Origin of the sequence: Streptomyces sp. NPDC058665, from assembly GCF_042714995.1 — a bacterium.
Lineage (GTDB): Bacteria > Actinomycetota > Actinomycetes > Streptomycetales > Streptomycetaceae > Streptomyces.
The window spans coordinates 112,412-169,305 of sequence record NZ_JBHXRX010000007.1; the positions used below are offsets into that span (position 1 = coordinate 112,412).

A 56,894-nucleotide genomic window follows, 5' to 3' on the forward strand; every position below is an offset into this window, starting at 1 on the left:
CGCGCCGCCGCCCCGACAGACGCACCCGCCGACGCCGGCTCGACGGGGCCCGGCCCACCCGTACCGCCCGACTCGCTCCCGGTCGCGACCGAAGGACCGGACTCCGCCCCGCTCCGCAACTCGCCATCGCCCCGCGCCCGTTCATCGCCTTCCGCCTCAGCGGCCGGCACCGGTTCGGTCGGTGTCCCCGGATCCTCGTGGTGCTGAGTCGCCTCCGCAGCCATCCCGGCGACCACCCGTTCCAGCCGGCCGAGTCGGTCGCTCAGGTCCGACTCCTCCCGCTCGGTATCGCCGTCTGCTCGGTGCTCTTCCACAACCGCCCCGCTCAGTGCTTCCCAGTCGTACGACGGACATCCAGCATCGCCGATGAGACTAGTACTACCGCATCAACGGCCACCTCCCCGAGTGGATGACAGAAACCAGGCCCGGCGCTACGTACTCGACCGCCCCCTGCGCAGCGCGTCGATCGCGATGCGCGCCGTCGTTCCGATGACCGCGTCCGCCGCGGGCAGCGCCGCGGCCGGGCTGGCCGCGCGAGTGAACACCGCGACGGCGTAGCGGCCTTGGTCGGGGTACTCGATGACACCCACCTCGTTGCGGAGGGTCGGCGCGCTGCCCGTCTTGCCCGCGACGTGGACCTCGTCGAAAGGGAAGCCGGACGCCAGCCGGTGAGGCCACACCTGGAGGCCGAGCAACCGGCGTACGGCAGCGCCGTGTTCGGGGCCGCACGCCTCGTCGCGCCAGATCGCGCCGAGCAGGCGGGTCATGTCGCGCGCGGTGCTCCGGTTCGTACGGGCCGGGTCGAGCGCGCGCAGGCGGGCCAGGACCTGGGGGTCGGCCAGGGCCTGCGAGCCGCCGTGGCCGGCGTCCTCCCTGATGGTGGTGAGGAACTCGCGGAAGCTCTGGACGGCGTGGGTACGGGTGAGCCCCAGGCGCTCGGTGGTGGCGTTGACCGCGTCGAGGCCGACGCGCGCCAGGAGGAGTTCGGCCGCGGTGTTGTCGCTGACGGCCATCATCAGATAGGCCGCGTCGCGCAGGGAGAGCCGTGCCGGATCGAGCATCGCGGAGAGTCCGGTGGGTCCCGCCGTGCGGTCGCCGGCGGGTGACTCGGCCTGCTCAGTGAGGGCCAAGTGCCCTGCCTCCGCGTGCTGATGGAGCGTGACGAGCAGCGGAAGCTTGTGGACGCTCGCGGTCACCACGGGCTGGTCTGCGCCCACACCGATCTGGGCGCCGGAGTCGATGTCCACGGCGTGCAGCCAGCCGGTGACACCGGCTTCGGCGAAGGCGGCGCGAATGCGGTCACCTGCGTAGGTGCGGGCGGGGGGCTCGGTCATATCCAGTACTCCGCCGCCGGGCGCAGATGCAGCGGACCGGTGGACAGGTCGGGGCCGGCGGCGGTACGGCCCAGGGCGTCGGTGACGGTGTCGGCGAAGGCCCGTACGGCGGCGTCGCCCCGCCCCTTGGGCCAGGCGGCCGAGTGGCGCCGGGCCAGCGGGGCGCCGGTCAGCGGGCGCCAGCTGAGGTCCGCGTCCCCGGCGTGGTGGGCGTCGCGTGGGCCGAAGGCGACGGCGCGGCTGGACAGAAGCAGCCCGCGTATGAAGCTCGGCCCTTGGCCGTGCCGGACGGCCGCGGGGGTGTAGCCGTGCCGCGCGCACGTGGTCAGGAGGTCGTCGTGGACGGCCGGTGCGTGGGCGCGCGGGAAGAGGATCAGGTCGTATCCGGTGAGTGCGGCGAGCGGGACGGTTTCGAGGCGTGCCTCAGGGGCGTCGTGCGGCAGCAGGACGCCGAGTTCGTGGCGCAGGACGGGGCCCAGCTCCAGCCCGGACACGTCGCATGGGTGGTGGATGAGCCCGACGTCGAGTTCGTGCGAGGCGAGCCGGGTGAGCTGCTCGGACGTCTGCGACTCGTGCAGTTCCAGCTCCACCCCCTGTGCGCGCTCCTGGAATCCGGCCAGGATCGCCGCCACGGTCTCCCCCGTGATGTCGGGCGGCAGCGCGGCGCGCAGCAGCCCGCTGTGGCCGTCCTGGATACGGCGGGCCGTGGCCATCAGCGCCTCGGAGTGGGCCAGCAACTGGCGTGCCTCGTCCAGAAGGAGCGCGCCCGACTTGGTGATCGTGACCTGTCTGCTGGAGCGCTCGAAGAGACGTACGCCGAGTTCTCGCTCCAGCCGCTGGATGCGCTGTGACAGGGGTGGCTGGGCGACACCGAGTCGCTGGGCGGCGCGGCCGAAATGTAACTCTTCCGCAACAGCCACAAAGCACTGGAGGTGCCGTATCAGGTCCACGACCAGCGATCATATCGATGGTTGATCGATCCATGAGCGATATCGGTCTTGGACGTGAACGGACGGCCGTTGATCTCCTCGGAGCGTAGGAGGTACGGACCACCTGGCTCCCGCCTCCGTGTGAAGCGCCCGGTCACAGCCCCGCCCCGAAGGGAAGCCGCCACCGTATGTCCAGCCCCGCCCGTACGCGTATCCAGGTCCCCCGCCGTGCGGCACTCGCCGCCCTCACCGGCCTCGCCGCGATCCCCCTCGTCGGGTGCGGCAACGCCTCCTCCGACGACGGGTCTCCGTCCCGTTCGGGCTCCACACCCTCGAAGTCGGGCCCGGCCCCGTCCGGAAGCACCTCCACGACCGACCCGAGGACGGCGCGCGCGTTCGCCGGGCTTGAGCGGAAGTTCGACGCGCGGCTCGGTGTCTACGCGATCGACACGGGCAGCGGCCGGTCCCTCACCCATCGGCCCGACGAACGCTTCGCGTACGCCTCCACCTGCAAGGCGCTGCTCGCCGCGGTGATGCTGGACAGGAACTCCCTCAGACAACTCGACCGCCTGGTCCGGTACGACCGCGACGCTCTCGAAGGTCATTCGCCGATCACCGAGCGGCATCTCGCCACGGGTATGACCCTGCGCGAGCTCTGCGACGCGGCGGTCCGCTACAGCGACAACGGTGCGGCCAACCTCCTCTTCGACGAGATCGGCGGCCCCAAGGGGCTCGAAAAGGCCCTGGTCGGTATCGGCGACCGCGTCACCCGGTGCGACCGTTACGAGGTCGAGCTCAGCGACGCCGTCCCCGGCGATCTCCGCGACACCAGCACCGCCCGCGCGCTGGCCACCGACCTGCGTACGTACGTACTCGGCGACACCCTCCCCGCCGGCAAACGGGCCGTGCTGACGGACTGGCTCAAGCGCAACACCACCGGCGACACGGTCATCCGCGCGGGCACCCCCAAGGGCTGGCAGGTCGGTGACAAGACCGGCACCGGCGGCTACGGCACCCGTAACGACATCGCCATCGTCTGGCCGCCCAAGGCCGATCCGATCGCCATCGCCGTCCTGTCCCGCCGCGATGTCAAGGACGCCGAGCCCGACGACGCGCTCATCGCCGAGGCCGCCGAAGTGGCCCTCGGCGTCTTCGCCTAGAGCGACTCAGCCCGTCGCGGGTACAGACTCCGGCGCCGCGAGCCGGCCCGCCTCGATCGACTCGACGCGTGCCGCCTGGGTTGTCGTCAGCACGTCGCACACCCAGTCCCAGTGCAGCGCCACGAGGTCGCCCGGAGCCGGCCCGGCGATCAGCGAGCGGCCCCCCGTCGACCAGCGCACGGACTCCTCGCGGGGCGGGCCCGGTGTCAGGGCCGTACCCGTCCAAGTCAGGGGGCGGCACTCGACCCTGGCCGTTTCGCCGGAGACCGAGCGGACCACACCCGTCCTGATACGGCACCGGTCGAGGACCGACAGCGCCGTCGGATTGCCGGATGCGCGCAGCAACTCCGCCCAGGGGTAGACGTCGAAGACCTGGAAGCTGTGATGGGCGACCGCGCGGTCGGCGGCGGCGCGCCAGGTGCCGCCCTGCTGGCCGCGGAAGCGGTCGCGCATCCGGGCCAGCAGGGCCACCGGGTCGGTCAGGTCCAGGAGGTCGTTGCCGATCCAGTACGCCTCGACCACGCGCTCGTCGAGCGGGTCGTCGATGCCTGCCGTCTCGGCGAGGAATTCTAGATAGCACCAGGCCCCGTCGAACTGGCGGGCGCCGCGCTCGATGCCATCGGAGTCGGCGGGGCGCAACAGCGCCGACGAGTCCGCCGGGCCGCAGTAGCCAAGTTCGTTGGGCGGGTAGGCGTACCGCGCGAAGAGGATCGCGCCGCGCTCGCTCATCGCTCACTCATCGGTCGTTCGTTCCTCGCTCATTCAGCAGATCCTCGGGAGCTGTTCGCCGACGGGGAGGGGGACGACCCGCGAGCCTCCGAGCCCGGTTCTGGCCACCACCATGCCGGGGTGTTCGGGCACGCAGGTGCCGATCCGGCGGGCATCGCCGCCCAGAGGGTGCGCCTGGAGCGCCGCGAGGACTTCGTCGGACCGGTCGCCCGGCACGACGGCGATCAACTTGCCCTCGTTCGCGACCTGGAGCGGGTCGAGCCCGAGCAGGCTGCACGCGTCGCGCACGGTGCCGGGCACGGGCAGGTCCCGCTCGACGAGTTCGACGCCGACGCCCGACGCGGTGGCGATCTCGTTCAGCGAGGCGGCGACGCCGCCGCGTGTGGGGTCGCGCAGGACGTGTACGTCGGTGCCGGTGGCGAGGATCGCGGCGACGAGACCGTGCAGGGGCGCGGTGTCGCTCTCGACCGTCGTACCGAAGTCCAGGCCGTCCCGGCAGCTCATGACCGCCACGCCGTGGACACCGATGTCGCCGCTGATCAGTACGGCGTCCCCGGGCTCGGCCCGGCGCGGGCCGATGTCGACACCCTCGGGGATCACCCCGATCCCGGAGGTGTTGATGTAGACGCCGTCCCCGCTGCCGCTGTCGACGACCTTGGTGTCGCCGGTGACCAGCCTGACCCCGGCGGCTCGCGCCGCCGCGCCCATGTCCTGGGCGATCCGGCCGAGTTCGGTGAGCGCGGTGCCTTCCTGAAGGATGAACGCGGACGACATGAAGAGCGGTGTGGCGCCCGACATCGCCAGGTCGTTGACGGTGCCGTTGATGGCGAGGTCCCCGATGGAGCCGCCGGGGAAGAACATCGGTCTGACCACGAACGAGTCGGTGGAGAAGGCGAGCCGGGTGCCGCCACCGACGGTGAGCACGGCCGAGTCGCCCAGTTCGGGCGCGGCGGCGGAGCCGTACGCGGGGAGGAACAGGTGCTCGACCAGTTCGGCGGACATCGCACCGCCGCCGCCGTGGCCCATGACGACCGCCGGGGTCGCGCGCAGGGGAACGGGGCAGGTCCAGCTCTCGAAGTCGAGGTCGTTGCCGGCGGAGGCGGTCGCCGGGGCGGTCCCGGGTGCGGTCGCCGGCGCGGGGACGTGGTTCGTCGTCTCGGTCACTTCGCATCGACCAGTTCGAGCCGGCGGTAGGTGAAGTACGCGGCGCACGCGCCTTCGGAGGACACCATCGTGGCGCCGAGCGGGTTCCTGGGGGTGCACTCCTTGCCGAAGGCCCCGCACTCGTGGGGCTTGATCAGCCCCTGGAGCACATCGCCCGACCGGCACAGCGACGACTCGGCGGTACGGATGCCGGTCACGTCGAACCGGCGCTCGGCGTCGAACTCCGCGTACTTCTCGGACAGTCGCCATCCGCTGCCCGGGATCATTCCGATACCGCGCCATGTCCGGTCGGTGATCTCGAAGACGTCCCGCAGCATCTCCATGGCGGGGAGGTTGCCCTCGTCACGTACGGCGCGGGGGTAGGCGTTCTCCACCTCGTGGCGGCCCTGTTCGAGCTGGAGAATCGTGCGGCGGACGCCTTCGAGGATGTCGAGCGGTTCGAATCCCGTGACCACGATGGGGACTTGGTACTTCTTCGCCAGCGGCGGGTACTCGGAGGTCCCCATCACGCTGCACACGTGCCCGGCGGCGAGGAACGCCTGCACCCGGCAGGTGGGTGACTCCATGATGGCGGCGATGGCGGGCGGTACGAGCACGTGCGAGACGAGCAGCGAGAAGTTCCGTACGCCGAGCCGCCGGGCCTGATGGACCGTCATGGCGTTGGCGGGGGCGGTCGTCTCGAAGCCGATGCCGAAGAAGACGACTTCCTTGCCGGGGTTCTCACGGGCCAGTTTCAGCGCGTCGAGCGGGGAGTACACGACGCGCACGTCGCCGCCCGCGCTCTTCACCGAGAACAGGTCCCGGTCGCTGCCCGGCACCCGCAGCATGTCGCCGAAGGAGCAGAAGATGACTCCGGGGCGGGCGGCGATCGCCAGCGCCCGGTCGATGATCTCCAAGGGGGTCACGCAGACCGGGCAGCCCGGCCCGTGGATCATCTCGACCCCGTCGGGCAGGAGTTGGTCGATGCCGTGCCGGATGATCGAGTGTGTCTGGCCGCCGCAGACCTCCATCATGGCCCAGGGGCGGGTGGTGGCCGCGTGGATCCGGTCGACCAGCCGCTTGGCGAGATCCGGGTCGCTGAACTCGTCGAGATACTTCACTTGACCGTGCCTTCCGCTGATTCCCGCTGTCCGGCCGCGAGTTCGAAGCCGTCGCCGAACTCCTCCTCCAGGAGCCCGAGTCGTTCGAAGTTCGCGAGTGTCCGCAAGGCCGACTCCTCGTCGAGCCGCTGGATGGCGAATCCGACGTGGACGACGACGTACTCGCCGATCTCCGCGTCGGGGATGTACTGGAGGCAGACCTCCTTGCGTACGCCGCCGAAGTCGACCTGGGCCATCAGGGCGCCGTCGACCTCGGCCGTGCTGAGCACCCGCCCGGGGACTGCCAGACACATGGAGTCTCTTCCTTCTCTCTGGATGGGGTGATCCGACGTGAGGTCAGCCGGACGCCGCGATCAGCAGCTGGCCGAAGGCGATTCCGCCGTCGTTGGGCGGCAGCAGACGGGGACGGAGGACGGTGAAGTCCTCTGCCCTCAGCGCCTGTTGAGTCGATTCGAGCAGGAGGGCGTTCTGGAAGACCCCGCCGCCGAGAGCCACCACGCCGAGCCCGGTACGCTCCCGGCACAGCTGTGCCAGCTCGACGGTGAGGGCGGCGACAGCGGCGTGGAAGCGGGTGGCGATCAGCCCCGGCGGAAGGCCCGCGCGTACGTCGCTGACCACCGCGCGGATCACCGGAGCGGAGTCGGCGACGACGGGCTCATCGGCACCCGGCTCGGCCGGCACATCGAGCGCGAAGACGTAGCCGCCGCCCGTGGCGTCGTCCGGCGCCGATCTGGCCAGGCCCTCCAGCGCGATCGCCGCCTCCGCCTCGTACGCCGCCTCGTGCCGTACGCCCGTCAGTGAGGCCACCGCGTCGAAGAGCCGGCCCATGCTCGATGTCGGCACACAGCCGAAGTCCGTCGCGAACTGATGGGCCAGCACGTCGCGTTCCTTGGCCGGGCACGCGGCGACGGCGGGCAGCCTCTCGTCCCAGGCGATCCCGGCGGCGTGCAGATGCGCGAGGGCCATCCGGTAGGGCCGCCGCACGCTGGCATCGCCGCCCGCGAGCGGTACGTACGCCAGGTGCGCCGCCCTGCGGTACGACTTGTAGTCGGCGATCAGCGTCTCGCCGCCCCACACCGCCCCGTCGGGGCCGTGGCCGGTGCCGTCGTAGGCGAAGCCGATGACGCTCTCGCCGGGTCCGATTCCGTGCTCGCCGAGCACGGACGCGATGTGCGCGTGGTGGTGCTGCACGGTGCGTACGGCCCGGCCCCTGGCATGCGTGCGGGCCCAGGCGCCCGAGCGGTAGCCGGGGTGGGCGTCGGCCACGAGCTGTCCGGGCTCGACCCCGGTCAGCAGGCCGAGATGGGCCGCGGTGCCGGTCAGCGCGTCGACCGTGGAGAGGTCGTCCAGGTCGCCGATGTGCTGGCTGACCCAGGCGTAGCCGCCCTCGCCGAGCGCGCAGGTGTTCTTCAGGTCGGCGCCGGTGGCGAGCAGCGGCGGGATGTCGAAGGGCAGAGCCAGAGGCAGCGGGGCGTACCCGCGCGATCTGCGCACGGGCAGCTCGGCGCCCGCGACGAACCGGCTGACGGAGTCGTCGCACGGCACCCGGATGGGGCGGTCGTGCCGCAGCCAGGCGTCCACCAGCGGCGCGAGTTCGGTCAGCGCCTTCGTGTCGTCGGTGACGATGGGCTCGCCTGAGCGGTTGCCGGAGGTCATCACCAGCGCGTCGGGGCCGGGGGCGTCGTCGCCGATGCCGAAGAGGAGGACGTGCAGCGGGGTGTACGGGAGGAGCACGCCGAGGTCCGGATTGCCGGGGGCCACGGCATCCGCGAGACCGGCGCCGGCGGCCGGCGCACGGCGCGGCAGCAGCACGATCGGCGCCCGGGGGCCGGTGAGGAGCGCCCGTTCGTCGTCCGTCACCGTCACCAGCTCTTCGGCGGCGCCGAGGTTCGCGACCATGACGGCGAAGGGCTTGCCGCCGCGGTGCTTACGGCTCCGCAGTTCGGAGACGGCCGCCTCGTCGCGGGCGTCGCAGGCGAGGTGGTAGCCGCCGAGACCCTTGATCGCGACAATCTTTCCCTCGGCGAGCAACCGCCGTGCCACGCGCAGCGCCTGCTCCCCCTCCCGGACCACCTTGCCGTTCGCGCCCACGAGTTCGAGGCGCGGACCGCAGGCATGACAGGAGATCGGCTGGGCGTGGAAGCGGCGGTCTCGCGGATCGCCGTACTCCGCCCGGCAGTTGTCGCACATCTCGAACGCCGCCATGGTCGTCGCCGCGCGGTCGTATGGCACCCCGGTGACGATGGTGAAGCGCGGGCCGCAGTGGGTGCAGGTGATGAAGGGGTGGCGGTAGCGCCGGTCGGCCGGGTCGCGCAGTTCGGCCAGACAGTCCCGGCAGACCGCGGTGTCGGGCGAGACCAGGGTGCGGACACGGCCGGCGGCGCGGGAGTCGGCGATGACGAACTCCGCTCCCCCGGTGGGCGGCTGGTCCGTCTCGGTCACGGACTCCACAGCGGCCGGCGGGGGCGGGCCGGCCCGCAGCCGGCGGCCGAACTCGGCGACGGATGTGGCGTCGCCCTCCACCTCGGCGACAACGCCGGAGCCGGTGTTGGCCACGGACCCGGTGAGCGCGAGTTCGGAGGCGGTGACGTAGACGAACGGGCGGAAGCCCACGCCCTGGACGACACCCCGCACCTCGAACCGGCGCCGGACAAAAGGCTGTTGGGCTTCGACTGCCGCCGGCTCCCCGGCGCCGCTGCCCATCAGCTGGAGTCCGGACAGCGCTTCGGCCGCCTTCGCCTCGTCGATGATCTCCATCGCGAAGCCCATGTGCAGCAGGACCCAGTCACCGGCGGCCGGGGGCGAGTCGAGCATGCCGACGTTGATACGGCGCCGGGCGCCCTCCACATCGACGAGGGCGAGCTGGTCCGCGTACCCCTCGACGATCTCCACGACTCGCCCGGGGATGCCGAGACACATGATCAGGACCTCCGGGTCCGGGCGGGTTCTGGGGCGGGCGCGGCGGCGAGCAGCCGCCGGACCAGCGCACGCACCTCCGCCGCCGCTTCGGGTACGGCGGCGGCGACGGCCTCACTGAGGCCGATGCCCTCCTCGACGTCGGCGGGGGTGCATCCCACAACGTGGGTGTGCGGAAGCGTACCGCCCAGTTGGCCCAGATTTGCCAGGACAGATACCGGATTCATGCCGTGTGCGTCGAATTCACCCGTCCCTAGGTCGTCCGGGCCGACCTCCAGAACGGTCAGCTCGCCGGGCGCGCCGCGCCCGGGGCAGGCGTCGACCAGCACGAGGGCGTCGTACCCGTCGAGCAGGTCGTACGCGAGGTGCATGCCCCGGATGCCGTAGTCGACGACGCGGACGCCGTCGGGGAGCGGCGGCTCCCCGGGTCCGGTGAGCCGGCGTACGACCTCCGGCCCGAAACCGTCGTCACCGAGAAAGAGATTGCCGACACCGGCAACGAGCAAGCCGCCGCTCATCTCAGGTCAGTTCCCGCCGGACTGGAGGTTCGGCGAGTCCGGGTCGATGGGCCCGCCGGGTTTCACGGAGGTGTCCGACTTCTTGTCGGAGCGGCCGGACGGGCGGTCGGAGGGACCGGCGGACGGCTGGTCCGAGCCGGTGTCGCGCGAGCCCTTCGGGCCCCGCTCCTCCTGTGGTTCCTCGTCGTGGCGGCCACGTGCTGCGTCAGTCATCGGATGCCCTTCTCACTCGCGCCGGCGCTCACATCGAGCGCATGCGGACGTATCTGCGGAGGTCGGGAAGTGATCGCACGCCGGCGGCGACGGCGACCACCGCCACGGCCGCGGCCACACCCGTGGTGATCATTCCGAGGGTTCTCACGAGGGGTTCTCCTTCCGGTGTTCCGGTGAACGGGGCCTGTCGGTGGTGCCGGAGACGCCGTTGTCCGGGCGGGGGTCGCCGGCGGGCAGCGGTTCCAGTTCGTCGGGGGCGAAGTAGAAGTAGCGGCCGTACCAGTCGTGCATGTCGGCCGCCGGGTCGTCGACCAGGACGAGGGCGATGTGCACACCACCGTCGACATCCGAGAGCACGGCGGTCACCCGGGCCACCTGCCCGGCGAAGAAGAGGTCCTGCGCGTCGGCGCGGCGGGAGGGATGTACGCGGACGAGGCTGCCCTTGGTGACCGGGACCCCCTCGATCACGACGACGTCGGACTCCGGCGACACGGCGGCGTCGGCCGCCGGGTCCCACCAGGGCTCGCCCCCGGTGTCGAAGGCGGCGGGCTCGGCGTCCCGCAGGTCGGTGAGGGGACGCACGGCGCTGGCGCCGGCTCGCGCCACCGGGCTGCGGGGGTCGCGGAGAAGGCCGTGGAGTCGCTGGAGGTCAGCCGCCGACATCGTGTCGCAGCGCTCGATGATCTCGCGGGCCAGGGGGTCGGTGGCCCGCGCCTCCGCCTTCTCCTCCTCCGTCATGGTCATCACGCGCAGGGTGAGGATCTCGTCGATCTCGGTGGAGTCGAAGAGGGCGCCGGGGCTCTGTTCGGCGATCTCCGGGTGGTCGTAGAGGATGATCGGCGCGGCCAGCACCACGTCCGTGGAGCCCTTCACTCCGGCCAGCACCGGCCAGCACCTGCGCTGTTGGCACCGGGCGGCAGCCGCGGCGGCCTCGTCCGGGGGCTCACGGAGGGAGACGAAATCCGCGCCGTGGGCCTGGAGGAGCAGGTGCGTGCCGATCAGCGAGACGCGGATCGCGGCGTCCTTGTCGGCGGCGGTCCCCGCGTGCTCGTTCGCCACCGACACGGACAGCCGGAGGAAGCCGTCGTCCCGGGTCGTACGGGTGCGGACACGGGCGGTCAGCGGTTCGCGGCGCCGTACGACACGGCCGACGGTCACCCCCCGCTCATCGGTCAGCGGCTCGGTCTCCTCGCCGCCGGGGACCGTACACGTCTCGTCCGTCGAGCCGCCGTCGCCGGTCAACGGGACGGTTCCCAGGTCGAGTTCACACTCGACCGCCTCGTCCCAGCTGAGGACGGACACGCCGGCCACATCGAGTCCGGCGACGGGGGTGTACCCGCCGTCCTCGTCGAGCCGCCGCACCTCACGCACCTGGAGCTGGAGGAACCTGAGCCGGACGCTCACCCCCGCGCCGGTGGCCGGCGCCTCGTCGGGGACGGAGAGCAGGCACTGCGTCGCCATGCCCGGGTCCTCGGCGAAGCTCCCCGGCGCCGCGTGGGGCGGGCCGAGGACGCCGAACTGCCAGCGGGACCGGTTCTTGTGAGAGCTCGCCCGGTACGGGTAGAGCAAGTACCCCTCATACAGGACCGCGTCGGCGATCGTACGGACGTGGTCGAGGCCCGCCGGGGCTTCGGGCGTCAGGGAGGTCATGTGACCACCTCGCCGATCTCGTCCGCGGCGTCGCGCGCCCGCGTGTCCGCCAGCAACGTGGTCACCGTCTCGTCCCAGCTGATCAGTCCGCGCCGCTCACGGAAGTCCGCGAGGCGGGCGAGGATGTCGTGATCGACCCTGATCCAGCCGGAGTTGGGGAAGTGGAATGCGATCATCTGCCGCCAGACGGCCACCGGCAGCTGGTACCGCGCCTCGCAGTCCCAGGGCACCTGTCGTACGCCGAAGCCCGAACCGCCCCCGCCCTCACCGCCCTTGGTGAAGACGGTGCCGGAGAAGAGCAGACTGACCGGCACCGTCCCGTCCCCGAGCGCGTGCAGATAACGCGAGCCGATGACGTCGAAGTCATAGGTGCAGGGCAGCGCGAGGTCGACCTCGGTCGAGCCGGTGAAACCCTGCACCGTCGTGTGGCACTGCATCCACTGGAACGGCCGCAGCGTCTCGGACCAGCGCTCGCGCTCCCCGAACAGGCCGCGCAGGGCGTCCTGTTCGACCGGTCCGTAGTGGCGGCGCTGCGGATCGATACGGACCAGACAGCGCAGCACCATCGCGTGGATCCGCTCGTCCGTGCCGTCCTCGATCCGCAGGCGCGCCGTGAGTTGGGGCGTGGCGGTGTACGGCTCCGCGACGATGTCCCGTACGGAGAATTCCAGGCCGGCGGCCGTGGCGCCGCTCATGAGGACCCGCCGACGGTCAAGGCGGTGTTTCCCGTCGTCGCGGAGGAGTTCACAGCCGCCGGCACGGGGCCCGCGGCCCGGCTGCGGCTCTCGACCCGCTCGAAGAAGGCGTCCATCGCGGCGTGTACCTCCTGGCCGCCGTCGAAGCCGCGCCACAAGGTGCGCAGGCGCCCGACCAGTTCGTAGCACGCGTCGATCGGCACCAGATGGCAGGACGCGACCGGGTCACGGCCCCCGCCGGCCGCGCTGCGGCGCACGAGCAGCGCCTCCACGTCCGGCCGCAGCACGGCCAGTTCGGGGTTGGCCTCGACGATGGCCGCCCACGCGTCGAGGGGCAGCTCCGACTCGGTGGCCCCGGCGGGGCCTGGGTAGAACGCGATGGTCCGTTCCTGCACGGAGTTGCGGAACAGGAAGGCCAGCCCCACCGGGATCTGGAGTTCGTTCCAGGTGCGCGCGTCCAACGGGAGCCCGTCGAAGCGCAGATAGCGGTCGGGGACCGCGCGATAGCGCAGCCGCGCGCTCTCGTCGGTGAAGAGGAGACAGCAGGCCCGGCAGCCGCACATCAGGCCCCGGCTCTCCAGATTCACCACATGCCGGTGCTCGTCGCCGATGGGCGCGGCGCACATCTCGCACCGCTCACCGGCGGCCGCGCCCGGCCGGTTGCGGCTGACCCGCAGCAGCGCGGCGACCGGCGAGACGGCGCGGCCCTGGGGTGCGCTCATGTCGTGACCACGGCCGGGGCCGGTACGGCGACCGAGACGGAAGCCCCGTCCGCCAGCAGCGGCAACGGGTCCAGATGCGCCCCGTCGGCCGCCGCGTCCAGACAGGCACCGGCCCGCCGTACGTCGTAGTGCGCGCGGCAGGCGGAGCAGCGCAGCACCCCGTCACCCGGGCCGCCGCCGAGCCGTCTGGCGAGCGTGGCGCCCTCCATCGGGCGTTCGCACCGGGCGCACCCGTCGCGGAAGGCGAACAGGTCGGGGCCGATCCGGCAGGCCACGACGGGCAGCCCGCCGGCGGTGAAGCGCTCGACGCCGCCGGACTCCAGGGCGAGCAGGGAGGGGACCGGTTCCCAGATCGCGCCGGCGTCACCGGTGCCCGAATCGGCATCGGGACCTGCGTCGGCGCCGGAATCGGCATCGGGTTCCGCGTCGTGCAGCCGGGTGAAGAGGGCGTCGACCGGTACCAGCGGCCCCGTGGCCCCGGCGGCGATGCCCTCGGCTCCCTCGACCTCGATCGTGGTGATCTCCGGTGCCGCCGCCTCGACCGCGCCCCGTACGGCGAGTTCCAGGGTGGCCGAGGAGGACGGGCAGCCGTCACAACTGCCCAACAGCCCTAGTTTCACGGCTCCTTCGTCCGTGACACCCAGCAACTCCACGTCGCCGCCGTGCGAACCGAGATAAGGCCGTACGCTGTCCAGCGCCTTCTCGACCCGCGTCGCCACGCTGTACGGGTGCAGTCCGTGCACCAGCAGCACGCTCGCCACCAGGTCGTCGGCGGCCATGGCCGCCAGGGTCTCGTCGTCCAGCCGCCCCTGCTCGTGGACGAGTTCGAGGAGGCGTTCGAGGCCCGCGCCGTAGAAGTCGGTGACGAGCCGCACCAGTTCCTCGCTGCGCTCGCGCGCCACGACGCCGCCGGCCGCGCTCGCGGCGATCAGGGTGTCGATCCGCTCCCCGGTCGCCCGCCACGCCTCGGACCCAAGAGGCTGTTCCTCGTGCCCCCGCGGCACCTCAGGCACATCTCCCATGTCACTCACTGCCCGCGGACTGCGTGGGCGAGTGCAGCAGTTCGAGCTTCTTGCCCTCACCGAGATACATGTGCACCCCGCAGGGCAGACAGGGGTCGAAGCTGCGGACCGTACGCATGATGTCGATGCCCTTGAAGTTCTCCCGGTCGTTCTCCTCGAAGATCGGCTGGCCCTGCACCGCGTCCTCGTAGGGCCCCGGCGTCCCGTAGGTGTCGCGCGGGCTCGCGTTCCACGGGGTCGGCGGGTACGGGTGGTAGTTGGCGATCTTGCCGTCCCTGATCACCATGTGGTGCGAGAGGACACCGCGTACGGCCTCGGTGAAACCGCAGCCGATGCCCTCCTCCGGGACCTCGAACTTCTCCCATGTCTTGGTGCGGTCGGCCCGGATCTCCACGAGCGCCTTCTCGGCGAAGTGCAGGGCGCAGGCCGCCGCGTACGCCTGGAAGTAGGTCCGGGCCCGGTTGCGCTCGATGGTGTTGCTCCAGCGCGGGATGTGCCACTCCAGCTCGACCGGGCCCTTGAGCGCGGTCTTGGGGAGATTGATCTTCACGCTCCTGCCGGTGGCCTGGATGTAGCCGATGTCGACGAGACCGGCTAGCGCGGTGACCCACAGCCGGGCGAGCGGGCCGCCGCCGGTGTCGAGCGCGAGGTAGTCCTTGCCGTCGAACCAGCGCGGCGACATGACCCAGCTGTACTTGTCGCCCAGATCACGCTTCTGCGGCTGCGGGTTGGTGTGCTGGTTCCACGGGTGGCGGCGGTCGACCGGGTTGCCGAGCGGGTCCTGGGTCACGAACATCTCCTGCTCGTCCCAGTCGTTGTAGTACGACGAGCCGAGCAGGATGCGGATGCCGAGGTTGATCTTCACCAGGTCGGTGGTGACGAGCTTGCCGTCCACGACGATGCCCGGGGTCACATACATCTTCCGACCCCAGTCGGTCATGTCCTTGTACTCGAAGTTGCAGTGCTCCGGATCCTGGAAGGAGCCCCAGCAGCCCAGCAGGATACGGCGGTTGCCGACCTGCTCGTAGCCGGGCAGCGCCTCGTAGAAGAAGTCGAAGAGGTCGTCGTGCATGGGCACGACCTTCTTCATGAACTCCACGTAGCGCTGGAGCCTGGTGATGTAGTCCGTCATGAGCTGGATGGTCGCCACCGTGCCCACCCCGCCGGGGTAGAGCGTGGAGGGGTGCACATGGCGGCCCTCCATGAGACAGAACATCTCGCGGGTCATCCGGCTGACCTGAAGGGCCTCGCGGTAGAACTCGCCCGTGAAGGGGTTCAGCGACCGCATGATGTCGCCGATGGTCCGGTACCCGTGGTCACCGGCGTGCGGTGATTCGGTGCGGTTGGCCAGTTCGAGTACGCCGGGATTGGTCTCGGCGACCATTTTCTCGCAGTAGTCGACCCCGACCAGATTCTCCTGGAAGATGTTGTGGTCGAACATGTACTCGGCGGCCTCGCCGAGATTCACAATCCACTCACCCAGATGCGGCGGCTTCACGCCGTACGCCATGTTCTGCGCGTAGCAGGAACAGGTGGCGTGGTTGTCACCGCAGATTCCGCAGATCCGGCTGGTGATGAAGTGGGCGTCGCGCGGGTCCTTGCCCTTCATGAAGACCGAATAGCCGCGGAAGATCGAGCTGGTGCTGTGGCACTCGGCGACGACCCGCTGTTTGAAGTCGATCTTCGTGTAGATACCCAGACTCCCGACGATACGGGTGATGGGATCCCACGCCATCTCCACCAGTTCGTCGGTGCCCTGGCTCGTCGCCGTCATGAGGCCGCCTCTTCTTTCCGTTTCGGTTTCATCGAGCGGTGAGTTACCAGGTGCGGGCGGCGCCCGTGGTGAGTTCCTTGCCGCGCCTGCGCCATTTCGGTTCGCGGTCGAGCGTGTGGGTGGTGATCTGACGCAGGCGCCGCATCGTCGCCCCGTACATACCGACGGAATTCGTGGAGAGTCTTCCGCCCGGGGGCTCGTCCATGAACGGCATGAATTTGTCGGGGAATCCGGGCATGGTGCAGCCGATGCAGATCCCGCCGACGTTGGGGCAGCCGCCGATGCCGTTCATCCAGCCGCGCTTGGGCACATTGCACTTCACGGCGGGGCCCCAGCAGCCCAGCTTGACGATGCATTTGGGCGAGCCGTACTCGGTGGCGAAGTCGGCCTGCTCGAAGTAGCCGGCCCGGTCGCAGCCCTCGTGCACGGTCTGGCCGAAGAGCCAGGTCGGCCGCAGTTCGTCGTCGAGGGGGATCATCGGGGCCTGGTCGGTGGCCATGTAGAGCAGATAGGTGAGCGTCTCGGAGAGGTTGTCCGGCTGGATGGGGCAGCCGGGGACGCACACGATGGGGATCCCGGCCTTGGACTTCCACTTCCAGCCCAGATAGTCGGGGACTCCCATGGCACCGGTGGGGTTGCCCGCCATGGCGTGGATGCCGCCGTACGTGGCGCAGGTGCCGGCCGCGACGATCGCGGTGGCCTTGGGCGCCAGCCGGTCGAGCCATTCGCTGGTGGTCATCGGCTGTCCGGTCGCGGGGTCGTTGCCGAAGCCCGACCAGTAACCCTCGGCCTTCAGCCTCTCGTTGGGAATCGAGCCTTCGACGACCAGGACGAAAGGCTCCAGTTCGCCGCGGTCCGCCTTGAAGAACCACTCCAGGAAGTCGTCGGTGCCGCCGTTCGGACCGGACTCGAAATCAATCAGCGGCCAGTGCACGGCGATCTGTGGCAGACCGGGCAGCGCGCCGAGCGCGATCTCCTCGATGCTGGGCTGGGTCGCGGCGGTCAGCGCGACCGAATCCCCGTCACAGCTCAGTCCGGCATTGATCCAGAGCACATGGATCAGTGTGTCCTCGGCCTTTTTCGCCGCTTCTGTCGGCATAGCACCGCTGCCTTCCGGAATTGGCCCACCCGATACCCATGAATCCCATGGGTGTGGCGTCGCTCACATTGCTACCATCTAGGATCCGGCTGAGGCTTCTGTCAACACGGGTTTGGTCCGGGCGGCCCTGGTCTTGCGCCCGGAATCTCTGAGCCAATTGGGTGACTTCGGGAAGGCCGTCAGCCGGTGCATGAATTGTCGATCACACAGAGCATTGTCGACGCGGTATGTGAGCGCGCGGCGGGAAGACCGGTACGTGCGGTCAGTGTCCGGGTGGGAATGCTGACCGCCGTGGTGCCCGACTCGATGCGTTTCTGCTTCGACCTGACCACGGCGGGCACGGTCGCGGAAGGCGCGGCCCTCGAAATCGAGCAGCCGCCGGGAACCGCGCGGTGCCGGGCGTGTTCAGCGGACTTCGTCCTGGCGGATCTTGTATTGCTGTGTCCGTGCGGGAGCGCCGATGTCGAGATCACGTCGGGGCGGGAACTCCAGATCGTCTCCATGAGAGTGGGCTGACCTATGTGCGGTACGTGCGGTTGCTCGGGCGGCGGCGAAGGGGGCACCGGGACCGTCGGGACACGGATCGCCGTACCCCACACACATCCGCACGAAGGCGATCACGTTCACCCGGTCGCGATCCGCGGGACGGCCGGCGGCGGCGAGACCATCACCCTCGAACAGCGGGTCCTCGCGAAGAACGAGGACCTGGCCGCCCGTAACCGCTCCTGGCTCGCCGGGCAGGGCATCGTGGCGGTGAACATGATGAGTTCGCCGGGCGCCGGCAAGACCACCCTCCTCGAACGCACCATCCGGGACTTCGCCGGGCTGCGCCCGGTCGCGGTCATCGAGGGCGACCAGGAGACGATGCTCGACGCCGACCGGATCAAGCGCGCGGGCAGCACCGTCGTCCAGGTGAACACCGGCGCGGGATGCCACCTGGACGCGGAGATGATGCGGGACGCGCTCACCACCCTCGCGCCGGTGTCCGGGTCACTGGTCCTGGTCGAGAACGTCGGGAATCTGGTCTGCCCCGCCCTCTTCGACCTCGGCGAGCGCAGCAGGGTGGTGATCATCTCGGTGACCGAGGGTACGGACAAGCCCCTCAAGTACCCCTATATGTTCGCCGCCGCGGACCTGGTGATCATCAACAAGATCGACCTCCTGCCGTACGTCGACTTCGACGTCGCCCGCTGCGAGGAGTACGCCCGTTCCGTCAACCCCGCTCTGCGGTCGCTGGCCGTGTCGGCGACCACCGGGGAGGGCATGCGCGACTGGTACGACTGGGTGGCCGGGCAGTACTGAGCCGCGCCGGCCACCCCTCCCCCGGATTCCTACCGGGCCCGGACCACGACCTCCGTCAGGGACAGCGGATTCGTCGTGGACGCCAGTTGCACCCGTACGTAACGGCCCTGCGCCCCGCCGAGTTCGACGGCGGTGGGGCGCTGCGCCTGGTCCTTCAGATGGACGGCCGTCACACCGGGCGCGGTGCGCGCCTCCTCCAGCGAGTCGGCCGTGAACGGGGTGTCGGAGACCAGCACCCAGTAGTCGGCGAGGCGTTCGGCGCAGCAGTCGGTCCGGTTCCAGATCTCGACGGTGTCGATGGTGTGCGACCGCTCCAGATCCACTTGCCACCAGGCCTGGTTGGACGGCTCCGCCGTGTGGGTGGTGGTGTTGTCGCGCAGGTAGTCCCCTGCCGTGTCGCCGTCGACCGCGCGGCTCGGGACCCCGTCCCACGCGGTGCTCGACTGGGTCGCCGTCCTGCCGTGCGCCACGTTGGGCAGGACGACATCGACGTCGCCGGTGAGTTGCAGGACCCGTCGTCCGCCGCCCGTCACGACGGTTTCGAGGCTGGCCTGGCCGGTCGCGGAGTCGGCGGGCACCGACACCGGGGCCGTGACGGTGTGCGTACGGCCCTGTTTCAGGCCGCTGAACTTCGCCTCCCCGCCGGTGGTCCAGCCCGTGGGCGCCCGCAGCGCGAGGGTGCCGCGCGCCGGGTCCTGGCCGAGGTTCGTCACATGGACCGGGACGTCGGTCACCGTGCCGACCGTGAGCCGCTCCGGTGCCTGGGCCCAGGAGACGACGCTTCCGGTGGGGGCGACGAGCACGGCGTCGAGGCTCAGCCCGAGGTCCTCGCCGGCGTGTGCGCGCCGCGCGAGGGTGAGGGTTATGGGGGTGACCTGGCCGGGTCGTACGGAGAAGGGGCCGATGGCCTCGCGGGTCAGCTCCTCGCCCTTGACCAGCCGGGTCCGCTCACCGACCTGGACGCGGTAGAGCGCGTCGGGGCGGGCCTCTCCCCGTACCGCCAGCGACACCTGGCCGGCGCGGTCGGCGGTGACGTATCCGGTGTGGCGCACGGTGGTCCGCCGGGTGCTGCCGTAGCTGCCCTCGTCGGCGTAGCTGTAGCCGTCCTCGAAGTCCCGGGCACCGAGGACCACGGCTCCGTCGCCGCCGGAGTCGGCGCTGCCCAGGGAGACGGTGTTCTCGGGGATGACGCGGAGCTCGCCGCCGAGTTCGGCCTTGATCACGGGGAGCACGGGGTCGCGTGGCGTTTCGGGCAGGGTGACGACGAGGTCGTCCCCGTCCCAGCGCCAGTCGAGCCGCCCGGCCGCGCCGTCCTCGCCGACCTTTCGTACGGAGGTGGCCAGGCCCGGCAGGCGCAGCTCGCCCGACTCCGGCCAGTCGGTCACATGCAGGAACAGGTCGCGGTCCTTGACCGTCACCTCGCCCCACGGCCGGCCACCGAACCGGGTGGCGGAGGCGTCGAGCACGGCGTCGGGGTGGCGGTCGAGCCAGTCGCCCATCCCGCGAAGGACGTCGGCCTCGAACTCGACCACCGAACCGTCGCCGCGCGGGCCGATGTTGAGGAGATAGTTGCCGCCACGGGCCCGTACCCCGGTGAGTCCGACGACAAGATCCCGGATCTTGCCCGGCAGGTCGTCACGGACCTGCCAGCTGCGGTAGCCCCAGGTGTCGTGGTAGATCGACGCGGGGGTCTGCCAGGCGCCGTCGAGCGCGACCGAGGGAATCTCGTTGTCGCCGAGCGTGCGGAAGTCGCCCTTGTTGTTCCACACCCGGCTGTTGACCGCGGCTTTCGGCTGGAGTTCGCGGACGATGCCGGCGAACTCCTCACTCTGCGCGTCGGTGGGTGACGACATGTCGAACCACACTTCGGCGATGTCGCCGTAGTTGGTCATCAGCTCGCGAATCTGCGCCTTGATCACGGGTTCCATCGAGGCGGGGATCGGATTGTTGTTGCCGCCGTCGAATTCATGGCCCTGATGCCAGTCCACGAGGGAGAAGTAGAAGCCGAACTTCAGCCCCTGGCCCCGGCATTCGTCGGCGAGCGCCTTCAGCGGGTCCTTGCCGTAGGGGGTCGCGTCGGTGACGTCGTAGTCGGTGGTGGCGGTGTCGAACATGGAGAAGCCGTCGTGGTGCTTGCTGGTGATGACGACGTAGCGCATGCCCGCCTGCTTGGCGAGCGAGCAGATCCCGGCGGGGTCGAAGCGGTCGGGCCGGAAGCGGGCGGCCACGTCCAGATACTCCTCCTCGGAGATGTCGGCCCACATCTGGATCTGCTCGCTGTACCCGGAGGTGACCGGCTCGCCCTCCCAGACGCCGCCCAGCTCGGAGAAGAGACCCCAGTGGATGAACATTCCGAACTGGAGCCGCTGCCAGGCCGCGATGTCCTTGTCGGCGCTGAGATCGATGGCGCCTGGTATGCCACGCGGGGTCTGTCCGTCGGGTCGGTCCGCCGGGGTGGCGACCGCCGCGGGAGGGCTGGTCGCCTCCGCCCCGACGGCGAGCAGCAACGCGAGCAACACACCGATCACCTTGCGCATTCCGACACTCCTCCGTGAGCGATCCTATGGATACATCCGACCCTGAAGCCCCAATCGGGCTCTTTGCGCCCACATTTGACCGTCCTCCAGGTCAACACATCGGATGTTAGAGGTGAGTCGACGCCACGTCACCCCCTCCGACACCGCTCGTCCCCCGGGAATCACCCGCGAGGGAAATGGGCAGGCGGTAGAGGGAAGGCGGTATGCGATGCCCCTCACGCATTGCGCCGGAAGGGTGACAGCCGGGGTCCGTGGAACCGGTCCGAACCGGGCCGGGCAGCGCGTCGGCCGCCGCCCGGCCGATCGACTCGGGTAACCATGAATCAGCCCCACGACCGAGACCAGCCAGGAGCAGCCATGACCACGGAGCAGGAAGCAATCGACGCCATCCACCACGCGTTCGGCGACAGCGCGCACGCCGAAGTGGCCACCTTCCCGGCGGGCAACGTGTCGATCACCCTCACCAAGGGGGAGCACGCGGCGACGATCGACGGACACCCGGAGAGCGGCTGGGGCTGGACCGTCGACCCCGGCGACGACGAGGGATTCAGCGGGCACGAGAACACCGCGGACACGCTGGACGAGGCGCTCGCCGACGTTCGCGCCTCCCTCATCTGACCGGTCCGGGCCCCGGACATCGGGTCGTTTTCCTGATCATCGGCGGGAGTAGGGTCGAGACCGAGGATCCGGCGGGCGGCCGGAACACCTCTCTTCCCACGAAGTGAGAGACCCATGGCCACCGCTGTGAACCGATCGTCCGCCGATGTCCCCACCCCGGACTAAACCGCCGACGCCTACCTGGTCCATCCCGAATCCCCCGGCCCGCACCTAGGGTCTGTCGTGCTGCTCTACATGGACGCCTTCGGGCCGCGCCCGGGTCTCAAGGCCATGGCGGACCGGATCGCGGCGGCGGGCTACACCGTCCTGCTGCCCAACATCCTCTACCGCGCCGGACGCGCCCCGTTGGTCGAACTGCCCGACTTCATCACCCCGGAACGGCGCTCGGAGCTCTTCGAGACCTTCCTCCCCGCCGCCCAGAGTCTGACCCCGGAGCTTGCCGCGCGGGACGCCGGCGCCTTCCTCGACTGGCTGGCGGCCAGCCCTCTCGCCAACGACGGACCGGTCGGGGTCACCGGCTACTGCATGGGCGCCGGTTTCGCGCTGCGCGCCGCGGCGGCGTATCCGGAGCGGGTCGCGGCCATGGCGGGTTTCCACGGCGCGTACCTCGCCAGTGGGGCACCCGACAGCCCGCACCTCGGCGCCGGCCGGATCACCGCCGAGCTGTACTTCGGCCACGCCGACCAGGACGCCTCGCTTCCCCCTGAGCAGATCGACCGGCTCGAAAAGGCCCTCACCGACGCCGGTGTCACCCATCACGCCGAGGTCTACGCGGGCGCCCGGCACGGCTTCACGCAGGTGGACACCGCGTCGTACGACGCCGAGGCGGCGGAGCGCCACTGGACGGCTCTTCTCGACCTCTTCGGACGCAACCTCTGAGCGGTCAGCAGGTCTGGCGGAGATAGCCGTCGGCGCCGGCGGGGACGACGTCCAGGTCACGGCGGACGATGCTGAGGCTGTCCTGCCAGCCCGCGCACGCGGTCGCGAGCCCCTTCGCCGTGTACTCGATGACGATCACGTCGTTACCGAAGTGCTCGGTGAAGGAGCCGCACTCATCGAACTCCCCGCACTCCTCCACGACGGCGAAGTCGAGCCCGGTCTCGTCACGGAACTCGGCGAGCTCGGCGGTGTTCTTCTGCCCGATCGCCAGGCCCTTGTCGTGCGCGTGCCCGGAGAGCAGGGTGATGAAGGCCATGGCGGCGGAGGAGCCGAACCGGCCCTGACTGCGTTCGTAACTGTCGTAGTTGTCGGGCTCCACGGCCTGGAAGCCGTTCTCCGCGCAGCCGTCGATCCAGCCGTTCACCTTGGCCGCGATGCGCTCGCGCTTGCCCGCGGTGCTGACGTCCAGGATGGCCTCGTCCCACTCCTCGTCGATGATGACGTCGCCGTTGTCGTCGCGGAGGAGGAGATCGGGCTCCCACGCGTCCAGTTCGTCGGGCTGGACCTGGAAGGCGTTGACGTAACAGATGGTGTAGAGCCCGGGGGCCGGGGAGTCCTCGCGGTCACGGCTGACCACGCTCACCCCGGCGGGCGGCGGGTAGCCGCCGCCGATCTGGTAGTCGAACCCGGCGTGGGGCGGTGGCGGGGTCGCTTCGGCGGCCGGCGAACCCGCGGAGGACGAAACGAGGAAGGGCGTGATCAACGCGACGGTGAGGGCCACGATTGCGTAGATCGAGCGGGTCTTCACCCTGGCAGCAGTTGGTCCGGTCACAAGAATCTGGCCTAACGGGATCAGGAGCGATATGGTCACCGCGATGACTACCTATTCTGCCGTCAGATTGGGGGTCCCGACCGCGCAAGGTGAGTGCTGATGCTCACTGAGACCGCGAACGGGAATTCCCGCCCTTCCTTCTGGCCGCGCGTGCGTGAGTTCGCCGTGCCGCCTTCCATGATCGAGACCGCGACCGCCCGCCGTCATGTCGGCGACTGGGCCGGCGCGTGCGCAGCCGCACGTGTCGATGTCGATCTCGACCTACGTACCGTGGCACGTGCCCATGGCCGCGAACTCGCTGCCCGACTCCGTGCCGATCTCCGCCACTTGGCGCCCGACCTGCTGCGCTGGCACCTGCCGAGGATCGCTCCCGACGGGCTGCTGCGCCCCGGTCTCACCGTCGCCCTGGCGCGTTACGGCGACGGGCCAGGCGGTCCGGACCGCGCCGCCCCCGTAGCCCCCGTGTATCTCGTGGCCCGGACTCCGCCCGCCTGGGCGGATGCCGGGCAGCGGATCAGCCTGGCGCTGTGGGACGGGTCCTACGCCGATGCCGGCGCCCGCCGCCATCCGCACCCCCATCCCGACCGGCGGTTCCGGCTCGATCTGCACCGCCATCTGTGGGACGCGCGCCGGACCGAGGAGCTCCGGACCCGGTCGGGGGCGGATTCGCGCTCGGGCGAGGGCGGTTCGGGGCTGGATCCGGCCCTGTTGGAGGCCCTGCCGCCAGGGCGCCGTTGTTCCGTTGACCGGTGGGCTGCCGAGGCCGGGATCCTGCTCCGGGCCGAGGGGCGGTCCGCCGGTGCCTTCGCCGTACGGCTCGGGGCGCGGCAGCGGCTGGAGTTGGAGCTCGTCGCGGACGGGCACGGCGCCGGCCCGCCCGTCCCGCGGATCGCGGAGCGCGGCAGGACGGGCTCCGCTCCGGCGCCGCTCCTGCCCGACGCCGCGACCTGGACACTGCCCGATCTGGAGCTGGTCCGCAGGGGTGCGATCGACGTCGAGCGGCTGCACCCGCTGGTCGCATCGGCGCTCGTACCTGGCTGTTCGCCGACCGGTCCGGCGCCGCTTCCGGAGCGGTCGGGGCAGCCGCATCTCGTGGAGTGCCGGGGAGCGCGCCATCGGATCGGCCTGGTCGACGGCGTGCTGTCCGCGCTGGACCATGACCCGGACGAGATCCGGCGGGAGGAGTTGCTGGCCGCGCTGACGGGCACTCCGCTCGCCTGTCTGCGGGCCGTCGACGAGGCGCACCGGAGCCCGGACTGCCTCACCGGGGTCCGCGAACGCCTGGACCACGGAGACGCCGCCGGTGCGCTGGCCGTCGTCGAGGGCCTGCTGGGTCCCGACGCGGTGCTGCGCGGCGGCGCCCTGCGGGACGAGCTGGAGGCCGCCGCCGAACGGCGGATCACCTACGGCCTGTTCAGGGAGGGCATGGTCGGTCCCGGTCCGGGATCCGGCCGCCATCTGCCGCGTACCAAGCGTCCGCCCGAGCTCCGTTCCCGCCCGCGCGTCGTAACCGCTCGCTGACCCCGGCACCGGGCGGAACCGGCCGGCACCGACCGGCGATGCGGCACGCCTGCCGACACGGCGGCGGGACCTCCGTCGCCCGCACGCACACCCTTTGACCGACCAACGAACCCAATGGTGATGACACTTGACCACTCACGCCCCGTTCGCCCCCACCGACACCCCCGCCCCTGCCTCTGCCCCTGCCTCCCAACTCGGTGTCGCGGATGAGCTGTTGGCACTGCTGCGCGACACGACCACCGAACCGCGGCCGGACAATCAGTTGGAGGCCCTGACCCTCGCCGTCGCCGCCGACCTGCCCGTCCTGCTGTGGGGTGAGCCGGGCATCGGCAAGACCGCCGCCCTGACACAGCTCGCCGCGTCGCTGGACCTGCCCCTGACGACGGTGATCGCGAGCGTCCACGAGCCGTCCGACTTCTCGGGTCTGCCCGTCGTCGGAGACGATCCCGCGGCGCAGGGTGTCCCGATGGCCCCGCCGGACTGGGCCGTCCGCCTCGTACGGGCGGGGCGCGGGCTGCTGTTCCTGGACGAGCTGTCCACGGCGCCGCCCGCCGTACAGGCCGCCCTGCTCCGCCTCGTACTCGAACGGCGGATCGGCGCGCTCCAACTCCCGCCGGACGTAAGGATCGTGGCCGCCGCCAATCCGCGCTCGTCGGCGGCCGACGGGTGGGAGCTGAGCCCGCCGCTGGCCAACCGGTTCGTTCATCTTCAGTGGACCCATGACCACGAAGTCGTCGTACGGGGCCTCGGCGGGACCTGGCCCGTGGCGACGCTGCCCCGGCTGGATCCCGAGCGGCTGGCCGATGCTGTCGGCTTCGCGCGCCGTGCCGTGTGCGGGCTGCTCTCCGCCCGAGCCGGGCTCGTGCACCGGCTGCCCAGCAACGAGAGGCGCCGGGGCGGCGCCTGGCCGTCGCCCCGCAGCTGGGAGATGTCGCTGCGGCTGATCGCCTTCGCCACCGCGGCCGGTTCGTCGCGGGACGTACTCTCGCTGCTCGTCAGGGGCACCGTGGGGGACGGGCCGGGACTCGAACTGCTCGCCAGTCTCGACCGGATGGACCTCCCGGACCCGGAGACGGTTCTCGCCGACCCGGCGGGCGCCGCCCTGCCCGAGCGCGGTGATCTGCGGCAGGCCGTGCTCGACGGTGTGGTACGGGCCGTCCGCGAGCGTCCGGAGAAGTCCCGCTGGGACGCGGCGTGGGCGGTTCTGGTCCGGGCGATGGAGACCGGGGCGCCGGACCTGGTGGTCGTCCCGGCGACCACCCTCGCCTCGCTGCGCCGCGAAGAGTGGGACGTTCCCGCGTCGATCGACCGGCTCGCCGGGGCGGTGTCGCTCTCCCGGCTGGCGGACCGGGCGGCAGCCCCTACGGCGTCCGTCGCGAAGGCCGGCCGATGACCGCGCACACGGTCACGGACTCCGCCGAGGACGCGCCGGGAGCGCTGGATCTCGACAAGCTCTTCGCCGCCCGGCTGCACGCCGTCCGGGTGCGGCCCTTCATGGCCACGGCGCTGTTCGCCCTGCATGTGGTGGAGTCGCGGCGGGTGCCGACGATGGCCGTCGACCGGCACTGGCGGTGTTACGTCTCGCCGGCGTTCGTGGCCCGCACGCCGGTGAACGAGTTGGCCGGGGTCTGGGTGCACGAGGTGTCGCATCTGCTCCGCGACCACCACGGCCGAAGTGACCGGTTCGCGCGGACCCACGGGCTGACCGGCCCGGCGGAACGGCTGCGGATGAACATCGCGGCGGACTGCGAGATCAACGACGACGTGTTCGGCGAGGGGCTGACGCGGCCCAGAGATGCCGTCGGTCCGGGTCTACTGGGGCTGACCGCGGGCGAGTTGATGGAGGAGTATCTGCTCCAGTTCCGGCTGAGCCCGCGTACGCAGAGCATGGCCTGGCTGGACTGCGGCAGTGGCGCCGACGGGCTGGCACGGGAGTGGGATCTCGGGCCCGACGGCGCGCACGGTCTCAGCGCACAGGAGCGGGACGCGGTCCGGTTCCGGGTGGCACGGGGCATCAACGCCCGTCCGGGGAGCGCCCCGAAGGGGTGGCAGCGGTGGGCGGACGAGGCGTTCCATCCGACGCAGCCGTGGCGGGAGCTGCTGGGTGCGGCGGTCCGCTCGGCGGCCTCCGGTTCCGGTGTGGGCGAGGACTACACGTATGGCCGGCCATCGCGCCGTTCGGCCGGGCTGCCCGGCGTCGTACTGCCGAGCCTGCGGCGCAGGCCACCACGGGTCGCGGTGATCATCGACACGTCCGGGTCGGTGAGCGACTCCGAACTGGGCAGCGCGCTGAACGAGGTCACCGCCATCTCCCGTGCCGTGGGCGGCCGTCGGGATCTGATCTCCGTCCTGCCCTGCGACGCGTCGGCCGAGATCGTGCATCCGCTGTGCCGGGCCGCGGGGATCCCGCTGATGGGAGGCGGGGGTACGGATCTGCGTACGGGCTTCGCGAGGGCGCTCAGGAAAGGTGCTCGGCCGGATGTGATCGTGGTCCTGACGGACGGTCAGACACCGTGGCCGGACAGCCGGCCACCGTGCCGGACGGTGGTGGGCCTGTTCGACCGGGAGTCCTCCTCCCGGTCGTGGGCCGAGGACGATCCCGATTACGTACCGGACGCGCCGCCCGAGTGGGCGCGGGTGGTCTCCATCGGGCCGTCGTCCGGCGCCCGGTGAACGGACGGCCGGACAGGACCTGGTCGGTCAGTAGCGGGTGTGGAGCTGATCCAGCACCAGCGGCGCGGGAGGCGGCAGGGGTTCCGCGTGCTCGGCCCGCAGGGACTGGAGGAGGTAGGCGACCAGCCTCCGGGACGCCGCCAGTGAGACCTGCCGGTTCTCGCCGACGATGCCGCTGTTGGCGAGGAGCAGGAGGGGGAGGTCACTGTGGTCGAAGTCCTCGCGCAGTGCCCCGGCGTCCTTGGCGCGCCGGACCAGCAGGGCGAGGGCTTCCTCGGCCCGCGAGCGCTGACGGTTGTATTCGGTGGCGTCCGGGAACTCGGAGAAGAACGCCGCGGTGAAGCCCCGGTCCGTGGCCTGCATGGCGCAGACCTGCTCGATGACGGTGCGGAATCCGCGCCAGGGATCCTCGTCCTCCAGCGCCTCGTCCAGGACCGACACGCAGGCGGTGAGCTGTTCGGAGAAGGCCTCGGTGACGAGCGAGGCACGGGTGGGGAAGCGCCGGTAGAGGGTGGCGGCGCCGACGCCGGCGCGGCGGGCGATGGTCGTGAGGGGTACGTCGAGTCCCCTCGTGGTGAACGACTCGCGGGCGACTTCGAGGATGCGGTCGCGGTTGTGCTGGGCGTCGGCGCGCAGCCCGGTGGCGGCGCGAGGACGTGACCCGGCGGCGTCGTCCGCGGCCGGCGGGCCTTGTTTCCGAGAGGGCTGAGCAGGCATGTCTCTCACTTTAGCGTAAGTGGACGGTGTCATCCGTTTATCCGGTTAGCGTGGGTGGGCGAGCCGGAGGATCCCTCCCCTCGCGACCGGCGGGACAGAGCCGGCGACCGAGCCGACGACACCGGTCCCACGAAAGAGACAGGACTCGACCATGCCCGAGATGCGCGCGGCCCTCTACGACCGGTACGGCCCCCCTGAGGTGCTGTACGAGGGCAGGCTGCCCGTGCCGGACCCCAAGCCGGACGAGGTGCTGGTCCGTGTCCACGCGGCCACCGTCAACGGCGGGGAGCTGGCCGGCCGGTCCGGCAGGATGCGGCTGGTGACAGGGCGCCGCTTCCCCCAGCGCACCGGGCTCGACTTCGCGGGCGAGATAGCCCGGGTCGGCGCCGCCGTGACCGGAGTACGGGAGGGCGAGAGGGTCTGGGGCATGCTGGGCCGGTCGACGTTCGGCAGCGCGGCGGAGTACGTGACCGTACGCCCCGAACGGATCGCACCCGCCCCCGCCGATCTCGCCCTGACGCAGGCCGTGTCCCTGCTGGCGGGCGGCACGACCTCGATCACCGCCCTGCGTGACAAGGCCGGACTGAAGCCCGGCGAACGCCTGCTGGTGCGCGGCGCCAGCGGTGGGGTCGGCAGCGTGGCCGTCCAGATCGGCAAGCTCTTCGGTGCCCATGTCACCGCTCTGGCGAGCGGGAAGAACCTGGACTTCGTCCGGGAGCTGGGCGCCGACGAGGCCCTCGACCACCGGCGGACCCGGCCGGGCGATCTGGGCACGTTCGACGTCGTCATGGACACCGTCGGCACCGAGCACCCCGTCTACCGGGGGCTGCTGGCTCCGGGCGGACGCATGGTGGCCATCGCCTTCGACATGGAGCACCCCGTCGCCGGCATTCTCTACATCCTGCGCTCCACCGTCCACGGCTCCCGGCGGATACGGGCCTTCAGCGGCAATCCCCGGCACGCGCTGCTGGCCGAGCTGACCGGGTACGCCGAGAGCGGCGACATCCGGCCCGTGGTCGACACCGTCCATCCGCTCGGCGACATAGCCGCCGCCCACCGTGCCCTGGAGGCGGGCGGCGTCCGTGGAAAGCATGTCGTCCAAGTGGTGTGACCCGGAGGGCGGCTCACTCGGAGAGGCGCACCGTCGCGATCTCCCAGGCGCGCAGGGGGATGCGGACCGTTCCGGCATCGACGAGGGGTTCGTCAGCGGGAGCCGTCCGCTCCGCGCGGCTGTCGTCGTCGCCCAGGAGGCCGACGCGGCGGGTGCCCCGGAACGCGCCGCGTACGACCGCCGTGGACGGTTCGGGCGAGGCGGCGACCAGACGCAGTTCCAGCTCTCCGTCGCGGCGGCGAAGGCTGGTCATGACCGCGCCATCGACCGACAGGCCCTCGTGCGCGGCGGGGGCGGCTTCGCGCGGCCCCGTGCCGTGCGTGGCATGGAGCGGGTGGCGGAAGTGTTCGCCCGCCTCGGCGAGATTCGCCTCGTGCCAGTCGCCCGCGTGCGGCAGCACCGCGAACGAGACGGTGCTCGTACCGGTCATCTGGGCCGCCGGGATGGGGAGTTGTGGCCCGGCGGGCTCCGCGCGGTAGGGGTGGATGTTACGGCTGAGCCAGCCCGTGCCGCGCAGCACCGTCAACGCGATTTCGTCGTCGAGGAGTTCGTACTCGCAGGCCTGCGTCAGCAGCAGACCCGCACCGCCCGCGTCCACGAACCCGTGCGCGGGGAACGTCGGGACGGGGCGCTCGCTGAAACCGCCCTCCGCCGTACGCCCCCGCTCGACCACCGCGAACTGCCCTTCGGCGTAGGACGAGTTGGCGGGGCGGGCGAGTGGCACATGGCAGCGCACCCGATGGTCGAGCGAGGCGTTGTCCAGGGTCAGGTCGAGACGGACGAAGGGCTCCCCCACCCGCAGTTCGACGTCCAGCCGGACGCTGCCCGGCCGGGTCGTCGCCGTACGGCGGTCGGCGGTCCGGTCCACGGCCTGCGGCCAGTCGTATCCGCGCTCCACCGTGAGCGAGGCGCGGAGCGGACCGCCGACCGCCGTGCCGACGCGCAGTGAGCGGGGGGTCTCGACGACCCGGTCGGTGCCGGGCGGGGCGTAGTTGTAGCTGTCGCCGCGGTCGCCTCCGTCGACGATGCGGCCGACGCCGTCGAGCACGGTCCCGTCGGCGGACACGACGCGGAGCGTACCGTCGTCCAGGGCGGTGACGGTGACGAGGCCGTTGGACAAGGTACGGCCCTGGGCCCGTACGGGGCCTGCCCCTGCCGGGTCGCCGGGCCGCTCGACCTGCTGTCCGCCCGGCACCGGCCGCAGCGACGTCCAGCCGAGCGCCGGCACCCGGGCCAGGCAGGTGACCGTACGGTGGGCGGCCCGGGTGATGCGGACCGTCCAGTCACCGGTCGCGCCGCTCACGGCGGCGCGGACGGCCTCCACGTCGAACGGTGTGTCGCCGCCGTGCCTGGCCACGCCGAATTCCAGTACGCGCCGCTCGTCGTCGCAGGTCCAGTGGGTGATCTCGCTGCCGAACAGCTCCCGCCCGTGGACGCGTGGCAGGAACGCGGGCAGTTCCTCACCGGGCAGGGACTCCGAGAGCAGGAGCTGTTCCGCGCGCAGGTCGGTCTGGGCGGGCAGCCTGCTGCCGTCGGGCAGTTCGACGGCGATCTCCTCCCACTCGTCCGGGACTTCGAGGTCGAGGGTGACCAGGTCTTCCCGCGTGGCCGGGGTGGGATTCAGTACGAGTACGGCGTCCCGCGACACCTGCCGCGCGAGGCCGCCGGCCACCCTGTCCCGTACGGCCTGGCCGAGGTGTCCGGCCTCGCTGATACGGGCGAACACCTGGGTGGCCGTCTCGTCCACCCCGCATCCGGTGACCGAGTCGTGGCCGGATGCGTCGATCAGCCGCCACCACGCCAGATCGAGGAACTTCTCGGGCCACTCGGCCGACCAGAGCGCGGCGAAGGGCTCGGCGTAGCGTTCGACGAGACGCTCCGAGCGGGCCAGCGCCTGCTTCAGATGAGGGCGCACCGAGAGCACACCCGGCAGGATGTTGGCGCCCGCGTGGCTGCGCAGTTCACCTTCCACGACGGGCAACGACCGGTCGTGCGCGTCGCGTTCACCGATGTAATCGGCCAACGTGGTGATCGTCACGTCGACGTCCGCCGGGTCCAGGTCGGCGACCAGCTTGACCAGGGAGCCGACGGGGGCCGAGTGGTCCGTGCCGTACATCGCGAGGACCGGGTCGGCTCCGAAGGCGGGGGCCAGCCGTCTGCCGAGCTCGGCCATGCGGCCCGCGAAGTGTCCGGGGTCGGAGAAGACATAGGCGGCGTTGCCGTAGCCGCCCGCGAGATATTCGGTACGTACGGAGCTGCCGTCGGGTGCCTGCCAGCGGAAGGCGTGGCCGGGTACGCCCGCGGGGACGCCGCGCCACACACAGGCGTGGTCGAGACCGGCGGCGGAGAGGATCTGCGGCATCTGCGCGCAGTGGCCGAACATGTCGGGGAGATAGCCGACGGGCATCGGGCTGCCGAGTTCCGTGGCGCGGCGGTGGCCGAGTTCCAGGTTGCGGATGATGTTCTCGCCGGAGCAGAGGAACTCGTCCAGGAGGATCTGCCAGGGGCCGACGGCCAGTTGGCCGCGCCGGACCAGCCGGAGCACGCGGTCGCGGTGTTCCGGGCGGACCTCCAGGTAGTCGTCCACGGCGGCCATCTGTCCGTCGAGGGTGAAGCGGAACCGTTCGTCGGCCTCCGCCCGGTCCAGGACCTCGTCCAGCAGATCGACCAGCCGCAGCCGGAAGCGCTGGAAGGGCTCGTACCATTCGCGGTCCCAGTGGGTGTGCGGGACCAGCGACACGGCGGGGGCGGGAGCGTGGGCGCGGGCGGTCATCGGGACGGTGTCTCCTCTGCGGCTGAAGTACCCGCCTGGGGCGCGGTCCGAGTGGTGAAGGTGAGCGCCAGGGAGGCGCGCTCCGGCCGGAGTCGGTACTCCGGCAGAACACCGGGGCCGCAGGACGCGGACCCGAGTCCGTGCTGCGCGAGGTCGAGGTTGAGCACGATCGTGCCGCCCGGTTCGAGGTCGGTGGTGTGGGCCGCGGCGTCGAGTTGCTCCGACGTCCAGCGGCGGGCGGTGAAGGCGAAGGACTGGTCGCCTTCGACGCGCAGGCCCGTGCCGTCGTCGGCCGTCAGCCGCAGCCATCGCAGGTCGAGGCGGTTCCCGTTCTCCTGGGGGAAGACATACGGCGTCTGAAGGGCGTCGACGGTGCTGGTGAAGCGGCCGATCCTGGCTGCCTGCCGGCTGTCGGCGTACGCCTCCCCCGGGCCGCGCCCGAACCACTCGGCGGCGCCGAGGGCGGCGGGCAGGGCCATGCGCAGACCGAGCCTGGGCAGGGTGCACGGCCAGGTGCCCTCAGGCTCGACGTCCAGGTCCAGTCGCAGGCGCAGTCCGTCGGCGCTCCAGCGGTAGTCGGCCCGCATGCCGAAGCCGAGACCCGGCGGGGCGACCCGGGTGCGTACGAGGAGGGCGTCGCCGAGCGGTTCGACGGCCACGACGCGGTGGCGCAACCGGTGCAGGCCCGCGGCCCGCCACCGGGCTCCCTCGGGGTCGTCGGAGCCGCGGTCGTTGTCGGTGGGCGCCCGCCACAGGTCGAGCCGCGGCCCTTCGACGGGCAGGCCGCCGAGTGCGGTCAGCCGCCCGGTCACCGGGTCGAACACACCGGGCCCCAGGCGCAGTTCGGTGTCCGTCACCTCCGGAGCCGTACCGGCGGCGGGGGCGGTGGACACCGGCTTCGAGGTGACGGGTATCTGGCCCCAGGCCACCACGTGCCCCGCCCGCGCCCACGAGGTGTCGGCGGCGAGCGCGGCCCTTACGGTGAGCCAGCTCTCCCCGCCGGTGACGGGGAGTTCGGGCAGAGACAGATCGGCGCCGGCGCCCGCGGCGACCGGCGGCACGGTGAGCGCGCCGCGCGCGACCTCGGTTCCCTCCTCCTCCAGGACCCAGGAGAAGTCGAGATGCGCCGTCGACAGGATGTCGTAGTGGTTGGTGACGCGCGGTATGCCGTCGACGGCCGTGATCCGCACCGGTTCGAAGACCTTCGCGAACTCCGCGAGAGCGGGTGACGGTGTGCGGTCGGGGTGGAGGAGTCCGTCGATGACGAAGTTGCCGTCGTGGAGGGGCTCGCCGAAGTCGCCGCCGTACGCGAAGTAGGCGCGCCCTTCGGCGTCGCGTTGCGCGATGCCGTGGTCGAGCCACTCCCACACGAAACCGCCCTGGCAGCGCGGATGGCGCTCGAACAGGTCGCGGTACTCCAGCAGCCCGCCCGGCCCGTTGCCCATCGCGTGGCCGAACTCGCAGAGGACGAAGGGCCGTTCGCGGACGCGTTCATGCCCTTCGACGCCCTGCCCGATACGGTCCACCTCTTCGTGGGTGGCGTACATCCTGCTGTACACATCGGTGTAGGAGCAGTCGGCGTCGCCCTCGTAGTGCACGGGGCGGCTGGGATCGCGCCGGTGGGTCCACTCGGCGGTGGCGGCGAGGTTGCGGCCGGTGCCGGCCTCGTTGCCGAGCGACCACATGACGACCGAGGGGTGGTTCTTGTCCCGCTCGACCATGCGGCGCATCCGGTCCAGATACGCGTCGGTCCACCGGCGGTCGTCGCTGGGATTGCCCTGCCAGTCGAGTTCGGAGAAGCCGTGCGTCTCCAGGTCGCTCTCGTCGACAACCCAGAGGCCGTAGGTGTCGCAGAGGTCCAGGAACGCGGAGTCGGGCGGATAGTGGCTGGTGCGGACGGCGTTGACGTTGTGCCGTTTCATCAGCTCGATGTCGGCGACGGCGAACTCGCGGGGCACGACGCGTCCCGAATCCGGGTGGAATTCATGGCGGTTGACGCCCCGGAAGACGATCCGGCGGCCGTTCACCGTGAGTTGGCCGTCCTCGACGGCGACGGTACGGAAGCCGATACGTACCGGTACGCGCTCGGTGCCGGTGTGGACCTCTCCCTCGTACAGCCGTGGCTCCTCGGCGCTCCACGGCTCCACGCCGGGGATCTCGGCCGGCTCACCCGCGGGCAGCCCGGCGATGCCGAGTTCGGGAACGCTGACGCGTACGCCGCTGTCGGCGTCGACGCGGAGCGTGCCTCGTCCGGTGAGGTGGTCGTATCCGGCGTCGAGCGTGAAGTCCCGTACCCCGCCCGCCGGCCGGGCGAGCAGGGTGACGTCGCGGAAGACGCCGGACAGCCACCACATGTCCTGGTCCTCCAGGTAGCTGCCCGCCGACCACTGGTGGACACGGACTGCGAGGAGATTGCCGCGCCGTCGCAGCAGTGGTCCGACGTCGAACTCCGTCGGCAGCCTGCTGCCCTTGGTCACGCCCAGTTCGATGCCGTTGAGCCAGACGCGCCCGCAGGAGTCGATGCCGTCGAAGCGCAGCACGGCGGGCTCGTCAGGCCAGTCGTCGGGCAGGTCGAAGACCAGCCGGTGGTCGCCCGTCGGGTTCTCGGTGGGCACATGGGGCGGGTCGACGGGGAAGGGATAGCGGACGTTGGTGTAGGCGGGGGCGCCGTGGCCGGCCAACTGCCAGTGGCCGGGGACCTGGAGGTCCCCCCAGCCCCTGTCGTCGAAGTCGTCCCGTTCGATGCCGTCCGGCGCCGCGTCGACCGCCGGTGAGAGCAGGAACCGCCAGCTCCCGCCCAGGCTGAGCGCGGGCGCGTCGGAGCGGAAGGCGGACCGGGGTGCCGACGAGCCGTGGCCGGGGGCCGGGTCTTCGACGTACGAGGAGGGCAATGGATTCCCTTCAGCCCTTGAGGGCGCCGGCGGCGATGTTGCGGATGAAGTGCCGGGCGCCGAAGAGGAAGATGATGATCAGCGGGACGATGGCCACCAGCGTGCCCGCCATGACCACGCTGTAATCGGTGACATAGAGGCCGTTGAGCTGTGCGAGCGCGAGTTGGAGCGTGATGTGGCGGGAGTCGATGAGGACGACCAGCGGCCACAGGAAGTCGTTCCACACGTTGACGAAGGTGAAGATGCCGAGGAACGCGAGTGCCGGGCGCAGTACCGGCAGTCCGACGTGCAGATAGGTGCGGAAGAAGCCGCAGCCGTCGATCCGCGCCGCGTCGAGCAGTTCGTCCGGCAGGGCGCCGGCCGCGTACTGGCGCATCCAGAAGATGCCGAAGGCGTTGGCCGCGGCGGGCACGATCAGCGCCTTCAGGCTTCCCACCCAGCCGAGGTCGGCCATCAGGGAGAACTGCGGGATGGCGGCGAGCTGGGTGGGCACCACGAAGGTGGCCAGGAGGATCCCGAAGAGGATCTTGCTGCCGGGGAAGGTGTACTTGGCGAAGGTGAAGGCGGCGAGCGAGTCGAAGAACAGCACGGCGACGGTCGTCACGATCGCGACGACGAGCGTGTTGAGCAGCGACCCGAAGAAGTCGATCTTCGAGAAGACCTCGCCGATGTTGTGGAAGAGCTGGTCGCCGAAGACGAGCTTCGGGGGGCTTGAGTAGATGTCCGGCGTGGTGTTGGACGCCATCACGGCGAGCCAGTAGTAGGGGAAGAGGGTGATCGCCGCGCCGACGAGGAGCGCTGTGTACGTCAGGACACGTCCGCGGGTAGTCATCGCACGTCCTCCTTGATGGTGATCTGTCCTCGCTCGGGGCGTTGCACAAGCCGCCAGTTGAGGATGGAGAACAGCACGACGACGACGAAGATGCCCCAGGCGATGGCGGCGCCGTAGCCGAAGTCGTTGTCCGCGAAGGCGGTTCCGTAGAAGTAGAGGACCATCGTCAGTCCCGCGCCGCCGGGCCCGCCGCGGTCGCCGAGCAGCACCTGTGACTCGGTGAAGATCTGGAGGCCGCCGATGGCGGACATCACCAGCGAGAACAGGAGCACCGGCCGCAGGAGCGGCAGGGTGATCCGGAAGAACGTCTGTACGGGGCTCGCGCCGTCGACGCGCGCCGCCTCGTAGACGTCGGTGGGCAGGGCCTGGAGTCCGGCGAGGAAGATGATGGCGTTGTAGCCCGTCCAGCGCCAGATGATCATGATGGCGATGGCGCACCGGATGCCCCAGGGGTCGGTCAGCCAGGGGACATGGCCGAAGCCGAAGAGGTCGAGGATCCAGTTGAGAATGCCGAACTCACCGCTGAAGATCGAGCCGAAGACCAGCGACATGGCCACGATCGAGGTCACGTTGGGCATGAAGTACGCGACGCGCAGCACGCCCTTGAAGCGCACCGAGGAGTTCAGACCGAGGGCGATGAGCAGGGCGAGCACGGTCATCGGGACCGTCGACATCACCCAGATGATCAGGGTGTTGGCTATCGAGTCCCAGAACTGGCTGTCGGTGAGCAGATAGCGGAAGTTCTCCAGGCCGACGAACTTCATCGGTCCTACGCCGTCCCAGCGCTGGAGCGACAGATAGAGCGAGTAGAACACCGGGTAGAGGCCGAAGACGGCGAAGAGCAGGAAGAACGGGGAGACGGCGGCGTACTGCGGCAGATGACGCCACCGCCTGCGGCGCCGGGCGGCCTCCTCCGCCGGTGACCGCGGGGCGGTCGCCGGCGCGTCGAGTTCGGACGTCGCGGTCATGAGAGCACACCCTGTCGGCGCAGAAGTCGTTCGATCCGGTTCCGGGCGTCCTTCCAGGCGCGCTCCGGATCCTTGCCGCCGAGTTCGACGTTCGTGAGCTCGTCGGTGTAGGTGTCGCTGATGGTGATGTCCCAGGGGCTGAAGTAGGCGTACCGCACCTGGTCGGCGATGTCGGCGAAGACCTTCACGGCGGACTGGCCGCCGAAGAACTTGTCCGGGGCGGTGATCCGTTCGTCCTCGGCCGCGGCAGGGCTGGAGGGGAAGAGGCCGATCTCGGCGTAGTTGGAGGCCTGGTTCGCCGGGTTCTGCAGCCAGCTGATGATGTCGAACGCCGCTTGCGGATCGGGGCAGGCGGCGGTGATGGCGAGGAAGGAACCGCCCTGGTTGCCGGGTCCGCCGGGCGGTGCGCAGACCCGCCATTTGCCGGCGGTGCCGGGAGCCGACTGCTTGATCTCGCCGGTGATCCAGGAGGCGTTGACGAGGCTGACCTCCTGGCCGGTGTTCCAGGCCGCGTGCCGGTCCACGGACTGGCCGCTGGCCGTCTGCGAGCCGCCGAACCCTGCGGTGAGGCGCCGCCGGAACGCCTCGACCGAGCGGTCCCAGGCGAGTCTGACGTGGGCCTGGTCGTCCAGGTAGCTGTTCTCGGGGGTGAAGTACTTCCGCTGCTCCTGGGCCATCGAGTACGTGAAGACCGTTTTGGTGTCGGTGATCAGATAGCGGCCGGGGAGCTTCTTCCGGATCTGCTCGCCGAAGGTGAAGTACTTCTCCCAGGTGGGTACGGCCGCCGCGACGTCGTCCGGTTCGCTGGGCAGGCCGGCCTTCTCGAAGATGTCGTGCCGGTAGTAGAGGGCCGCGGGGCCGATGTCGATGGGGAAACCCAGCTGGAAGCCGTCGGGGGTGGCGCCCGCCTGCCACTTCCACGGCAGATAGCCCTGCGCCAGCTCACGCGCCCCGTGGTCGTTCATGTTCACGAAGCGGTCGCTGTCGCTGAAGTACCGCGAGATGTTGTCGCCGATCATGGTGATGTCGGGCAGATAGGCACCGCCGGCGAGCGCGGCGAGCAGCCGCTGTGTGAGGTCGCCGCTCACCTGCGAGGGCACGAACTCGTCGGCCGCGAAGCGCTTCCTGGCGGCCTTGAGCACGTTCTCGGAGAAGCCGTTGTACGTGTACCAGAAGGTGAGGTGACCGGGGTTCGCGGTCGTGGGGCTTGAGCATCCACCGGCTCCGAACGCGGCGGCGCCGAGAGCGGTCGCGCCTGCCAGGAGCCTTCGTCGAGTCAGCGTCATTGAGGACCCTTCCAAGGCCCGTGAACGCTCCCGTGAACGTTCACGAATTGCCGGGAAGTCTCTGGCGGAGTACGCCGATGTGTCAAGAGGGCGCACGTCGGCGACCTGTGGAGGGTGGTCGGCGGTCGGTTCGGGGGTTACGTTCCGGGGCCGGAGCCGACACCGGCGCCGGGCCCGCTCATCCGGACTGGCTCACCCGGACTCGCGCAGCCGCAACTCCGCGCGGACGACCAGCTCGTCGGGAGCGAGCGGGCCGCTGCCGGTCAGCAGGCGGGCGGCCTGCTCCACGGCGAGCGCCCCGAGCCCGCGCGTGTCCAGCGCCACGGTGGAGAGCGGCGGCTCGACGAGCGTACCGAGGCGCAGCCCGTCGAAACCGATCACGGCGAGCTCCCCGGGGACGCTCCGGCCGAGGCGGCGCGCGGCCCGCAGCGCGCCGATGGCGATGATGTCGTTGAAGGTGAACACGGCGGTCACGTCGGGGTGTTCGGCCAGAAGCGTCTCCAGCGCACGCTCGCCGCCCTCGACGCTCTGGTCCGCCCTGCACACCGGCCCTTCGTCCAGCCCGCAGGCCGCCGTCGCGGCCGCGAACCAGGCGTGCCGGACGCTCGGTTCGGCCCGGCCCGCGTGGTCGAGCATGCCGATACGCCGGTGGCCGTTCGCCACCAGGTGGGTGATCGCCGCCTGGACGCCGGCCTCGCCGTCGATCCGGATCGCGCTGAACCGGTCGCTGCGCCGCTCACGATCGATGAGCACGACCGGAACGCCGCGGGTCAGCTCCTCGATCTCTTCCTCGGACCGGCTGAAGTACCCGACGACGGCGTCCACTTGTGAGGCGATGACCTGGAGGGTGCCGCGTTCCTCCTCGGCGCTGTCGGCGGTGTCGTACACGAGGACATGCCAGCCATGGGCCCGCGCGGCTTCCAGTGCCGCTGCCGCGACCTCGGTGAAGAACGGGTTGAGCAGGTCGGGAATGACCAGCCCGACGCTGATGGTGTCCTGTCTGACCAGGCCCCTGGCGAACCGGCTCGGGCGGTAGCCCAGCGCGAGGGCGGCGTCGAGCACCCGCTGCTTGGTGGAGCCCTGGATCTCGCCCTTGTTGTTCAGGGCCCGTGACACGGTCTGCCGGGACACCCCGGCGGACCGGGCGACATCGTGGATCGTCACCCTGCGGGATTCGGTCCCCGACGACGCCATCACTCACCTCCGCACAGCTGTCGGCACCGGCGCACCGACAGGGATCCGAGTATGCCTCGGCCGGGTGCGGCGGCGCATACGGCTGCCGTCCGGCCGCCATACATGGGATCACTGCCCGCGAGGTGGCCCTGGACGCCGACAAGCAGCCGGCTCGGGCCCGTCGCCGGCATCCCGGTCACGCTCACCGTGGGCGCCGACCCCACATCGCCCGCCTGCGCGTAGGGACTGCCCGGCGCGTCAGGCCAGGAGTTCGAGCGTGTCGATCAACCGGTTCGAGAAGCCCCACTCGTTGTCGTACCAGGCGACCACCTTGATGTGGCGGCCGTCGACGCGGGTGAGGGCCGAGTCGAAGATCGCCGAGGCGGGGTTGCCCGTGATGTCGGACGACACGAGGGCGTCCTCCGAGTATTCGATGATGCCGGCCAGCGCTCCTTCGGATGCCGTGCGGTACGCGGCCAGCACGTCATCGCGCGAGACGTCGCGGGCGACGGTCGTGTTGAGTTCCACGATCGAGCCCACCGGCACCGGCACACGGATCGAGTCGCCCGACAGCTTGCCGTCGAGGTTCGGCAGGACCAGGCCGATCGCCTTGGCGGCGCCCGTCGTGGTCGGCACGATGTTGACCGCGGCGGCGCGGGCGCGGCGGGCGTCGCGGTGGGGAGCGTCCTGGAGGTTCTGCTCCTGGGTGTAGGCGTGCACCGTCGTCATGAAGCCGTGCTCGATACCGGCGAGGTCGTCGAGGACCGCGGCCAGCGGCGCGAGGGCGTTGGTCGTGCACGAGGCGTTCGAGATGATCGTGTGCGTGGCCGGGTCGTACGCGTCGGTGTTGACCCCGAACGCGATCGTGGCGTCGGCGCCGGCCGACGGGGCGCTCACCAGCACCTTCTTGGCGCCCGCTGCGAGGTGGGCGCGGGAGGCCTCGGCCGAGGTGAAACGGCCGGTCGACTCCAGGACGATGTCGACGCCGAGTTCCGCCCAGGGCAGCCGGGCCGGTTCGCGCTCGGCGAGAACGGCGATACGACGGCCGTCCACCACGAGGGCGTTCCCGTCGACGGTCACCGGGCGGCCGAGCCGGCCGGCTGTCGTATCGAAGGCGAGCAGGCGCGCGAGGTCGGTGGGCTCGGTGAGGTCGTTGACGGCGACCACGTCGAGGTCGCTGTCGCGTTCGAGCAGTACGCGCAGCGCGTTGCGTCCGATGCGGCCGAATCCGTTGATGGCGATGCGAGTCATAAGAGATGTCCCTTCGGTTTCCCTCCAGGTTCGCGCGGGGCGTGCGCCCATGACTGCGGCGTGAACGCCATGGTTCGTAAGGATCACGCCAACGGGGTTGCGGAGGGCGGGCCGCCTGGACTACTCGCCCTGGGCGAAGGTCCGCCGGTACGCGCTCGGTGTGGTGCCGAGCGTGCTCTGGAAGTGCAGCCGCAGGTTCGCACCGGTGCCGAGACCGACGTCGGTGGCGATCTGCTCGATGCTCAGCTCGGAGCGTTCGAGCAGTTCGCGGGCCACATCGATCCGCGCGCGCATCACCCACCGCATCGGCGTGTACCCGATGTCCTCGACGAAGCGCCGCGACAACGTACGCGGCGACACCGCCGCGTGCTGGGCGAGCACGTCGAGGGTGAGGTGTTCACCGAGCCGGCGCAGGGCCCACTCGCGGGTGGCGGCGAACCGCTCGCCCAGCGGCTCGGGCACCCGGCGCGGCACGTACTGCGCCTGCCCGCCGCTGCGGTAAGGGGCCGCGACCAGGCGCCGGGCCGCGTGGTTGGACGCGGCCACCCCGAGGTCGGAACGCAGGATGTGCAGGCACAGGTCGATGCCCGACGCGGCACCGGCCGACGTCAGCACGCTGCCCTCGTCCACGAACAGCACGTTCTCGTCGACCCGGACGAGCGGGTGCTTGGCCGCGAGCGCCCGCGTGTAGTGCCAGTGGGTCGTGGCGCGTCTGCCGTCGAGCAGCCCGGTGGCGGCGAGCGCGAAGGCGCCCGTGGAGATGGCGGCGAGCCGCGCGCCCCTCCGGTGGGCCGCGATCAGCGCGTCGACGACCGGGGGCGGCGGATCCTCGCGGTCGGGGAAGCGGTAGCCGGGGATGAAGACGATGTCGGCCCACGCGAGTGCGTCGAGACCGTCCGCGACGTGGTACGAGAGCCCGTCGCCACCGGTCACGAGACCGGGCGCCGCGCCGCACACCCGTACCTCGTAGGGCATGCTCTCGCGGGTCGTGAACACCTGCGCGGGAATGCCGACGTCGAGCGGCTTCGCACCTTCCAGCACAAGGACGGCGACACGTTGCTGGCGGGGGGACGGCACGGACCCCAGACTACGGGGCCCCTTCCGGACCTGGGCGGACACGGCCCCGTCGCCCGCGGCTGCGCCGCACCGGGCAGGGTGGACACCTGCCCGCGACTTGAGGAGTTTCCGGAGATGACCACACCTTCACCGCATGAGAGGGCACGTCCCGTCGAGCGGGACCCGTCGGGTTCCCCGCGAGATCCGGGGGCGGGCCGCACCTGTCGAATCCATGTGTTCGACGTGGCGTCCCTCTCGGCCACCGTCATCGCCGAGTTCGACCAGATGTCCTTCGAGGCGCCCAACTGGGGAGCTGACGGCGGCACGCTCTATCTGAACGGGGACGGCGCACTCTGGGCCTTCTCCCTCGACTCCCCGCTCGCGCCGCGTCGCGTCCCGTACGAGGGGCTGCCGGCTCTCAACAACGACCATGTCCTCGATCCGCGCGGTGAGGCCGTCTTCATGTCCGCGACGGACGGGCACATCTACCACGGGCCACTGGCCGGCGGCGGCCATCGCCGCGTCACGGACGAGGAGGGGGTCCAGCACTTCCTGCACGGGGTTTCGCCGGACGGGAAGCGGCTCGGCTTCGTACGGATCGACGAGGCCGGCGGTCCGGGCAGGCTCGCTCTGATCGACTCGGACGGTGGTCCGGTCACGGTGGTGGACACGGGCGCGGGCCATGTGGACGGTCCCGAATGGTCTCCCGACGGTGAATGGATCTACTTCAACACCGAGCGCTGGGCGGCGATACCCGGCCACGCCCAACTGGCCAGGGTGCCGAGCGAGAACCCGTCCCCGGAGAAGGTCGAGCGGCTGCTCCCGACCGACACCGTGGACTGGTTCCCGCATCTCGCACCGGACGGCCGTCTGGCCGTCTATCTGCGGTATCCGGCGGGGACGGTCGGCCATCCCGCCGACCTCGACGTGGAGTTGGTCCTCGTCAGCACCTCCGACTGGTCCGCGCAGTTGGCACGTGTGCCGCTGTTCGGCGGTCAGGGCACGATCAACGTCAACAGCTGGAGTCCCGACTCCCGTCGGTTCGCGTTCGTCTCGTATCCGGTGGCCGGCGGCGCGCCCGCCCGCTCAGCCTAGGAAGCTCAGCCGTACCTTCCGGTCCGGGTTGTCGGTGTTCGTGTCGACCAGACAGACCGACTGCCAGGTGCCCAGCTCCAGGCGGCCTGCGAGCACCGGCAGCGTCGCGTGGGGCGGCACCAGGGCCGGGAGGACATGGTCGCGGCCGTGGCCCGGGGAGCCGTGACGGTGCTGCCAGCGGTTGTCCGCCGGGAGCAGGGTGTGCAGCGCGGCGAGCAGGTCGTCGTCGCTGCCCGCACCCGTCTCGATGAGGGCCACGCCGGCCGTGGCGTGCGGGACGAAGACATTCAGGAGGCCGTCGCGGCCGGCGGCGGTCTCGCGGAGGAACCGTTCGCACAGGTGCGTCAGGTCCGTCACGGTCTCGTCGCTGCCGGTGGCGACGTTCACGATCCTGGTGGTGAAGGCGTCGGGCATGGCTCCATCCTGCCGCCTCGCGGGCGGGTGCGCGTGCGGGATGATCCGCGCGACCCCGGCTGTTGGTAGAAGCGTGAACGATTCCGGGGTGGCAGAGGCACGGGACATACGGGACGTGGACGTCGTGGTCATCGGCGCGGGGCAGGCCGGCCTGTCCAGCGCCTACCATCTGCGGCGCTCCGGGCTGGTGCCCGACCGGGACTTCGTCACGCTCGACCACTCCCCTCGGCCGGGCGGGGCCTGGCAGTTCCGCTGGCCCTCACTCACGTACGAGAAGATCCACGGAATGCACGCGCTGCCCGGCATGGAGCTGACCGGCGCCGATGGGAGCCGTCCTTCGTCCGAGGTGATCGGTGCGTACTTCAGCGCGTACGAGGACCGCTTCGGCCTGCGCGTCCGCCGGCCGGTGGATGTGGCGGCCGTACGTGCGGGCGACGGCGGGCGGCTGCGGGTCGAGACGTCGGAGGGTGTCTGGTCGGCGCGGGCGCTGATCAATGCCACGGGCACCTGGGACCGGCCCTTCTGGCCGCGTTATCCCGGGCAGGAGACTTTCCGGGGCCGCCAGCTCCACACGTCCGGCTATCCCGGGCCCGCCGCGTTCGCCGGGCTGCGGGTGGTCGTCGTCGGGGGCGGGGCATCGGGGACACAGCACTTGATGGAGATCGCGGACGTGGCCGCGGGGACGACATGGGTCACGCGCCGGCCGCCGGTCTTCCGGGAGGGGCCGTTCGGCGAGGAGCAGGGCCGGGCCGCCGTCGCGCTGGTGGACGAGCGGGTACGGGCGGGGCTGCCGCCGCAGAGTGTGGTCTCGGTGACCGGGCTGCCGGTGAACGAGGCGATCAGCCGGGCGCGCGAGCGGGGTGTGCTCGACCGGCTGCCGATGTTCGACCGGATCACCCCGTCGGGTGTGGTCTGGGACGACGGACGGCGTGTCGACGCGGACGTGATCCTCTGGGCCACCGGTTTCCGTCCGGCGATCGACCATCTGGCACCGCTGGGACTGCGGGAGCCGGGTGGCGGTATCCGGGTCAAGAACACGCGTGCGGTTAGGGACGAGCGGGTCCATCTGGTCGGGTACGGGCCTTCGGCCTCCACGATCGGCGCCAATCGTGCGGGGCGTGCGGCCGTACGCGACATCCGGACGCTGCTGGAGCACGAACCCGTCCTCGTCTGAACAGGCCGGCTATGGCGTGGCGGAGCTTCTGTTCGCGTTGAACTCCGCCACGTTGCTCCGGTGTTCCGCGTAGTCGGCGGTGAAGCGGGTGTCCCCCGGAGCCACCGTCACGAAGTAGAGCCAGTCACCCTGTGCCGGGCTGATCGCCGCCTTCATCGCCATCTCCCCGGGATTGCCGATCGGCGTGGGCGGCAGACCTCTCAACTCGTAGGTGTTGTAAGGACTTTCGGTCTTCGTGTCGGAGCGCGTGGTGTCCAATGTGCTGCGGTTCAGGGCGTAGTTGAGGGTCGAGTCCATCTGGAGGGGCATGTCCCGCGCCAGTCGGTTGTGTACGACGCGCGCCACCCGGCCCATGTCGGCGGCCGTGTCGGCCTCGGCCTGCACGATGCTGGCGATCGTCACCGTCTGATAGACCGTCATGCCGTTGCGCCGCGCGCCCTCGGTGATGCGCTCGGCGCCGAAGCGCTCCTGTGCCGTGTCGACCATGTAGCCGAGGAGGCCGGCCGGGGTCGCTCCGGCCTCGACCGGATAGGTGGCCGGGAAGAGATATCCCTCCGGGTTGCGGCGGGCGGCGCCGGGCAGTTGGAGCCGGGCGCTGGTGGCCGCCTTCGCGGCCGTACCGGACGGGACACCGAGGACCTTGTCGACGGAGGCGTACACCTCGGTGGCCCGTCGTCCCTCCGGGACGAGCAGCGACACCGTCTTCTTCTCCTCGGCGGGTGGTTCCCCCGTCGTCAGCAGCACCGGCACGAGCACGGCCACCGCGACGGCCACCACCGCCGTCGTGATCAGGACCAGTCGGCCACGGCGCGTCAGTCGGGGCCTGCGCCCGGATGCCGCGCGTGGGGGCTCGTTCGTCATGCGGGCACGCTAACCCGGACAAAGCACGCAGGTCGGTCAGGCCGCGCTGGCGCGCGCGTTCTCGGACGCCGCCTGCGCCGTCGACAGCCTGCCGTCCCTGCGGACGAGTGCCGCGTACCGGCCGTCGTGGTCGATCAGTTCCTCGTGCGTGCCGCGCTCGGCTATGCGCCCGGCGTCGAGGACGACGATCTGGTCGGCGTCCCGCACCGTGGAGAGCCGGTGCGCGATGGTGATGGTCGTACGGCCCTCGGAGAGCGCGTCGATGGCCTGCTGGACCGCGTGTTCCGTACGGGTGTCGAGCGCGCTCGTCGCCTCGTCGAGCACCAGGACAGGCGGGTCGCGCAGGATGGTGCGGGCTATCGCGAGGCGCTGTTTCTCACCGCCGGAGAACCGGTATCCCCGCTCGCCGACCAGCGTGTCGTACCCGTCAGGCAGTGAGGCGATGTGGTCGTGGATCTGCGCCGCCCTGGCCGCCGTCTCGATCTCCTCGTCCGTCGCGTCCGGCTTCGCGAAGCGCAGGTTGTCGGCGACCGAGGCGTGGAAGAGATACGTCTCCTGCGAGACGACACCCACCGCGCGGGCGAGGGTGGCGAAGCTCAGGTCGCGTACGTCGACCCCGTCGAGCAGGACCCGGCCGCCCGTCACGTCGTACAGACGCGGCACGAGATAGCTGAGGGTCGACTTGCCCGATCCGGTCGGGCCGACGACGGCGAGGCTGCCGCCCGCCGGAACGGTCAGGTCGACTCCCTGGAGGGTCTTGCCGTCCTTCTCGTCATAGCTGAAGTCGACGCCGTCGAAGCGCACTTCGCCCCGGACCTTGTCGAGCGCGACCGGCTTCTCGGGTTCGGTGATGTCCACCGGCAGATCGAGATATTCGAAGATGCGCTGGAAGAGCGCGAGCGACGTCTGCATCTGCACGCCGGTGGCGAGCAGGCTCACGGCCGGGCGGAAGAGGCCCTGCTGGAGTGAGACGAAGGCGACGAGCGTGCCGATGGAGACGCCGGTGCCGCCGGAGTGGAGGACGAAGCCGGCCGCCCAGTAGATGACCGCCGGCATGGCGGCCATGACGATGCCGATGACGGACATCCGCCACCGCCCCGCCATGTTCGACCGCACTTCGAGGTCGACGAGTTGCTTGGACTCCTCGGCGAAGGACTTGGTGAGCGAGTCGGCGCGACCCATCGTGCGGCCGAGGAGGATGCCGCTCACGGACAGCGACTCGGTGACCGTGGCGGCCATCGTCGCCATCTGCTTCTGCCGCTGGAGGGTGATCTTCTTGCGCTCACGCCCGACGAGACGGCTGATCCATACGAACACCGGCAGCAGGAGCAGCGAGACGACCGTCAGCCGCCAGTCCAGCGCGAGCATCGCGACGACGGTGGCGATGACGGCGGTGAGGTTGGAGACCAGCGAGGTGGCGGTGGAGGTGACCGTCGCCTGCATGCCGCCGATGTCGTTGGCGATCCGGGACTGGACCTCGCCGGTGCGGGTTCGGGTGAAGAACGCGAGCGGCATGCGCTGGAGCTGCGCGTAGACGGCCGTGCGCAGGTCGTGCATCACGCGCTGGCCGACCGTCGTGGAGATGAGGGTCTGGATGACGCCGAAGACCCCGCTGAGGACGGCGGTGAGGATCATGCCGAGGGCCAGCAGGCTGAGCAGCCCGGTGCGGCCCTGCGGGATCGCGGTGTCGAGGATCTCGCGCAGCATGAAGGGCGAGGCGACGGCCACGAGGGACGAGGCCCCGACGAGCAGGCCGACGACGGCGAGCCTGCCGCGGTAGGGGCGGAAGAGCCGGAAGATGCGGCGCAGCTGGGCCGGCGGCTCGGGCTGCGACGGCTCCAGGGTGCGGGCCGAGGGCTTCCAGGTCGACAGTTCGGACTTCATGGGCTCCTTCGAAGGATTCGGGAGTTCAGGAGTTACGGGAGTTTCAGGGAGTACAGGAAATGCTTGAAGAGCATAGCTCACTGTTACCTAGCTTCACAATGCACTAGGTCCTGTTATTATTCCGCCATGAGCACCCCCGACGCCGACGGCCTGCTGGCCGAACAGCTCCTGAGGCTGACCCGCAGGCTCCACCGCGTCCAGAAGCGCCATCTGGAGCCGATCGGGATCACCCCCGCGCAGTCCCGTCTGCTGCGCACGGTCGCCTTCTACGACAGTCCGCCGCGCATGGCGGATCTCGCCGAGCGTCTGGAAGTGGTGCCCCGCGCCGTGACGAGCCTGGTCGACGGCCTGGAGTCGAGCGGCTGCGTCCGCCGCGCCCCGGACCCGGCCAACCGCCGGGTGATCCGGATCGAGCTCACCGACACCGGTCGAGGCGTGCTGCGGGCGCTGCGCGACGCGCGCAGGAAGGCCGCCGAGGACATCCTGGCCCCGCTGACGGCGGATCAGCGCGACACGCTCGGCGTGCTGTTGTCCGCGCTGGTGGGCGGGCCGGTGGACGGCGTACCGGACCGGCGCTGCTGAGCCGGTTCGCCGAACGGGGCCGACGGGCCGGGCAGTTGGTCCCCTTGCGCATCACCAGCCCCACCGACCAAGGTCCTCCCCGAGGTTCAATTCCGCCGCGCACGTCAGCTCCTTGGGAGGCTTCATGAACGACGCAGCACCGCAGAACCCCGGCGAGAACGACGCGAAGAACGACGCGAACGACCACACGGACAACGACAACGGCGGCTCGATGAGCCGCCGTTCCGCTCTCAGGACGACGGCGGGCGTCGCCGGCGCCGGCCTCGGGCTCACCGCCCTGGGCACCGGCACCAGCACCGCCGCCGCACAGGCCGCCGCCCCCGACAGCGACGGATCCGCCGTCCCCGAGCGCCAGGGCCGCACGATGGCCGGTGTGCCCTTCGAAGGCCGCTCGACGGTCCGCGTCGGCATCATCGGCCTCGGCAACCGCGGCGGCGGCATGATCGATCTGTTCCTCGCGGTGCCCGGCGTCCAGGTCGTCGCCCTGTGCGACACGGTGCGCGACAAGGCGCTCGACGCTGCCGCCAAGGTGGTCAAGGCCGGGCAGCCCGCGCCCGCCGTCTACACGAAGGACGAGCACGACTACGCACACCTCTGCGCGCGCGGCGACGTCGACTTCGTCTACGTGGCCACTCCGTGGGACTTCCACTTCGAGATGGCCAGGACCGCCATGCTGAACGGCAAGCACGTCGGCGTGGAGTGTCCGATCGCGATGCGGCTCGACGAGCTGTGGAAGCTGGTCGACCTCTCCGAGCGCACCCGGCGCCACTGCATGCAGCTGGAGAACTGCGTGTACGGCAAGAACGAGATGCGCGTCCTGCGGATGGCGCACGCGGGCCTGTTCGGTGATCTGCTGCACGGCGCCGGCGCGTACAACCACGACCTGCGCGGCCTGATGTTCGACCCGGACTACTACGAAGGCCCCTGGCGCCGGCTGTGGCACACCCGGCTCCGCGGCGACCTCTATCCGAACCACGGCTTCGGCCCCGTCGCCAACTATCTGGACATCAACCGCGGTGACCGCGCCGTCAGCATCACCAGCATCGGTACGCCCGCGCTCTCCCTCGCCCAGTACCGCGAGGAGAACATGCCGCCGGGCGACGCCAGCTGGAAGGAGAGTTACGTCAACAGCGACCGGACGATCAGTCTGGTGCAGACGGCCAAGGGCCGGGTGGTCCGGCTGGAGCACGACGTCTCGACGCCTCACCCGTACAGCCGTATCAACAGTCTCGGCGGCACGAGGGGCGTGTTCGAGGACTACCCCGAGCGCATCTACATCGAGCCGGATCACGCGAACGACGAGTGGGGCGACTTCGGCGCGTACGCCAAGTGGGACCACTGGCTGTGGAAGGAGCACGCGAATCCGCCGGGCGGGCACGGCGGGATGGACTACATCATGGTCTTCAGGCTGATGCAGTGCGTCCGGCTCGGTCTGGTGCCCGACTTCGACGTCTACGACGCGGCGACCTGGACCGCCCCCGTGCCGCTGAGCCACGCGTCCATCAAGGCGGGTGGCCGGCCGCAGCAGGTTCCTGACTTCACCCGCGGCGAGTGGAAGAAGTCCCGCCCCGGTACGGATTCGGAGAAGCCTCCCGAGGAGTCGTGGCCGAGAAGCGAATAATCGATTGCCCCGGACCGTGCCGTGAGCACAACCTTGGACGGTTTGGGCCACTCCACGACTCACTGGGACGTCATGCAGATTCGCGATCTTCCGTACTCCGATCCAGGGAGACCCGACGCCCGGTCAGGACCGCGCTTCCTGTACTGGCTCGGGCGCAGACAGCTGCGTGGCCAGCTCAAATCGCTCTCCTGGGGGCTGCTGCACCAGCTGGGCGTGGCGGGGCTGCCGCTGGGCGCCGGCCTCGCCGTACAGGCCGTCGTGGACCGCTCGGGCGGGCGGCTCGCGGTGGCCGGTCTGGTCATCGCCCTCTTCGGGTGCGCGATCACCCTCGGCGACACGATGCTGCACCGGGCGGCGGTGACCAACTGGATCACCGCCGCGTCCCGTGTGCAGCAGCTGCTGGCCCGCAAGACCGCGGAGCTGGGGTCGGCGCTGACCCGCCGGGTCGCGGCCGGCGAGGTGGTCGCCGTCTCGACGGGTGACGTCGAGAAAATCGGCTGGTTCGTCGAGGCGCTGTCGCGCTTCCTGGCGGCCGCCATCGCGGTCGTCGTGGTGTGCGTCGGCCTCGTGCTGTATCTGCCGTCGATCGGCGCGGTCGTGGCCATCGGGGTGCCTGTGCTCGCCCTGGCCGTGCTGCCGCTGCTCCCCCGGGCCACGCAGCGCGCCGACATCCAGCGCGAGAAGGCGGGCCGGGCGACCGAGCTGGCCGCCGACACCGTGGCGGGGCTGCGGGTGCTGCGCGGCATCGGCGGCGAGGAGCTGTTCCTCACGCGCTACCGGGAAGCCTCTCAGGAGGTGCGCGGGGCGGCCGTCCGCAGCGCCCGTATGTGGGCGCTGATCTCGTCGATCCAGGTCTTCCTGCCGGGAATCCTGCTGATCACCGTGGTCTGGTACGGCGCGGTCCTCGCGGGCGACGGCCGGATCTCGGTCGGCGAACTGGTCACCGTCTACAGCGCGGTCACCCTTCTCCTCTTTCCGCTCAGGCACTTCGAGGAGATCGCGATGGCGTACTCCTTCTCGCGTCCCTCGGCGAAGCGCGCGGCCCGTGTGCTGCGGCTGGAGCGGACCTCTTACGACGACGAGCGCGGCGGTCTGGACGACGCCCGGCCCACCGGCGACCTCTTCGACCCGGCCACCGGCATGCTCGCCCCGGCCGGACAGCTGACCGCCGTCGTGTGCGGCGATCCCGACGCGGCCGGGCGACTGGCCGAACGGCTGGGCGGACACGCCACCGAGGAGGAGAAGAGCGCTTCCGTTCTGCTCGGTCCGGTGGCGCTCGACGACCTTCCGCTGGACTCGGCGCGCGCCTCCGTCCTCGTACAGGACAAGGATCCGGTGCTGCTGTCCGGGACACTCACGGAGCTGCTTGACGTGCCCGCGTCCCGCGCCGTGAAGCCCCGGGACGCGCTGGACGCCGCGCAGTGCGACGACGTGCTCGCCGCGCTGGTCCAGGCATCGGTGGACGGCAGCGGCGACCCGCTGCGCTCACGCATCACCGAGCGCGGCCGTTCGCTCTCCGGCGGGCAGCGCCAGCGGCTCGCGCTCGCCCGCTCGCTCGTCGCCGACCCCGAGGTGCTCGTCCTCGACGAGCCCACATCGGCCGTCGACTCGCATACGGAGGCGCGGATCGCGGCGGGCGTACGGCGGCTTCGGAGCGGCCGTACGACCGTGGTGTTCGCGTCGTCGCCGCTGCTGCTCGACCAGGCGGACACCGTGGTGTTCGTCCACGACGGGAAGGTCGCGGCCGTGGGGTCGCACCGGGAGCTGCTGCGGGACGACCCGCGCTATCTGAGCGTCGTCACACGGCGGACGGACGAGGAGGCCGACGCGGCGGCGGGGGCCGGTTCCGGCGAGGACGCGCAGGTGCCGACACCGCTGAAGACACACGAACAACTGGCAGAGATCGAGGAATCCGCATGATCGGCGTGGCACCACCGGAGTACGACCCGGCGGCCCCTGAGTCGGCCACGACCCTGCCCGTCGCCCGCCCGACGACCGTGCGGAACTACGTGGTGGAGCTGTTGCGGCGGCACCGCAAGGCGTTCGTCCTGCTCGTCGCAGCCAACGCGGTCGCGGTGATCGCCTCCATGGCGGGGCCGTATCTGCTCGGCGGCGTCGTGGAGGATCTGTCCGAGGGGGCCAAGGGGGCGGGGGAGCTCCATCTGGAGCGCACCGCCGCCGTCTTCGCGGGCGCGCTGATCATCCAGACCGTCTTCACCCGGATGATGCGGCTGCGCGCCGCGATGCTCGGTGAGGAGATGCTGGCCGACCTGCGCGAGGACTTCCTCGTACGGTCGGTACGGCTGCCGCCGGGCGTCCTGGAGCGGGCCGGCACCGGCGACCTGCTGTCCCGTATCACCACCGACATCGACCGGCTCGCCAACGCCATGCGCGAAGCCGTACCGCAGCTCACGATCGGCCTCGTGTGGGCCGCGCTGCTGATCGGCGCGCTGGGCGTCACCGCGCCGCCGCTGGCGCTCGCGGTGGTGGTGGCGCTGCCGCTGCTGGTTGTGGGCTGCCGCTGGTACTTCAGGCGGGCGCCGGCGGCGTACCGCTCGGAGGCGGCCGGTTACGCGGCGGTGGCCGCCGTGCTCGCCGAGACGATCGACGCCGGGCGGACGGTCGAGGCGCACCGCCTCGGCCGCCGCCGCGTGGCGCTGTCCGACCAGCGCGTCAAGGAGTGGACGGCGTGGGAGCGGTACACGCTCTATCTGCGCTCGGTGCTCTTCCCCGTCATCAACCTCACCCACGTCACGATCTTCGCGGCGACGCTGGTGGGCGGCGGTGTTTTCGTGCTCCAGGGCTGGATCACCGTCGGACAGCTGACGACCGGCGCGCTGTTCGCGCAGATGCTGGTCGACCCGGTGGGTCTGATCCTGCGCTGGTACGACGAGCTCCAGGTGGCGCAGGTGTCCATCGCCCGGCTCGTGGGCGTACGCGAGATCGAGCCGGACGACGGTGATGAGAAGGTCGTGCCTGACGGCCGCGACGTCAGCGCCGACCAGGTCAACTTCGGTTACCGCGAAGGCGTCGACGTGCTCCACGAGGTGACGCTGGACGTCGCGCCGGGCACCCGCGTCGCGCTGGTCGGACCGTCCGGCGCGGGCAAGTCCACGCTGGGGCGGCTGCTCGCCGGGATCTACGGGCCGCGCACGGGCCGGATCACTCTCGGCAAGGCCGAGCTGTCGCGGATGCCCGCGGAGCGGGTACGGAGTCATGTCGCGCTGGTCAACCAGGAGCACCACGTCTTCGTGGGCTCGTTGCGCGACAATCTGCGGCTCGCCCGCGCGGACGCGGCGGACGCCGAGCTGTGGGCGTCGCTCGGGGCGGTCGACGCGGACGGCTGGGCCCGCGCGCTCGACGACGGGCTCGACACCGAGGTCGGCTCCGGCGGGGCGACGCTCACGCCGGCGCAGGCGCAGCAGATCGCGCTGGCGAGGCTGGTGCTGGCCGACCCGCACACGCTGGTCCTGGACGAGGCGACGTCACTGCTCGACCCGCGCGCGGCCCGGCATCTGGAGCGCTCGCTGGCGAAGGTGCTGGACGGCCGTACGGTCGTGGCCATCGCGCACCGTCTTCACACGGCGCACGACGCGGACGTGATCGCCGTGGTCGAGGAGGGCCGGATCAGCGAACTGGGCAGTCACGACGAACTGGTGGCGGCCGACGGCGCGTACGCGGCGCTGTGGCGCTCCTGGCACGACTGAGCCTGTCCGCCGGCCCGTGTGTTGCCGGTCCGCGTGCTGCCGGTCCGCGTACTCGCTGACGCGGACCGGCGGACACGCCCTGACCTCCGGCCCGTCAGATCACGTTCAGCGCCGCCGCGCCGCCCACCCCGCCGAGCAGCATGAACAGCGGCATCAGCACCTTCAGCTCCACCCAGCTCCCGGCCCTGAAACGGATGGCCTTCGGCGGGCCGATCGGGTACCAGCGCTTGCGGCCCACCGGGATCGGCCACAGGATCGGGCAGCCCGACACCGTCAGCGCGTCGCCGATGTCGTGCACCAGCGCGCCCAGGACGATCGGCAGCCCCAGCCACAGATACTCCTGGCCGGGAGCCGTGAAGAGCCAGTCCGCGCCGTTGCCGGGCTTGTCCAGCACACCGGCGAGGATCCACGCGCTCGTCGCGCCGAGCAGCCAGACGAGCACGTCGCTGGAGACCCGCGCCGCCCGCCAGAGCAGCCCCTCGACAGCGAGCACCATATGGATGAAGAGCAGCGCGAGGACCGCCCAGCGCCCGCCGAGGAGGGCTGCCGCCGAGGCGCCGCCGCCGATCAGGACGGCCCAGAGCCAGGTGTGGGTGAGGGTGCGGTGGCCGCCGGTCCTGCGGGCGTCCGCCGGTTTCTTTGTCGCCTTGTAGACGGCGAAAGACAGCTTGTCGACAATTTCGCACAGCGCCTTGGACACCGGTCCGAACGCCCGCGAGATCGTCGCCGACTTGTGGTCCAGGTCGGGGGCGAGCGCAGCCCCCGCGCAGATCAGCGCACCGACGACCAGCACCGGCCAGGGCATGGCGCGGTCGGCAGCCGCCGCGGCGGCTCCCACCCCCAGCCAGGCCGCCGCGCCCGACAGCGAATGCGCCGGCCCCATCATGGTCGTCCCCGCATGATCGATTCCCGCCCCGTCGTCGCTGTGGTGGCACGTGCAACAGGCCCACCGCCGTTGGAGCAAGGGCCAGTTGACAGGGCAGCGTACCGGTAGTGATCTTCCGCCGATCGTCCGGTTCCCGGTTCCGGGCGGAAGGCAGGCAAGATGGGGGCGTGACCCTTATTGATCAGCTGCCGCCGGACGCCGACCCCGATGCCCTCTTCGAGGCCTTCTCGTCATGGGCCGAGGGCGAGGGCATCACGCTCTATCCGGCTCAGGAGGAGGCGCTGATCGAGGTGGTCTCCGGGGCGAACGTGATCGTTTCCACCCCCACGGGCTCCGGAAAGAGCCTGATCGCGGCGGGTGCGCACTTCACGGCGCTGGCCGAGGACAAGGTCACCTTCTACACCGCCCCGATCAAGGCGCTGGTGTCGGAGAAGTTCTTCGACCTGTGCAAGCTCTTCGGTACGGAGAACGTCGGCATGCTCACCGGCGACGCGTCCGTGAACGCCGACGCGCCGGTCATCTGCTGCACGGCGGAGGTGCTGGCCTCCATCGCGCTGCGCGACGGCAAGCAGGCCGACATCGGCCAGGTCGTGATGGACGAGTTCCACTTCTACGCGGAGCCGGACCGGGGCTGGGCCTGGCAGATCCCGCTCCTGGAGCTCCCGCAGGCGCAGTTCATCCTGATGTCGGCGACGCTCGGCGACGTGTCGCGGTTCGAGGAGGACCTGACCCGCCGTACGGGCCGGCCGACCTCCGTGGTCCGCTCGGCGACGCGCCCGGTGCCGCTGAGCTACGAGTACCGGCTCACCCCGATCACCGAGACGCTGACCGAACTGCTGGAGACCCGTCAGGCGCCGGTCTACATCGTGCACTTCACACAGGCGGCGGCCGTCGAGCGCGCGCAGTCGCTGATGAGCATCAACATGTGCACGCGCGAGGAGAAGGACCGGATCGCCGATCTGATCGGCAACTTCCGGTTCACCACCAAGTTCGGCCGCAATCTCTCCCGTTACGTACGCCACGGCATCGGGGTGCACCACGCCGGGATGCTGCCGAAGTACCGCCGACTGGTCGAAAAGCTGGCGCAGGCCGGTCTGTTGAAGGTGATCTGCGGTACGGACACGCTGGGCGTCGGCGTCAACGTCCCCATCCGTACGGTGCTGTTCACGGCTCTCACCAAGTACGACGGCACACGCGTACGCACCCTGCGCGCCCGTGAGTTCCACCAGATCGCGGGCCGCGCGGGCCGGGCCGGTTTCGACACGGCGGGCTTCGTCGTCGCTCAGGCGCCCGAGCACGTCGTGGAGAACGAGAAGGCGCTCGCCAAGGCGGGCGACGACCCGAAGAAGCGCCGCAAGGTGGTCCGCAAGAAGGCCCCCGAGGGCTTCGTCGCCTGGTCGGAGACGACGTTCGACAAGCTCATCACCTCCGACCCGGAGCCGCTGACCTCCCGCTTCCGGGTCACCCACACCATGCTGCTGTCGGTCATCGCGCGGCCGGGCAACGCCTTCGAGGCGATGCGCCGTCTTCTGGAGGACAACCACGAGCCGCGCAAACAGCAGCTGCGCCACATCAGGCGCGCGATCGCCATCTACCGCTCCCTGCTGGACGGCGGTGTGGTCGAGCGGCTTGAGACCCCGGACGCCGAGGGCCGCATCATCCGGCTCACCGTCGACCTCCAGCAGAACTTCGCGCTCAACCAGCCGCTGTCGACCTTCGCGCTGGCCGCGTTCGAACTGCTGGACCCGGCCTCGCCCTCGTACGCGCTGGACATGGTCTCCGTCGTGGAGTCGACGCTGGACGATCCCCGGCAGATCCTCGCCGCGCAGCAGAACAAGGTCCGTGGCGAGGCGATCGGGCAGATGAAGGCCGACGGCGTCGAGTACGAGGAACGGATGGAGCGGCTCCAGGAGTTCACCTATCCGAAGCCCCTCGAAGAGCTGCTGTGGCACGCGTACGAGGTCTACCGCACCAGCCATCCATGGGTCGGCGACCACCCGGTGTCACCGAAGTCCGTGATCCGTGACATGTACGAACGGGCCATGACCTTCACGGAGTTCACCTCCCACTACGAGCTGGCGCGCACCGAGGGCATCGTGCTGCGGTATCTCGCGGGCGCGTACAAGGCGTTCGAGCACACCATCCCCGACGACCTCAAGTCGGAGGACCTGGAGGACCTGATCGCCTGGCTCGGCGAGATGGTGCGGCAGGTCGACTCCAGCCTTCTGGACGAGTGGGAGCAGCTGGCCAATCCGGAGGTGGAGACCGCCGAGGAGGCGCGGGAGAAGGCCGACCAGGTCAAGCCGGTCACCGCGAACGGCCGTGCCTTCCGGGTCCTGGTGCGCAACGCGATGTTCCGCAGGGTGGAGCTGGCGGCGCTGGACAAGGTGAACGAGCTGGGCGAGCTGGACGCCGAATCGGGCTGGGACGCGGACGCCTGGGGCGAGGCGATGGACGGCTACTGGGACGAGTACGAGGAGCTGGGCACCGGCCCCGACGCGCGGGGCCCGAAGCTGCTCGGTATCGAGGAGGACCCGGCCCACGGCCTGTGGCGGGTCCGGCAGTCGTTCGCCGATCCGAACGGCGACCACGACTGGGGCATCAGCGCGGAGGTCGATCTCGCCGCGTCCGACGAGGAGGGCCGGGCCGTGGTCCGCGTCACCTCGGTGGGCCAGCTGTCGGGCGTCTGAGACCCCTCCCCCGCCGAACGAGATCTGTGGAGAACGAGAACCATGACGAACCCCGCCGAGCGGCTGGTCGATCTGCTCGATCTGGAGCGGATCGAGGTCAACATCTTCCGCGGGCGCAGCCCGCACGAATCGCTGCAACGGGTCTTCGGCGGCCAGGTCGCCGGCCAGGCGCTGGTCGCGGCCGGGCGCACCACGGAGAACGACCGGCCGGTCAACTCGCTGCACGCCTACTTCCTGCGGCCGGGCACGCCCGGCGTGCCGATCGTCTACCAGGTGGAGCGGGTGCGCGACGGCCGGTCGTTCACCACGCGCCGGGTCACGGCGGTGCAGGAGGGCCGGACGATCTTCAATCTGACGGCGTCCTTCCACCACCCGGAGCAGGGCGGCTTCGAGCACCAGCTGCCGCCGCGTCTCGACTTCCCGGACCCCGAGTCGCTGCCGACGGTGGCCGACGAGGTCCGTGAGCATCTGGGCGGGCTGCCCGAGGCGTTCGAGCGGATGGCGCGCCGTCAGCCGTTCGACATCCGCTACGCCG

General features: G+C 70.8%; 48 protein-coding genes (1 of these 48 cut by a window edge). 17 read left to right on the top strand and 31 right to left on the bottom strand.

Annotation, left to right across the window (positions count from 1 at the left end; genetic code table 11):
* Positions 1 to 431 precede the first annotated feature (431 nt).
* A complete protein-coding gene (locus ACFWV8_RS06540; RefSeq protein ID WP_384198549.1) occupies positions 432 to 1,334 on the bottom strand; it encodes a serine hydrolase in 903 nt (300 codons plus the stop codon).
* Positions 1,331 to 2,284, bottom strand: coding sequence for a LysR family transcriptional regulator (locus ACFWV8_RS06545; RefSeq protein ID WP_384198551.1), 954 nt, complete (start codon positions 2,282 to 2,284; stop codon positions 1,331 to 1,333). The genes ACFWV8_RS06540 and ACFWV8_RS06545 overlap by 4 nt, the downstream gene beginning before the upstream one ends.
* A gap of 167 nt (positions 2,285 to 2,451) precedes the next feature.
* On the opposite strand from ACFWV8_RS06545, the gene bla reads away from it, so the two are divergent.
* Entirely contained in the window at positions 2,452 to 3,423 is a 972-nt protein-coding gene (gene bla, locus ACFWV8_RS06550; RefSeq protein WP_384198553.1) for a class A beta-lactamase, read from the top strand.
* Between the two features lie 6 nt (positions 3,424 to 3,429).
* Here bla and ACFWV8_RS06555 read toward each other — a convergent pair whose 3' ends face one another.
* From ACFWV8_RS06555 to ACFWV8_RS06620, 14 genes are read right to left on the bottom strand one after another with little or no spacing between them, the layout of a single operon-like run.
* Positions 3,430 to 4,152 carry a DUF6390 family protein gene (locus ACFWV8_RS06555; RefSeq protein WP_384198554.1) on the bottom strand — a complete coding sequence of 241 codons (723 nt, stop codon included), beginning with the start codon at positions 4,150 to 4,152 and terminating at the stop codon, positions 3,430 to 3,432.
* A 33-nt stretch (positions 4,153 to 4,185) separates the two neighbouring features.
* Entirely contained in the window at positions 4,186 to 5,316 is a 1,131-nt protein-coding gene (hypE, locus tag ACFWV8_RS06560; RefSeq protein WP_384198555.1) for a hydrogenase expression/formation protein HypE, read from the bottom strand.
* Positions 5,313 to 6,416 carry a hydrogenase formation protein HypD gene (hypD, locus tag ACFWV8_RS06565; protein ID WP_384198557.1) on the bottom strand — a complete coding sequence of 368 codons (1,104 nt, stop codon included), beginning with the start codon at positions 6,414 to 6,416 and terminating at the stop codon, positions 5,313 to 5,315. The genes hypE and hypD overlap by 4 nt, the downstream gene beginning before the upstream one ends.
* Complete coding sequence (locus tag ACFWV8_RS06570) at positions 6,413 to 6,709, bottom strand: HypC/HybG/HupF family hydrogenase formation chaperone (RefSeq protein WP_384198559.1); 297 nt, start codon at positions 6,707 to 6,709, stop codon at positions 6,413 to 6,415. Before ACFWV8_RS06570 ends, hypD begins: the two co-directional genes overlap by 4 nt.
* Before the next feature lie 43 nt (positions 6,710 to 6,752).
* On the bottom strand, positions 6,753 to 9,335 hold the full coding sequence (gene hypF / locus ACFWV8_RS06575) for a carbamoyltransferase HypF (protein ID WP_384198561.1): 2,583 nt from the start codon (positions 9,333 to 9,335) through the stop codon (positions 6,753 to 6,755).
* A gap of 2 nt (positions 9,336 to 9,337) precedes the next feature.
* Entirely contained in the window at positions 9,338 to 9,850 is a 513-nt protein-coding gene (locus tag ACFWV8_RS06580) for a hydrogenase maturation protease (RefSeq protein ID WP_384198563.1), read from the bottom strand.
* 6 nt (positions 9,851 to 9,856) lie between these two features.
* Positions 9,857 to 10,063, bottom strand: a complete 207-nt coding sequence (locus tag ACFWV8_RS06585; protein ID WP_329391012.1) for a hypothetical protein — start codon at positions 10,061 to 10,063, stop codon at positions 9,857 to 9,859.
* A gap of 28 nt (positions 10,064 to 10,091) precedes the next feature.
* The gene (locus tag ACFWV8_RS06590) at positions 10,092 to 10,211 is read right to left on the bottom strand and encodes a DUF6893 family small protein (RefSeq protein WP_384198564.1); all 120 of its coding nucleotides are present in this window, start codon (positions 10,209 to 10,211) and stop codon (positions 10,092 to 10,094) included.
* Positions 10,208 to 11,713 (bottom strand): hypothetical protein, encoded by a 1,506-nt coding sequence (locus ACFWV8_RS06595; RefSeq protein WP_384198565.1) that lies wholly within the window; start codon positions 11,711 to 11,713, stop codon positions 10,208 to 10,210. The genes ACFWV8_RS06590 and ACFWV8_RS06595 overlap by 4 nt, the downstream gene beginning before the upstream one ends.
* Positions 11,710 to 12,408: a DUF6084 family protein gene (locus ACFWV8_RS06600; protein ID WP_384198567.1), complete on the bottom strand. Its 699-nt coding sequence runs from the start codon at positions 12,406 to 12,408 to the stop codon at positions 11,710 to 11,712. Before ACFWV8_RS06600 ends, ACFWV8_RS06595 begins: the two co-directional genes overlap by 4 nt.
* Complete coding sequence (locus tag ACFWV8_RS06605) at positions 12,405 to 13,130, bottom strand: DUF5947 family protein (protein ID WP_384198569.1); 726 nt, start codon at positions 13,128 to 13,130, stop codon at positions 12,405 to 12,407. Before ACFWV8_RS06605 ends, ACFWV8_RS06600 begins: the two co-directional genes overlap by 4 nt.
* Positions 13,127 to 14,152, bottom strand: coding sequence for a NifU family protein (locus tag ACFWV8_RS06610; RefSeq protein ID WP_384198571.1), 1,026 nt, complete (start codon positions 14,150 to 14,152; stop codon positions 13,127 to 13,129). Before ACFWV8_RS06610 ends, ACFWV8_RS06605 begins: the two co-directional genes overlap by 4 nt.
* A gap of 1 nt (position 14,153) precedes the next feature.
* The gene (locus ACFWV8_RS06615) at positions 14,154 to 15,926 is read right to left on the bottom strand and encodes a nickel-dependent hydrogenase large subunit (protein ID WP_384198573.1); all 1,773 of its coding nucleotides are present in this window, start codon (positions 15,924 to 15,926) and stop codon (positions 14,154 to 14,156) included.
* A gap of 43 nt (positions 15,927 to 15,969) precedes the next feature.
* Entirely contained in the window at positions 15,970 to 17,025 is a 1,056-nt protein-coding gene (locus ACFWV8_RS06620; protein WP_384198575.1) for a hydrogenase expression protein HypE, read from the bottom strand.
* A 186-nt stretch (positions 17,026 to 17,211) separates the two neighbouring features.
* Between ACFWV8_RS06620 and ACFWV8_RS06625 the strand changes: the two genes are divergently transcribed.
* Positions 17,212 to 17,541 carry a hydrogenase maturation nickel metallochaperone HypA gene (locus tag ACFWV8_RS06625; protein WP_384198577.1) on the top strand — a complete coding sequence of 110 codons (330 nt, stop codon included), beginning with the start codon at positions 17,212 to 17,214 and terminating at the stop codon, positions 17,539 to 17,541.
* Positions 17,542 to 17,544: 3 nt separating this feature from the next.
* Positions 17,545 to 18,327, top strand: a complete 783-nt coding sequence (gene hypB / locus ACFWV8_RS06630) for a hydrogenase nickel incorporation protein HypB (RefSeq protein WP_384198578.1) — start codon at positions 17,545 to 17,547, stop codon at positions 18,325 to 18,327.
* Positions 18,328 to 18,356: 29 nt separating this feature from the next.
* Here the strand turns inward: hypB and ACFWV8_RS06635 are convergent, their stop codons facing one another.
* Positions 18,357 to 20,864, bottom strand: a complete 2,508-nt coding sequence (locus ACFWV8_RS06635; protein ID WP_384198579.1) for an alpha-L-fucosidase — start codon at positions 20,862 to 20,864, stop codon at positions 18,357 to 18,359.
* 357 nt (positions 20,865 to 21,221) lie between these two features.
* Here ACFWV8_RS06635 and ACFWV8_RS06640 point away from each other — a divergent pair, with 357 nt between their 5' ends.
* Together ACFWV8_RS06640 and ACFWV8_RS06645 are read left to right on the top strand one after the other, a co-directional pair.
* Positions 21,222 to 21,482 carry a hypothetical protein gene (locus tag ACFWV8_RS06640; RefSeq protein WP_329390991.1) on the top strand — a complete coding sequence of 87 codons (261 nt, stop codon included), beginning with the start codon at positions 21,222 to 21,224 and terminating at the stop codon, positions 21,480 to 21,482.
* Positions 21,483 to 21,662: 180 nt separating this feature from the next.
* Positions 21,663 to 22,361: a dienelactone hydrolase family protein gene (locus ACFWV8_RS06645; RefSeq protein WP_384198671.1), complete on the top strand. Its 699-nt coding sequence runs from the start codon at positions 21,663 to 21,665 to the stop codon at positions 22,359 to 22,361.
* Positions 22,362 to 22,365: 4 nt separating this feature from the next.
* On the opposite strand, the gene ACFWV8_RS06650 is transcribed toward ACFWV8_RS06645, so the two are convergent.
* Entirely contained in the window at positions 22,366 to 23,193 is an 828-nt protein-coding gene (locus tag ACFWV8_RS06650) for an endo alpha-1,4 polygalactosaminidase (RefSeq protein WP_384198581.1), read from the bottom strand.
* A gap of 99 nt (positions 23,194 to 23,292) precedes the next feature.
* Between ACFWV8_RS06650 and ACFWV8_RS06655 the strand changes: the two genes are divergently transcribed.
* From ACFWV8_RS06655 to ACFWV8_RS06665, 3 genes are all read left to right on the top strand, one after another.
* Positions 23,293 to 24,714: a hypothetical protein gene (locus ACFWV8_RS06655; protein WP_384198583.1), complete on the top strand. Its 1,422-nt coding sequence runs from the start codon at positions 23,293 to 23,295 to the stop codon at positions 24,712 to 24,714.
* A gap of 127 nt (positions 24,715 to 24,841) precedes the next feature.
* Positions 24,842 to 26,107: an AAA family ATPase gene (locus ACFWV8_RS06660; RefSeq protein ID WP_384198585.1), complete on the top strand. Its 1,266-nt coding sequence runs from the start codon at positions 24,842 to 24,844 to the stop codon at positions 26,105 to 26,107.
* Entirely contained in the window at positions 26,104 to 27,387 is a 1,284-nt protein-coding gene (locus ACFWV8_RS06665; protein ID WP_384198587.1) for a VWA-like domain-containing protein, read from the top strand. The genes ACFWV8_RS06660 and ACFWV8_RS06665 overlap by 4 nt, the downstream gene beginning before the upstream one ends.
* A gap of 27 nt (positions 27,388 to 27,414) precedes the next feature.
* Here ACFWV8_RS06665 and ACFWV8_RS06670 read toward each other — a convergent pair whose 3' ends face one another.
* Positions 27,415 to 28,104, bottom strand: a complete 690-nt coding sequence (locus ACFWV8_RS06670) for a TetR/AcrR family transcriptional regulator (RefSeq protein WP_384198588.1) — start codon at positions 28,102 to 28,104, stop codon at positions 27,415 to 27,417.
* A 151-nt stretch (positions 28,105 to 28,255) separates the two neighbouring features.
* Between ACFWV8_RS06670 and ACFWV8_RS06675 the strand changes: the two genes are divergently transcribed.
* Entirely contained in the window at positions 28,256 to 29,215 is a 960-nt protein-coding gene (locus tag ACFWV8_RS06675) for an NAD(P)-dependent alcohol dehydrogenase (protein ID WP_384198590.1), read from the top strand.
* 13 nt (positions 29,216 to 29,228) lie between these two features.
* Here the strand turns inward: ACFWV8_RS06675 and ACFWV8_RS06680 are convergent, their stop codons facing one another.
* The 8 genes from ACFWV8_RS06680 to ACFWV8_RS06715 form a co-directional block, all read right to left on the bottom strand.
* Complete coding sequence (locus tag ACFWV8_RS06680; protein ID WP_384198592.1) at positions 29,229 to 31,988, bottom strand: alpha-mannosidase; 2,760 nt, start codon at positions 31,986 to 31,988, stop codon at positions 29,229 to 29,231.
* Positions 31,985 to 34,879, bottom strand: a complete 2,895-nt coding sequence (locus tag ACFWV8_RS06685; protein ID WP_384198593.1) for a glycoside hydrolase family 2 TIM barrel-domain containing protein — start codon at positions 34,877 to 34,879, stop codon at positions 31,985 to 31,987. The genes ACFWV8_RS06680 and ACFWV8_RS06685 overlap by 4 nt, the downstream gene beginning before the upstream one ends.
* Before the next feature lie 10 nt (positions 34,880 to 34,889).
* Positions 34,890 to 35,711: a carbohydrate ABC transporter permease gene (locus ACFWV8_RS06690; RefSeq protein ID WP_384198595.1), complete on the bottom strand. Its 822-nt coding sequence runs from the start codon at positions 35,709 to 35,711 to the stop codon at positions 34,890 to 34,892.
* Complete coding sequence (locus ACFWV8_RS06695) at positions 35,708 to 36,679, bottom strand: carbohydrate ABC transporter permease (protein ID WP_384198597.1); 972 nt, start codon at positions 36,677 to 36,679, stop codon at positions 35,708 to 35,710. Before ACFWV8_RS06695 ends, ACFWV8_RS06690 begins: the two co-directional genes overlap by 4 nt.
* Positions 36,676 to 37,965 (bottom strand): extracellular solute-binding protein, encoded by a 1,290-nt coding sequence (locus tag ACFWV8_RS06700; protein WP_384198598.1) that lies wholly within the window; start codon positions 37,963 to 37,965, stop codon positions 36,676 to 36,678. The genes ACFWV8_RS06695 and ACFWV8_RS06700 overlap by 4 nt, the downstream gene beginning before the upstream one ends.
* A gap of 192 nt (positions 37,966 to 38,157) precedes the next feature.
* The gene (locus ACFWV8_RS06705; RefSeq protein WP_384198600.1) at positions 38,158 to 39,159 is read right to left on the bottom strand and encodes a LacI family DNA-binding transcriptional regulator; all 1,002 of its coding nucleotides are present in this window, start codon (positions 39,157 to 39,159) and stop codon (positions 38,158 to 38,160) included.
* 237 nt (positions 39,160 to 39,396) lie between these two features.
* The gene (gap, locus tag ACFWV8_RS06710; RefSeq protein ID WP_384198602.1) at positions 39,397 to 40,389 is read right to left on the bottom strand and encodes a type I glyceraldehyde-3-phosphate dehydrogenase; all 993 of its coding nucleotides are present in this window, start codon (positions 40,387 to 40,389) and stop codon (positions 39,397 to 39,399) included.
* 120 nt (positions 40,390 to 40,509) lie between these two features.
* Entirely contained in the window at positions 40,510 to 41,466 is a 957-nt protein-coding gene (locus tag ACFWV8_RS06715; protein WP_384198604.1) for a GlxA family transcriptional regulator, read from the bottom strand.
* 114 nt (positions 41,467 to 41,580) lie between these two features.
* Between ACFWV8_RS06715 and ACFWV8_RS06720 the strand changes: the two genes are divergently transcribed.
* Positions 41,581 to 42,540, top strand: a complete 960-nt coding sequence (locus tag ACFWV8_RS06720; RefSeq protein ID WP_384198605.1) for a TolB family protein — start codon at positions 41,581 to 41,583, stop codon at positions 42,538 to 42,540.
* On the opposite strand, the gene ACFWV8_RS06725 is transcribed toward ACFWV8_RS06720, so the two are convergent.
* The gene (locus tag ACFWV8_RS06725; protein ID WP_384198606.1) at positions 42,532 to 42,954 is read right to left on the bottom strand and encodes a YjbQ family protein; all 423 of its coding nucleotides are present in this window, start codon (positions 42,952 to 42,954) and stop codon (positions 42,532 to 42,534) included. The genes ACFWV8_RS06720 and ACFWV8_RS06725 overlap by 9 nt on opposite strands.
* A 106-nt stretch (positions 42,955 to 43,060) precedes the next feature.
* Between ACFWV8_RS06725 and ACFWV8_RS06730 the strand changes: the two genes are divergently transcribed.
* A complete protein-coding gene (locus tag ACFWV8_RS06730) occupies positions 43,061 to 44,128 on the top strand; it encodes an NAD(P)-binding domain-containing protein (protein ID WP_384198673.1) in 1,068 nt (355 codons plus the stop codon).
* Between the two features lie 9 nt (positions 44,129 to 44,137).
* Here the strand turns inward: ACFWV8_RS06730 and mltG are convergent, their stop codons facing one another.
* Positions 44,138 to 44,989 (bottom strand): endolytic transglycosylase MltG, encoded by an 852-nt coding sequence (gene mltG, locus ACFWV8_RS06735; RefSeq protein WP_384198608.1) that lies wholly within the window; start codon positions 44,987 to 44,989, stop codon positions 44,138 to 44,140.
* Between the two features lie 36 nt (positions 44,990 to 45,025).
* The gene (locus ACFWV8_RS06740) at positions 45,026 to 46,873 is read right to left on the bottom strand and encodes an ABC transporter ATP-binding protein (protein ID WP_384198610.1); all 1,848 of its coding nucleotides are present in this window, start codon (positions 46,871 to 46,873) and stop codon (positions 45,026 to 45,028) included.
* 126 nt (positions 46,874 to 46,999) lie between these two features.
* Here ACFWV8_RS06740 and ACFWV8_RS06745 point away from each other — a divergent pair, with 126 nt between their 5' ends.
* The 4 genes from ACFWV8_RS06745 (at position 47,000) to ACFWV8_RS06760 (ending at position 52,783) form a co-directional block, all read left to right on the top strand.
* On the top strand, positions 47,000 to 47,455 hold the full coding sequence (locus ACFWV8_RS06745; RefSeq protein WP_384198611.1) for a MarR family winged helix-turn-helix transcriptional regulator: 456 nt from the start codon (positions 47,000 to 47,002) through the stop codon (positions 47,453 to 47,455).
* A gap of 211 nt (positions 47,456 to 47,666) precedes the next feature.
* On the top strand, positions 47,667 to 49,076 hold the full coding sequence (locus ACFWV8_RS06750; protein WP_384198674.1) for a Gfo/Idh/MocA family protein: 1,410 nt from the start codon (positions 47,667 to 47,669) through the stop codon (positions 49,074 to 49,076).
* 72 nt (positions 49,077 to 49,148) lie between these two features.
* Positions 49,149 to 50,996 (top strand): ABC transporter transmembrane domain-containing protein, encoded by a 1,848-nt coding sequence (locus tag ACFWV8_RS06755; RefSeq protein ID WP_384198613.1) that lies wholly within the window; start codon positions 49,149 to 49,151, stop codon positions 50,994 to 50,996.
* Entirely contained in the window at positions 50,993 to 52,783 is a 1,791-nt protein-coding gene (locus ACFWV8_RS06760; RefSeq protein WP_384198615.1) for an ABC transporter ATP-binding protein, read from the top strand. The genes ACFWV8_RS06755 and ACFWV8_RS06760 overlap by 4 nt, the downstream gene beginning before the upstream one ends.
* A 94-nt stretch (positions 52,784 to 52,877) precedes the next feature.
* Here ACFWV8_RS06760 and ACFWV8_RS06765 read toward each other — a convergent pair whose 3' ends face one another.
* The gene (locus tag ACFWV8_RS06765) at positions 52,878 to 53,669 is read right to left on the bottom strand and encodes a metal-dependent hydrolase (RefSeq protein WP_384198616.1); all 792 of its coding nucleotides are present in this window, start codon (positions 53,667 to 53,669) and stop codon (positions 52,878 to 52,880) included.
* A gap of 167 nt (positions 53,670 to 53,836) precedes the next feature.
* On the opposite strand from ACFWV8_RS06765, the gene ACFWV8_RS06770 reads away from it, so the two are divergent.
* Entirely contained in the window at positions 53,837 to 56,359 is a 2,523-nt protein-coding gene (locus ACFWV8_RS06770; protein ID WP_384198618.1) for a DEAD/DEAH box helicase, read from the top strand.
* Positions 56,360 to 56,401: 42 nt separating this feature from the next.
* Positions 56,402 to 56,894: the 5' portion of an acyl-CoA thioesterase gene (locus tag ACFWV8_RS06775; protein WP_384198620.1), read on the top strand. The gene runs 380 nt beyond the window's last position; 493 of the gene's 873 nt are visible here — the first part of the coding sequence; the start codon lies at positions 56,402 to 56,404; the stop codon falls past the right edge of the window.

Excerpts from the sequence above, each read along its gene's own strand:
- ACFWV8_RS06620 (WP_384198575.1), bottom strand. The coding sequence starts at position 17,025 with ATGCCGACAGAAGCGGCGAAAAAGGCCGAGGACACACTGATCCATGTG.
- ACFWV8_RS06695 (WP_384198597.1), bottom strand. The coding sequence starts at position 36,679 with ATGACCGCGACGTCCGAACTCGACGCGCCGGCGACCGCCCCGCGGTCA.
- ACFWV8_RS06680 (WP_384198592.1), bottom strand. The coding sequence starts at position 31,988 with ATGACCGCCCGCGCCCACGCTCCCGCCCCCGCCGTGTCGCTGGTCCCG.
- ACFWV8_RS06610 (WP_384198571.1), bottom strand. The coding sequence starts at position 14,152 with ATGGGAGATGTGCCTGAGGTGCCGCGGGGGCACGAGGAACAGCCTCTT.
- ACFWV8_RS06540 (WP_384198549.1), bottom strand. The coding sequence starts at position 1,334 with ATGACCGAGCCCCCCGCCCGCACCTACGCAGGTGACCGCATTCGCGCC.
- ACFWV8_RS06725 (WP_384198606.1), bottom strand. The coding sequence starts at position 42,954 with ATGCCCGACGCCTTCACCACCAGGATCGTGAACGTCGCCACCGGCAGC.
- ACFWV8_RS06585 (WP_329391012.1), bottom strand. The coding sequence starts at position 10,063 with ATGACTGACGCAGCACGTGGCCGCCACGACGAGGAACCACAGGAGGAG.
- ACFWV8_RS06605 (WP_384198569.1), bottom strand. The coding sequence starts at position 13,130 with ATGAGCGCACCCCAGGGCCGCGCCGTCTCGCCGGTCGCCGCGCTGCTG.
- ACFWV8_RS06670 (WP_384198588.1), bottom strand. The coding sequence starts at position 28,104 with ATGCCTGCTCAGCCCTCTCGGAAACAAGGCCCGCCGGCCGCGGACGAC.
- gap (WP_384198602.1), bottom strand. The coding sequence starts at position 40,389 with ATGACTCGCATCGCCATCAACGGATTCGGCCGCATCGGACGCAACGCG.
- ACFWV8_RS06750 (WP_384198674.1), top strand. The coding sequence starts at position 47,667 with ATGAGCCGCCGTTCCGCTCTCAGGACGACGGCGGGCGTCGCCGGCGCC.
- ACFWV8_RS06755 (WP_384198613.1), top strand. The coding sequence starts at position 49,149 with ATGCAGATTCGCGATCTTCCGTACTCCGATCCAGGGAGACCCGACGCC.
- ACFWV8_RS06760 (WP_384198615.1), top strand. The coding sequence starts at position 50,993 with ATGATCGGCGTGGCACCACCGGAGTACGACCCGGCGGCCCCTGAGTCG.
- ACFWV8_RS06745 (WP_384198611.1), top strand. The coding sequence starts at position 47,000 with ATGAGCACCCCCGACGCCGACGGCCTGCTGGCCGAACAGCTCCTGAGG.
- ACFWV8_RS06665 (WP_384198587.1), top strand. The coding sequence starts at position 26,104 with ATGACCGCGCACACGGTCACGGACTCCGCCGAGGACGCGCCGGGAGCG.
- ACFWV8_RS06570 (WP_384198559.1), bottom strand. The coding sequence starts at position 6,709 with ATGTGTCTGGCAGTCCCCGGGCGGGTGCTCAGCACGGCCGAGGTCGAC.
- mltG (WP_384198608.1), bottom strand. The coding sequence starts at position 44,989 with ATGACGAACGAGCCCCCACGCGCGGCATCCGGGCGCAGGCCCCGACTG.
- ACFWV8_RS06765 (WP_384198616.1), bottom strand. The coding sequence starts at position 53,669 with ATGATGGGGCCGGCGCATTCGCTGTCGGGCGCGGCGGCCTGGCTGGGG.
- ACFWV8_RS06675 (WP_384198590.1), top strand. The coding sequence starts at position 28,256 with ATGCCCGAGATGCGCGCGGCCCTCTACGACCGGTACGGCCCCCCTGAG.
- ACFWV8_RS06700 (WP_384198598.1), bottom strand. The coding sequence starts at position 37,965 with ATGACGCTGACTCGACGAAGGCTCCTGGCAGGCGCGACCGCTCTCGGC.
- hypF (WP_384198561.1), bottom strand. The coding sequence starts at position 9,335 with ATGTGTCTCGGCATCCCCGGGCGAGTCGTGGAGATCGTCGAGGGGTAC.
- bla (WP_384198553.1), top strand. The coding sequence starts at position 2,452 with ATGTCCAGCCCCGCCCGTACGCGTATCCAGGTCCCCCGCCGTGCGGCA.
- ACFWV8_RS06600 (WP_384198567.1), bottom strand. The coding sequence starts at position 12,408 with ATGAGCGGCGCCACGGCCGCCGGCCTGGAATTCTCCGTACGGGACATC.
- ACFWV8_RS06615 (WP_384198573.1), bottom strand. The coding sequence starts at position 15,926 with ATGACGGCGACGAGCCAGGGCACCGACGAACTGGTGGAGATGGCGTGG.
- ACFWV8_RS06635 (WP_384198579.1), bottom strand. The coding sequence starts at position 20,864 with ATGCGCAAGGTGATCGGTGTGTTGCTCGCGTTGCTGCTCGCCGTCGGG.
- ACFWV8_RS06595 (WP_384198565.1), bottom strand. The coding sequence starts at position 11,713 with ATGACCTCCCTGACGCCCGAAGCCCCGGCGGGCCTCGACCACGTCCGT.
- ACFWV8_RS06655 (WP_384198583.1), top strand. The coding sequence starts at position 23,293 with ATGCTCACTGAGACCGCGAACGGGAATTCCCGCCCTTCCTTCTGGCCG.
- ACFWV8_RS06640 (WP_329390991.1), top strand. The coding sequence starts at position 21,222 with ATGACCACGGAGCAGGAAGCAATCGACGCCATCCACCACGCGTTCGGC.
- ACFWV8_RS06720 (WP_384198605.1), top strand. The coding sequence starts at position 41,581 with ATGACCACACCTTCACCGCATGAGAGGGCACGTCCCGTCGAGCGGGAC.
- ACFWV8_RS06705 (WP_384198600.1), bottom strand. The coding sequence starts at position 39,159 with ATGGCGTCGTCGGGGACCGAATCCCGCAGGGTGACGATCCACGATGTC.
- ACFWV8_RS06555 (WP_384198554.1), bottom strand. The coding sequence starts at position 4,152 with ATGAGCGAGCGCGGCGCGATCCTCTTCGCGCGGTACGCCTACCCGCCC.
- hypB (WP_384198578.1), top strand. The coding sequence starts at position 17,545 with ATGTGCGGTACGTGCGGTTGCTCGGGCGGCGGCGAAGGGGGCACCGGG.
- ACFWV8_RS06740 (WP_384198610.1), bottom strand. The coding sequence starts at position 46,873 with ATGAAGTCCGAACTGTCGACCTGGAAGCCCTCGGCCCGCACCCTGGAG.
- ACFWV8_RS06580 (WP_384198563.1), bottom strand. The coding sequence starts at position 9,850 with ATGAGCGGCGGCTTGCTCGTTGCCGGTGTCGGCAATCTCTTTCTCGGT.
- ACFWV8_RS06690 (WP_384198595.1), bottom strand. The coding sequence starts at position 35,711 with ATGACTACCCGCGGACGTGTCCTGACGTACACAGCGCTCCTCGTCGGC.